Annotated in this window: 55 protein-coding genes and 1 riboswitch (2 of these 56 only partly in view); of the genes, 26 read left to right on the forward strand and 29 right to left on the reverse strand. The window is 71.3% G+C overall.

Annotated elements, in window-relative coordinates; all coding sequences use genetic code 11:
- Together ACZ3HQ_RS01775 and ACZ3HQ_RS01780 are read right to left on the reverse strand one after the other, a co-directional pair.
- Nucleotides 1–964: the beginning of a VMAP-C domain-containing protein gene (locus ACZ3HQ_RS01775; RefSeq protein ID WP_467507107.1), read on the reverse strand. The gene continues 1,052 nt to the left of window position 1, outside the view; only the first 964 of its 2,016 coding nucleotides appear in the window; the start codon lies at nt 962–964; the stop codon falls past the left edge of the window.
- An 80-nt stretch (nt 965–1,044) separates the two neighbouring features.
- Nucleotides 1,045–2,169 (reverse strand): CU044_2847 family protein, encoded by a 1,125-nt coding sequence (locus ACZ3HQ_RS01780; protein ID WP_467507109.1) that lies wholly within the window; start codon nt 2,167–2,169, stop codon nt 1,045–1,047.
- A gap of 226 nt (nt 2,170–2,395) precedes the next feature.
- Between ACZ3HQ_RS01780 and ACZ3HQ_RS01785 the strand changes: the two genes are divergently transcribed.
- The 3 genes from ACZ3HQ_RS01785 to ACZ3HQ_RS01795 all read left to right on the forward strand — a co-directional run bounded on the left by ACZ3HQ_RS01785 (nt 2,396) and on the right by ACZ3HQ_RS01795 (nt 4,810).
- Nucleotides 2,396–2,575, forward strand: coding sequence for a DUF6104 family protein (locus ACZ3HQ_RS01785; RefSeq protein WP_003992906.1), 180 nt, complete (start codon nt 2,396–2,398; stop codon nt 2,573–2,575).
- A gap of 308 nt (nt 2,576–2,883) precedes the next feature.
- A complete protein-coding gene (locus ACZ3HQ_RS01790; RefSeq protein ID WP_467507111.1) occupies nt 2,884–3,771 on the forward strand; it encodes a DUF4097 family beta strand repeat-containing protein in 888 nt (295 codons plus the stop codon).
- Nucleotide 3,772: 1 nt separating this feature from the next.
- Complete coding sequence (locus ACZ3HQ_RS01795) at nt 3,773–4,810, forward strand: PadR family transcriptional regulator (protein ID WP_467507113.1); 1,038 nt, start codon at nt 3,773–3,775, stop codon at nt 4,808–4,810.
- Between the two features lie 23 nt (nt 4,811–4,833).
- On the opposite strand, the gene ACZ3HQ_RS01800 is transcribed toward ACZ3HQ_RS01795, so the two are convergent.
- From ACZ3HQ_RS01800 to ACZ3HQ_RS01815, 4 genes are all read right to left on the reverse strand, one after another.
- The gene (locus tag ACZ3HQ_RS01800; protein WP_467507115.1) at nt 4,834–5,397 is read right to left on the reverse strand and encodes a Clp protease N-terminal domain-containing protein; all 564 of its coding nucleotides are present in this window, start codon (nt 5,395–5,397) and stop codon (nt 4,834–4,836) included.
- Complete coding sequence (locus ACZ3HQ_RS01805; protein ID WP_018544463.1) at nt 5,397–5,606, reverse strand: helix-turn-helix domain-containing protein; 210 nt, start codon at nt 5,604–5,606, stop codon at nt 5,397–5,399. The genes ACZ3HQ_RS01800 and ACZ3HQ_RS01805 overlap by 1 nt, the downstream gene beginning before the upstream one ends.
- Nucleotides 5,607–5,722: 116 nt before the next feature.
- Entirely contained in the window at nt 5,723–6,688 is a 966-nt protein-coding gene (locus tag ACZ3HQ_RS01810; protein WP_030807535.1) for a zinc-binding dehydrogenase, read from the reverse strand.
- 151 nt (nt 6,689–6,839) lie between these two features.
- The gene (locus ACZ3HQ_RS01815) at nt 6,840–8,063 is read right to left on the reverse strand and encodes an NAD(P)-dependent malic enzyme (protein WP_467507117.1); all 1,224 of its coding nucleotides are present in this window, start codon (nt 8,061–8,063) and stop codon (nt 6,840–6,842) included.
- A 553-nt stretch (nt 8,064–8,616) separates the two neighbouring features.
- Here ACZ3HQ_RS01815 and ACZ3HQ_RS01820 point away from each other — a divergent pair.
- Genes ACZ3HQ_RS01820 through ACZ3HQ_RS01830 form a run of 3 tightly spaced genes read left to right on the forward strand, consistent with a single transcriptional unit; the run spans nt 8,617 to nt 11,325 of the window.
- Nucleotides 8,617–9,567, forward strand: a complete 951-nt coding sequence (locus tag ACZ3HQ_RS01820; RefSeq protein WP_467507119.1) for an ABC transporter substrate-binding protein — start codon at nt 8,617–8,619, stop codon at nt 9,565–9,567.
- 31 nt (nt 9,568–9,598) lie between these two features.
- On the forward strand, nt 9,599–10,528 hold the full coding sequence (locus ACZ3HQ_RS01825; protein ID WP_467507120.1) for an amino acid ABC transporter permease: 930 nt from the start codon (nt 9,599–9,601) through the stop codon (nt 10,526–10,528).
- Entirely contained in the window at nt 10,525–11,325 is an 801-nt protein-coding gene (locus tag ACZ3HQ_RS01830; protein ID WP_467507122.1) for an amino acid ABC transporter ATP-binding protein, read from the forward strand. The genes ACZ3HQ_RS01825 and ACZ3HQ_RS01830 overlap by 4 nt, the downstream gene beginning before the upstream one ends.
- A 78-nt stretch (nt 11,326–11,403) precedes the next feature.
- On the opposite strand, the gene ACZ3HQ_RS01835 is transcribed toward ACZ3HQ_RS01830, so the two are convergent.
- On the reverse strand, nt 11,404–12,165 hold the full coding sequence (locus tag ACZ3HQ_RS01835; protein ID WP_467507123.1) for a class I SAM-dependent methyltransferase: 762 nt from the start codon (nt 12,163–12,165) through the stop codon (nt 11,404–11,406).
- A gap of 101 nt (nt 12,166–12,266) precedes the next feature.
- Between ACZ3HQ_RS01835 and ACZ3HQ_RS01840 the strand changes: the two genes are divergently transcribed.
- Complete coding sequence (locus ACZ3HQ_RS01840; RefSeq protein ID WP_467507124.1) at nt 12,267–12,914, forward strand: CGNR zinc finger domain-containing protein; 648 nt, start codon at nt 12,267–12,269, stop codon at nt 12,912–12,914.
- On the opposite strand, the gene sodX is transcribed toward ACZ3HQ_RS01840, so the two are convergent.
- Complete coding sequence (gene sodX / locus ACZ3HQ_RS01845) at nt 12,800–13,231, reverse strand: nickel-type superoxide dismutase maturation protease (RefSeq protein ID WP_467507958.1); 432 nt, start codon at nt 13,229–13,231, stop codon at nt 12,800–12,802. The two genes, ACZ3HQ_RS01840 and sodX, sit on opposite strands and share 115 nt — an antisense overlap.
- Nucleotides 13,232–13,375: 144 nt before the next feature.
- Between sodX and sodN the strand changes: the two genes are divergently transcribed.
- Both sodN and ACZ3HQ_RS01855 read left to right on the forward strand, forming a co-directional pair.
- A complete protein-coding gene (sodN, locus tag ACZ3HQ_RS01850) occupies nt 13,376–13,771 on the forward strand; it encodes a superoxide dismutase, Ni (protein WP_030807512.1) in 396 nt (131 codons plus the stop codon).
- A gap of 163 nt (nt 13,772–13,934) precedes the next feature.
- Nucleotides 13,935–14,990 carry a YihY/virulence factor BrkB family protein gene (locus ACZ3HQ_RS01855; protein WP_467507125.1) on the forward strand — a complete coding sequence of 352 codons (1,056 nt, stop codon included), beginning with the start codon at nt 13,935–13,937 and terminating at the stop codon, nt 14,988–14,990.
- Between the two features lie 10 nt (nt 14,991–15,000).
- Here the strand turns inward: ACZ3HQ_RS01855 and ACZ3HQ_RS01860 are convergent, their stop codons facing one another.
- The 3 genes from ACZ3HQ_RS01860 to ACZ3HQ_RS01870 form a co-directional block, all read right to left on the reverse strand.
- Nucleotides 15,001–15,375, reverse strand: coding sequence for a DUF952 domain-containing protein (locus tag ACZ3HQ_RS01860; protein ID WP_467507960.1), 375 nt, complete (start codon nt 15,373–15,375; stop codon nt 15,001–15,003).
- A 220-nt stretch (nt 15,376–15,595) separates the two neighbouring features.
- Nucleotides 15,596–16,717, reverse strand: a complete 1,122-nt coding sequence (locus tag ACZ3HQ_RS01865) for a family 2 encapsulin nanocompartment cargo protein polyprenyl transferase (protein ID WP_467507127.1) — start codon at nt 16,715–16,717, stop codon at nt 15,596–15,598.
- Between the two features lie 76 nt (nt 16,718–16,793).
- Nucleotides 16,794–18,200 (reverse strand): family 2B encapsulin nanocompartment shell protein, encoded by a 1,407-nt coding sequence (locus ACZ3HQ_RS01870; protein WP_467507129.1) that lies wholly within the window; start codon nt 18,198–18,200, stop codon nt 16,794–16,796.
- Nucleotides 18,201–18,530: 330 nt separating this feature from the next.
- Between ACZ3HQ_RS01870 and ACZ3HQ_RS01875 the strand changes: the two genes are divergently transcribed.
- Both ACZ3HQ_RS01875 and ACZ3HQ_RS01880 read left to right on the forward strand, forming a co-directional pair.
- A complete protein-coding gene (locus ACZ3HQ_RS01875) occupies nt 18,531–19,124 on the forward strand; it encodes an N-acetylmuramoyl-L-alanine amidase (RefSeq protein ID WP_467507131.1) in 594 nt (197 codons plus the stop codon).
- A gap of 29 nt (nt 19,125–19,153) precedes the next feature.
- Nucleotides 19,154–20,059 (forward strand): 1-aminocyclopropane-1-carboxylate deaminase/D-cysteine desulfhydrase, encoded by a 906-nt coding sequence (locus tag ACZ3HQ_RS01880; protein WP_467507132.1) that lies wholly within the window; start codon nt 19,154–19,156, stop codon nt 20,057–20,059.
- Here ACZ3HQ_RS01880 and ACZ3HQ_RS01885 read toward each other — a convergent pair.
- Nucleotides 20,056–21,651, reverse strand: coding sequence for a Na+/H+ antiporter (locus ACZ3HQ_RS01885; RefSeq protein WP_467507962.1), 1,596 nt, complete (start codon nt 21,649–21,651; stop codon nt 20,056–20,058). The two genes, ACZ3HQ_RS01880 and ACZ3HQ_RS01885, sit on opposite strands and share 4 nt — an antisense overlap.
- A gap of 60 nt (nt 21,652–21,711) precedes the next feature.
- Between ACZ3HQ_RS01885 and ACZ3HQ_RS01890 the strand changes: the two genes are divergently transcribed.
- The 3 genes from ACZ3HQ_RS01890 to ACZ3HQ_RS01900 all read left to right on the forward strand — a co-directional run bounded on the left by ACZ3HQ_RS01890 (nt 21,712) and on the right by ACZ3HQ_RS01900 (nt 23,759).
- Complete coding sequence (locus ACZ3HQ_RS01890) at nt 21,712–21,972, forward strand: UBP-type zinc finger domain-containing protein (protein ID WP_161187559.1); 261 nt, start codon at nt 21,712–21,714, stop codon at nt 21,970–21,972.
- 264 nt (nt 21,973–22,236) lie between these two features.
- A complete protein-coding gene (locus tag ACZ3HQ_RS01895) occupies nt 22,237–22,653 on the forward strand; it encodes an ATP-binding protein (RefSeq protein WP_018544439.1) in 417 nt (138 codons plus the stop codon).
- Complete coding sequence (locus tag ACZ3HQ_RS01900; RefSeq protein WP_467507134.1) at nt 22,650–23,759, forward strand: RNA polymerase sigma factor SigF; 1,110 nt, start codon at nt 22,650–22,652, stop codon at nt 23,757–23,759. Before ACZ3HQ_RS01895 ends, ACZ3HQ_RS01900 begins: the two co-directional genes overlap by 4 nt.
- A gap of 18 nt (nt 23,760–23,777) precedes the next feature.
- Here the strand turns inward: ACZ3HQ_RS01900 and ACZ3HQ_RS01905 are convergent, their stop codons facing one another.
- A complete protein-coding gene (locus ACZ3HQ_RS01905; protein WP_467507136.1) occupies nt 23,778–24,269 on the reverse strand; it encodes a hypothetical protein in 492 nt (163 codons plus the stop codon).
- Between the two features lie 124 nt (nt 24,270–24,393).
- Here ACZ3HQ_RS01905 and ACZ3HQ_RS01910 point away from each other — a divergent pair, with 124 nt between their 5' ends.
- Complete coding sequence (locus tag ACZ3HQ_RS01910) at nt 24,394–25,362, forward strand: diacylglycerol/lipid kinase family protein (RefSeq protein WP_450246790.1); 969 nt, start codon at nt 24,394–24,396, stop codon at nt 25,360–25,362.
- 318 nt (nt 25,363–25,680) lie between these two features.
- On the forward strand, nt 25,681–25,938 hold the full coding sequence (locus ACZ3HQ_RS01915; RefSeq protein ID WP_016639615.1) for a WhiB family transcriptional regulator: 258 nt from the start codon (nt 25,681–25,683) through the stop codon (nt 25,936–25,938).
- A gap of 242 nt (nt 25,939–26,180) precedes the next feature.
- Here the strand turns inward: ACZ3HQ_RS01915 and ACZ3HQ_RS01920 are convergent, their stop codons facing one another.
- Nucleotides 26,181–27,656 (reverse strand): sensor histidine kinase, encoded by a 1,476-nt coding sequence (locus tag ACZ3HQ_RS01920; protein ID WP_467507138.1) that lies wholly within the window; start codon nt 27,654–27,656, stop codon nt 26,181–26,183.
- 486 nt (nt 27,657–28,142) lie between these two features.
- On the opposite strand from ACZ3HQ_RS01920, the gene nagB reads away from it, so the two are divergent.
- Complete coding sequence (nagB, locus tag ACZ3HQ_RS01925) at nt 28,143–28,928, forward strand: glucosamine-6-phosphate deaminase (RefSeq protein WP_467507139.1); 786 nt, start codon at nt 28,143–28,145, stop codon at nt 28,926–28,928.
- A gap of 46 nt (nt 28,929–28,974) precedes the next feature.
- On the opposite strand, the gene ACZ3HQ_RS01930 is transcribed toward nagB, so the two are convergent.
- The 4 genes from ACZ3HQ_RS01930 to ACZ3HQ_RS01945 form a co-directional block, all read right to left on the reverse strand.
- The gene (locus ACZ3HQ_RS01930) at nt 28,975–30,456 is read right to left on the reverse strand and encodes a glycoside hydrolase family 3 protein (protein ID WP_467507141.1); all 1,482 of its coding nucleotides are present in this window, start codon (nt 30,454–30,456) and stop codon (nt 28,975–28,977) included.
- A gap of 9 nt (nt 30,457–30,465) precedes the next feature.
- Nucleotides 30,466–31,308, reverse strand: coding sequence for a carbohydrate ABC transporter permease (locus ACZ3HQ_RS01935; protein ID WP_467507143.1), 843 nt, complete (start codon nt 31,306–31,308; stop codon nt 30,466–30,468).
- Entirely contained in the window at nt 31,305–32,294 is a 990-nt protein-coding gene (locus ACZ3HQ_RS01940) for a carbohydrate ABC transporter permease (protein WP_467507144.1), read from the reverse strand. Before ACZ3HQ_RS01940 ends, ACZ3HQ_RS01935 begins: the two co-directional genes overlap by 4 nt.
- A gap of 84 nt (nt 32,295–32,378) precedes the next feature.
- A complete protein-coding gene (locus ACZ3HQ_RS01945) occupies nt 32,379–33,647 on the reverse strand; it encodes an extracellular solute-binding protein (protein WP_467507146.1) in 1,269 nt (422 codons plus the stop codon).
- 332 nt (nt 33,648–33,979) lie between these two features.
- On the opposite strand from ACZ3HQ_RS01945, the gene ACZ3HQ_RS01950 reads away from it, so the two are divergent.
- From ACZ3HQ_RS01950 to ACZ3HQ_RS01975, 6 genes are all read left to right on the forward strand, one after another.
- Nucleotides 33,980–34,744 carry a GntR family transcriptional regulator gene (locus tag ACZ3HQ_RS01950; RefSeq protein WP_030807463.1) on the forward strand — a complete coding sequence of 255 codons (765 nt, stop codon included), beginning with the start codon at nt 33,980–33,982 and terminating at the stop codon, nt 34,742–34,744.
- 133 nt (nt 34,745–34,877) lie between these two features.
- A complete protein-coding gene (locus ACZ3HQ_RS01955; protein ID WP_467507148.1) occupies nt 34,878–35,141 on the forward strand; it encodes a DUF3311 domain-containing protein in 264 nt (87 codons plus the stop codon).
- Complete coding sequence (gene mctP / locus ACZ3HQ_RS01960) at nt 35,138–36,748, forward strand: monocarboxylate uptake permease MctP (protein ID WP_467507150.1); 1,611 nt, start codon at nt 35,138–35,140, stop codon at nt 36,746–36,748. The genes ACZ3HQ_RS01955 and mctP overlap by 4 nt, the downstream gene beginning before the upstream one ends.
- Before the next feature lie 81 nt (nt 36,749–36,829).
- Nucleotides 36,830–37,336, forward strand: a complete 507-nt coding sequence (locus ACZ3HQ_RS01965) for a GNAT family N-acetyltransferase (protein ID WP_467507152.1) — start codon at nt 36,830–36,832, stop codon at nt 37,334–37,336.
- A 63-nt stretch (nt 37,337–37,399) separates the two neighbouring features.
- Nucleotides 37,400–37,525: riboswitch (cobalamin riboswitch) on the forward strand.
- Between the two features lie 126 nt (nt 37,526–37,651).
- Nucleotides 37,652–40,033 carry a ribonucleoside-diphosphate reductase subunit alpha gene (locus ACZ3HQ_RS01970; protein WP_467507153.1) on the forward strand — a complete coding sequence of 794 codons (2,382 nt, stop codon included), beginning with the start codon at nt 37,652–37,654 and terminating at the stop codon, nt 40,031–40,033.
- Nucleotides 40,033–41,040 carry a ribonucleotide-diphosphate reductase subunit beta gene (locus ACZ3HQ_RS01975; protein WP_467507155.1) on the forward strand — a complete coding sequence of 336 codons (1,008 nt, stop codon included), beginning with the start codon at nt 40,033–40,035 and terminating at the stop codon, nt 41,038–41,040. Before ACZ3HQ_RS01970 ends, ACZ3HQ_RS01975 begins: the two co-directional genes overlap by 1 nt.
- Here the strand turns inward: ACZ3HQ_RS01975 and ACZ3HQ_RS01980 are convergent.
- On the reverse strand, nt 40,953–41,210 hold the full coding sequence (locus ACZ3HQ_RS01980; protein ID WP_467507156.1) for a hypothetical protein: 258 nt from the start codon (nt 41,208–41,210) through the stop codon (nt 40,953–40,955). The two genes, ACZ3HQ_RS01975 and ACZ3HQ_RS01980, sit on opposite strands and share 88 nt — an antisense overlap.
- A 92-nt stretch (nt 41,211–41,302) precedes the next feature.
- Between ACZ3HQ_RS01980 and ACZ3HQ_RS01985 the strand changes: the two genes are divergently transcribed.
- Nucleotides 41,303–42,265 carry a GlxA family transcriptional regulator gene (locus tag ACZ3HQ_RS01985; protein WP_467507158.1) on the forward strand — a complete coding sequence of 321 codons (963 nt, stop codon included), beginning with the start codon at nt 41,303–41,305 and terminating at the stop codon, nt 42,263–42,265.
- 28 nt (nt 42,266–42,293) lie between these two features.
- Here the strand turns inward: ACZ3HQ_RS01985 and ACZ3HQ_RS01990 are convergent, their stop codons facing one another.
- The 10 genes from ACZ3HQ_RS01990 to ACZ3HQ_RS02035 form a co-directional block, all read right to left on the reverse strand.
- Complete coding sequence (locus ACZ3HQ_RS01990) at nt 42,294–43,664, reverse strand: bifunctional albaflavenone monooxygenase/terpene synthase (RefSeq protein ID WP_467507160.1); 1,371 nt, start codon at nt 43,662–43,664, stop codon at nt 42,294–42,296.
- Complete coding sequence (gene cyc1, locus ACZ3HQ_RS01995; protein WP_467507161.1) at nt 43,661–44,743, reverse strand: epi-isozizaene synthase; 1,083 nt, start codon at nt 44,741–44,743, stop codon at nt 43,661–43,663. Before cyc1 ends, ACZ3HQ_RS01990 begins: the two co-directional genes overlap by 4 nt.
- A 255-nt stretch (nt 44,744–44,998) precedes the next feature.
- Nucleotides 44,999–45,649: a peptide deformylase gene (gene def, locus ACZ3HQ_RS02000; RefSeq protein ID WP_467507163.1), complete on the reverse strand. Its 651-nt coding sequence runs from the start codon at nt 45,647–45,649 to the stop codon at nt 44,999–45,001.
- 80 nt (nt 45,650–45,729) lie between these two features.
- Nucleotides 45,730–46,710 (reverse strand): hypothetical protein, encoded by a 981-nt coding sequence (locus ACZ3HQ_RS02005; RefSeq protein ID WP_030807439.1) that lies wholly within the window; start codon nt 46,708–46,710, stop codon nt 45,730–45,732.
- A gap of 110 nt (nt 46,711–46,820) precedes the next feature.
- The gene (locus tag ACZ3HQ_RS02010; RefSeq protein ID WP_467507165.1) at nt 46,821–48,062 is read right to left on the reverse strand and encodes an HD-GYP domain-containing protein; all 1,242 of its coding nucleotides are present in this window, start codon (nt 48,060–48,062) and stop codon (nt 46,821–46,823) included.
- A complete protein-coding gene (locus tag ACZ3HQ_RS02015) occupies nt 48,059–49,369 on the reverse strand; it encodes an HD-GYP domain-containing protein (RefSeq protein ID WP_467507166.1) in 1,311 nt (436 codons plus the stop codon). The genes ACZ3HQ_RS02010 and ACZ3HQ_RS02015 overlap by 4 nt, the downstream gene beginning before the upstream one ends.
- A gap of 107 nt (nt 49,370–49,476) precedes the next feature.
- Entirely contained in the window at nt 49,477–49,779 is a 303-nt protein-coding gene (rsrA, locus tag ACZ3HQ_RS02020; protein ID WP_161149708.1) for a mycothiol system anti-sigma-R factor, read from the reverse strand.
- Nucleotides 49,776–50,471: a sigma-70 family RNA polymerase sigma factor gene (locus ACZ3HQ_RS02025; protein ID WP_467507168.1), complete on the reverse strand. Its 696-nt coding sequence runs from the start codon at nt 50,469–50,471 to the stop codon at nt 49,776–49,778. Before ACZ3HQ_RS02025 ends, rsrA begins: the two co-directional genes overlap by 4 nt.
- A 258-nt stretch (nt 50,472–50,729) precedes the next feature.
- On the reverse strand, nt 50,730–51,392 hold the full coding sequence (locus tag ACZ3HQ_RS02030; RefSeq protein WP_467507169.1) for an alpha/beta hydrolase family protein: 663 nt from the start codon (nt 51,390–51,392) through the stop codon (nt 50,730–50,732).
- 1 nt (nt 51,393) lies between these two features.
- The gene (locus tag ACZ3HQ_RS02035; RefSeq protein ID WP_467507171.1) at nt 51,394–52,248 is read right to left on the reverse strand and encodes an SOS response-associated peptidase; all 855 of its coding nucleotides are present in this window, start codon (nt 52,246–52,248) and stop codon (nt 51,394–51,396) included.
- 50 nt (nt 52,249–52,298) lie between these two features.
- Between ACZ3HQ_RS02035 and ACZ3HQ_RS02040 the strand changes: the two genes are divergently transcribed.
- Nucleotides 52,299–53,021, forward strand: coding sequence for a M50 family metallopeptidase (locus ACZ3HQ_RS02040; protein ID WP_467507172.1), 723 nt, complete (start codon nt 52,299–52,301; stop codon nt 53,019–53,021).
- Between the two features lie 61 nt (nt 53,022–53,082).
- Nucleotides 53,083–54,385, forward strand: partial view of a 3-phosphoshikimate 1-carboxyvinyltransferase gene (gene aroA / locus ACZ3HQ_RS02045; protein ID WP_467507174.1) — the 5' portion only. Its footprint extends 14 nt past the window's final position; 1,303 of the gene's 1,317 nt are visible here — the first part of the coding sequence; its start codon is at nt 53,083–53,085; the stop codon falls past the right edge of the window.

Raw genomic sequence — 54,385 nt, forward strand, 5'->3', positions numbered from 1 at the left:
CGAGCACACCCATGGCGTAGTCGAGCACCAGCTTCAGGGCGCCGTCCTGGCGGGCGTGTTCGTAGAGCAGCCCGACCCCGTCCCGCCAGCCGCGCGGGGCGGGCACCAGCGCCGGTACGCGGAAGCCGGGCAGCGCGCGGAGCACGTCGAGCAGGCCGCGGGTGCTGACCGGCGGGGGCAGGTCGGCGAGCAGCCCGAGCAGTTCGCTCCGCTGCTGCGGGGTGAGGGTGCGGCCGGGGCGGGCGCCGAGTTCGCCCTGGATGTCGGCCCAGGTGGGGTCGGGCGAGTCGGCGCTCTGCTGGCGGTCGCGGTGGTAGCGGTCGTGGGCGTGGAAGACGGACTGGTAGACGTCCTCGCCGTCGGCGGGCAGCCGCAGCGTGCGCAGGCGTTCCACGCCGATGGAGGTGCCGCCGCCCCCGTGGTCCGCGCGGGACTTGAGCACGCCGACGACCTCGCCGCGCACGGGGTCGACCACCGGCCCGCCGGAGACGCCGGAGGGCAGGTCGTTCCGGCCGAGCCGGACCTGCTCCTCGGGCGACCAGGCGCTGATGGTGCCCTGCACGGTGAGCATGCCGTCGAGGATCTGGAGCCTGCCCCTGGGGGCGGTCCAGCCCGCGTAGAACACCCTGGTGCCGCCGAAGTGCGGGTTGGGGCGCTCGGACACGTACACACAGGTGTGGCCGACCGGTTCGCGCAGCCGGACCAGGGCGAGGTCGGGCGCGGGCCAACTGCCCGGCACCGGGCGCCCGGTCGGCTCCGGGAGCATCGCGGCCACCCGGCCGGGCACCGGGCGCGGGTCGTCGTAGGGGCTGTTGCGGTACACCACGGTGACCTCGCCCCCCTCCTCGGCGTGAACCACGTGTGCGCAGGTCAGAACCCAGTTCGGCGCGACGAAGAAACCACTGCCGAGGAAGCTGACGGGCTCGTCGTGGGCATACCCGGCCCCCGCGCGATGAATGCGCACGGTGGCCCCCAGAACGAGGTCACGCAGCGCAAGCTCCGCAGCACCGCCCCCCTCCGGTGCGCCCCCGCCGTACCCCACGCTCATCCCGGATGCCCCCACACACCGAGCAACGCTTCGGACCGGGGGGTGAGGGAGGGTTGGGGGGCGGGGGACCGCGGCGGGGACGGGTGGGGGCGTGGCTCCGGGTGAGCACCGGCGGCCGGCCCGGGCTCCGGCACCGCTGCGGGCGCGGGCCCGGCGGTCCGTACCGCTGCCACGGGGCCACCCCGTACGGGCTCCGCATCCGGCGTACGGCCCGATCCCGCCCGCAGATCGGGTACGGGCGCCCGTAGGGCGGGGCCGGCCCCCGCTCCCGGCGCCGTGGGGGCGGAACCGGCCCCCATCACGGGGGCGCCCCGTACGGGCACCGCATCCGGCGCACAGGCAAGCTGAGGACCGGGGGCCGGCGCCCGCAGGGCCGGGCCCGACCCCGCTCCCGGCGCCGTGGGGGCGGAACCGGCCCCCATCACGGGGGCGCCCCGTAGGGGCTCCGCATCCGGCGCACAGGCAAGCTGAGGACCAGGGGCCGGCGCCCGCAGGGCCGGGCCCGACCCCGCTCCCGGCGCCGTGGGGGCGGAACCGGCCCCCGTCGCGGGGGCGCCCCGTAGGGGCTCCGCATCCGGCGCACAGCCAAGCTGAGGACCAGGGGCCGGCGCCCGTAGGGCCGGGCCGGACCCCGCTCCCGGCGCTGTGGGCGCAGGACCGGGCCCCGGTGCGGGACCGCCCGGCAGGGGCCCGGCACCGGGACCGGCACCTGTGGGGCCCGCCTCCGGCCCACCTCCACCGGCGGGCACCGGCCCACTTCCACCCGGCGCGGCCCCCGGCACGGGATTCGGCTCCGGTGGCCCCCCGTTCCACGTCAGGGTGACCGTCAGCGCCGCCTTGGCCTCGCCGTCCGCGAGGAGGCCGACGACCTTGCCGGCCTTCGCGGTCAGCTCGATGCCGAACTCCACGCTGACCTCGTCGGGCCGTACCGCGCTCAGCGGGCCGGAGAGCGAGCGCGCGACCCCGGTGATCAGCGAGTGCAGGCTCTCCACGCTGGCCTCCACCCGGTCGTGGAAGCCGGTGTCGGTGTACGACAGCTCCTCCGCGCCCGAGATCCGGGCCCACACCGGCGTACCGTCCGGCAGCTCGATCCGCGCCACCCGCGTCGAGTCCCCGTTCATCGGACCCCGTCCTCTCCCCCGCTCGTCCCCGCCACCTGCCGTGACCGGCGCCGGCGCGGCACCGGCTGCCCACCTCGCCGGGCGGCTGCCTATGCTTTTCCTGTCCTCTCCCGGCTCCCCAGCCGGAACAGGCGGCGCCCTCTCCCCTCGCGGTCACGTCCGCGAATGAGGGTTCTTCCCGCCCGGGACCGGCCCTACCCCTGCACCGACCGACGGAGCGTCATCCATGTACTTCACCGACCGAGGCATCGAAGAACTGGAGAAGCGGCGCGGCGAGGAAGAGGTCACCTTCGAGTGGCTCGCCGAGCAACTGCGCACGTTCGTCGACCTGAACCCCGACTTCGAGGTCCCGGTGGAACGCCTGGCCACGTGGCTGGCGCGGCTGGACGACGAGGACGACGAGTAGCCGCTCGGGGCAGTCCTCGGGGGCGCCGGCCGCCCCCGCCCACGTCACCTGCGGGCCCGCCGAGAGGGGCAGGGCCCGCACAGCCATGCCCGCACAGCGCCGGGCACCCCCCAGTGCCGCCCGGTGGCTGCCCGGTGGCCGCCCGGTGCTGCCCGGTTCGCGTCCCCCGAAAGGGTGTCTTGACTTCCGACAGCCACGATATATCGTGAATGACAGGAGACGCGATATGGCGTGACGGGTCGGCAGACTCGCCCACCGCGCATCGCCCCGCTCCGCCTACTTGTCCGCGTCACGCCCGAGGAGGACCCGTGTCCGAGTGGACCGTCGCCGAGCCCCAGAAGCTGAGCTTCGACGCCCCCGTGACCGAGCTGAACGTCCGCGTGGTCAACGGCACGGTGAACGTGGTGGGCACCGAGGAGAGTTCCGCCCGCCTGGAGATCTCGGACATCGAGGGCCCACCCCTGATCGTCACCCACCGGCACGGCGTCCTGACGGTGGCATACGAGGACCTGCCCTGGAAGGGCTTCCTGAAGTGGCTGGACCGCGAGGGCTGGCGCCGCAGCGCGGTGGTCACCCTGGCCGTCCCCGCGAGCACCCGCGTCGAGGTGGGGGTCGTGGGCGCCGCCGCGGTCGTCTCCGGCGTACGGGGCCCGTCCGTGGTCAAGGGCGTCACCGGCGACACCACCCTGGTCGGCGTCTCCGGCCCGGTCCGCGCGGACACCGTCTCGGGCAGCGTGGAGGCCCAGGCCGTCAGCGGCGATCTGAGGTTCAAGTCGGTCTCCGGCGACCTGACGGTGGTCGAGGGGGCGGGCCCGTCCGTGCGGGCCGACTCGGTCAGCGGCTCCATGATCATCGACCTGGACCCGGAGGGCCCCACCGACGTGCGCCTGACCAGCGTCTCCGGCGAGATCGCCATACGGCTCCCGCACCCCGGCGACACCGACGTGGAGGCGAACACCGCGAGCGGCTCGATCTCCAACGCCTTCGACGGCCTGTGCGTCCAGGGCCAGTGGGGCGCCCACAAGATCACCGGCCGCCTCGGCTCGGGCAGCGGCAAGCTCCGGGCCACCACCGTCTCCGGCTCGATCGCCCTGCTGCGCCGCCCGGCCGAGGAGGACGACACCGCCTGGGAGTCCGGCCCCGGCCCCGCCCCCGCCTCCTCCGCGGACGGCACGACCGACAAGAAGGTGCTCTGACATGCCCCCCGTCTTCGCCCACGGCCGCCTCCGCCTGTACCTCCTCAAGCTGCTCGACGAGGCCCCGCGCCACGGCTACGAGGTGATCCGGCTCCTCGAAGAGCGCTTCCAGGGCCTCTACGCCCCCTCGGCCGGCACGGTCTACCCGCGCCTGGCCAAGCTGGAGGCCGAGGGCCTGGTCACCCACACCACCGAGGGCGGCCGCAAGGTCTACTCGATCACCGACGCGGGCCGCGCCGAACTGGCCGACCGCAGCGGTGAACTGGCCGACCTGGAAATGGAGATCGGCGAGTCCGTCGCGGAACTCGCCGCCGAGATCAAGGCCGACGTCCGGGGCGCCGCGGGCGACCTCCGTCGCGAGATGCGCGCGGCCGCCTCCCGCACCCGCGCCGGCAAGGCGGGCGCCACCGGTCCGGGTCCCGGTGACGAGGCGGGCGCCCGGAGTGACGCCGAGGCGTGGCGGACCGCCAAGGAGGAGATGCGCCGCGCCAAGCAGGAGTGGAAGGAGCAGGCCCGGCGCGCCAAGGACGAGAGCCGCCGTGCCCGCGAGGAGGCGCAGCAGGCCCGGCGCCAGGCCCAGGAGGCACAATCGCGGGCCAACGCCCAGGCCCAGGAGGAGATGCGCCGCCTCGCGGGCCGGGTCCAGGAGCGGGTGCAGGACCACTTCACCCGCGGCGACTGGCCGACCGGCGTCCGCGAGGGGCTGGCCGAACTGGCGCGGGAGTTCGGCGCCTTCGGCGACTTCGGCAAGGAGCACGCCAGGCGTGGCGGCACCGGGAGCGCCAAGGCCGACCCCGGCCCGGAGTACTCCGACACCCCGGCCGGCTTCCCGATGGAGTACGAGCCGGCCTGGACCCACGAGCCCCCCACCGGCGACCCGGCGCGCGATCTCGACCGCCTGCTGGACCGCTTCCGCGACGACGTCCGGGACGCGGCCCGCGACCACGGCGTCACCGAGGTCCAGCTCCAGGACGTCCGCCGCCATCTGTCGACGGCGGCGGCCCACATCGGCGCGATACTCCACGACCCGAAGGTCTGAGCCACCCGGGAGGGGGCTCGGCGTCAGCCCGCCTGCGCCGTCCCCTCGCCGTACAGGACCCGGCGCAGCGACTCCTGGGTCACGCCATGGTCGGCGAGCACCTCGGCGGGGACTCCGGGCCGCACGGTGAGGGCGAGCAGGAGGTGCTCGTCACCGATGCGCCGGTCACGGCGGCCCACGGCGGCGCGCAGCGCTCCCTCCAATACGTCCTTGGCGTCCTGCTCGAAAGTCCGGCGGCCCGGCCGGCCGCCCGGGTCACGGCGGTCACCGGACAGGGCACCGGCGCCGTGCGCCTCCTCGACCTTCGCGACGATCTCGGTGACGTCGATCCCGAGTCCGGCGAGGGCGTCCGCGTCCGCGCGGGTCAGGCCCGCCCGGCGCCGCGCCCCGGCGAGCGCCTCGCGCAGGGAGTCCTTGCGCTCGGCGAGGCCGAGCGCGGCGAAGGCGAAGGAGGCCCGGCTGCCCTCTCGGTCGAGGAGGGCGAGCAGCAGGTGTCCGGCGCCGACGGACCGTACGCCCGCGCGTTCCGCGTGCGCGACCGCGCCCTGGACGACTTCACGGGCGTCCTTGGTGAAGCGTTCGAACATCACTGCCTCCCGTACTTCTTGTGCACGGCCTGCCTGCTGACACCCAGCTCGGCGGCGATCTCCTGCCACGACCAGCCCTGGTTGCGCGCCGCGCGCACCTGCACCGCCTCCAACTGCTCCAGCAGCCGGCGCAGCGCGGCCACGGCTCGCAGCCCGACCCGCGGATCGCGGTCACCGGCCCGCTGGGCGAGATCCGTTGCATCCGTCATGGTGTCAACTTAGGTTGACATGACATCCCTGTCAACCCAAGTTGACACGCAGGGTCGCGAAAAGGCGGGCCCGGCACCCGGACCCGCCTCCGTGGCCACCCTCTTCGGAAGGGAGTTCAGGAGTTGCTGAGCACGATCTTCCCGAAGTGCTCGCCGGACTCCAGCCGTTCGAAGCCCTCGCGGGCGCGGTCCAGCGGGAGGATCTCGTCGATGACGGGACGTACCCCCGTCGTGGCGCAGAAGGCGAGCAGGTCCTCCAGCTCGTCCTTGGTGCCCATGGTGGAGCCGACGACCTTGAGTTCGAGGAAGAAGATCCGGGTCAGCTCGGCGTGCGAGGGCCGGTCGCCGCTGGTGGCGCCGGAGATGACGACGGTGCCGCCGGGACGCAGGGACTTGATGGAGTGCGACCAGGTCGCGGCGCCCACGGTCTCGATCACGGCGTCCACCCGCTGCGGCAGCCGCGCCCCCGGCTCCACGGCCTCGACGGCACCCAGTTCCAGCGCCCGCTTCCGCTTGGCCTCGTCCCGGCTGGTCGCGAAGACCCGCAGCCCGGCCGCGCGGCCGAGCACGATCGCGGCCGTGGCGACACCCCCGCCCGCCCCCTGCACCAGCACCGAGTCACCGGGCCGCACCCCGGCGTTGGTGAACAGCATCCGGTACGCGGTCAGCCAGGCGGTGGGCAGACAGGCGGCCTCGGCGAAGGACAGCTCCTTCGGCTTGGGCAGCACGTTCCAGGTGGGCACGGCGACCTGTTCGGCGAAGGTGCCCTGATACCGCTCGGTCAGGATCGAGCGGGGTTCGCGGGGGCCGACCCCATGGCCGCTCTGGCCGATGACGGAGTGCAGGACGACCTCGTTGCCGTCCTCGTCGATCCCGGCGGCGTCACAGCCGAGGATCATCGGCAGCCGGTCCTCGGGGAGCCCGACGCCCCGCAGGGACCAGAGGTCGTGGTGGTTGAGGGAGGCGGCGCGGACGTCGACGGTACTCCAGCCCGGCCGGGCCTCGGGAGCCGGACGCTCCCCCAACTCCAGGCCGGAGAGCGGCTGATCACGGTCGATCCGGGCGGCATAGGCGGCGAACATGCCGTCGACGATAGATTCCACCCCGCCCGGACGGAACCGCCCACCGGTGTGACACACACCCTCTTGCGCACGGCCGCCACCGGGCCCCGGACACGCGAACGGCCCCGCCCCCGAGGGGCGAGGCCGTTCCCGTCGAACGCTGCGCGCAGGCTCAGCGTCGGGCGACGCCCTCCGCACGGGCCGCGGCCGCGACGGCGGCCGTGACCGCGGGGGCGACGCGCTCGTCGAACGGGGAGGGGATCACGTAGTCGGCGGAGAGGTCGTCGCCGACGACGGCGGCGAGCGCCTCGGCGGCGGCGATCTTCATGCCCTCGGTGATCCGGGAGGCCCGCACCTGGAGCGCCCCGGCGAAGATGCCGGGGAAGGCGAGCACGTTGTTGATCTGGTTCGGGAAGTCCGAGCGCCCGGTGGCGACGACGGCCGCGTACTTGTGCGCGACCTCCGGGTGCACCTCGGGGTTCGGGTTGGCCATGGCGAAGACGAAGGCGCCCTTCGCCATGGAGGCGACCGCCTCCTCGGAGACCGTGCCGCCGGAGACGCCGATGAACACATCCGCGCCGGCCAGCGCGTCCTCCAGCGTGCCGGTGAGCTTCGCCTTGTTGGTGAAGGAGGCCAACTCCCGCTTGACGTCGGTCAGATCGCTCCGGTCGGCGGAGACGACGCCCTTGCGGTCGGCGACCGCCACGTCCCCGATCCCGGCCTCGATCAGCATCCGGGCGATGGCGACCCCGGCCGCCCCGGCCCCGGAGATGACGACGCGGAGCTGACCGATCTCCCGCCCGCTGAGCCGGGCCGCGTTGCGCAGCGCCGCCAGCGTGACGACGGCGGTGCCGTGCTGGTCGTCGTGGAAGACCGGGATGTCCAGCCGCTCCTGGAGGCGCCGCTCGATCTCGAAGCAGCGCGGCGCCGAGATGTCCTCCAGGTTCACCCCGCCGAAGGAGGGGGCGAGCCGGACGACGGTCTCCACGATCTCGTCGACTCCGGTGCAGTCGAGGGCGATCGGCACCGCGTCGACCCCGCCGAACTGCTTGAACAGGATCGCCTTGCCCTCCATCACGGGGAGGGACGCCTCGGGACCGATGTCCCCGAGACCGAGCACGGCCGTGCCGTCGGTGACGACGGCGACGACCGAGGACTTCCAGGTGTAGTCGTTGACCAGCTCCGGCGTTTCCGCGATCGCGGTGCACACGCGCGCGACGCCGGGGGTGTACGCGAGGGAAAGGTCTTCCGTGTCCCGGATCGGCACGGTGGCCCGCACGGCCATCTTGCCGCCGCGGTGCAGCGCGAAAGCGGGGTCGAAGGAGTCCAGGGGCTCGGCCCCGCCCTCCGGTCCGGCACCGCTGTCGCTGCGAGGATTGACGATCTCCGCTGCCACTTTGTCTTACCCCTTAGGTATGCATGGTTGAGGGTCGACCACTCCGGGTGAGGAGTGGGCGGGCACCGCGTAGGGCTCGATTGACGGATACGTACGAGCACATACGCGACGGGCGCGCCGCACACGCGCCCTGAGCCCCGGATGAGGGGTGTAAAGAACCTTCATACCGGACGGACGGGCGGACCACGAGTCCATTAGGCGCAAGGTCACATGTCACGCGGAGGGCCGGCGGGCGTACCTCAGGGGAAGCTCAAGCGTGCCGCGAATACCCTGAATCCCCGCATACCGCCCGTCCGGATCGTGAGACCGGCTGCGGATCTTCCGGTGTGAACACCGTATTTCCGCAGATCATCCGGCGCGAATGGAGCGCGGATGTACCGACCTGATGCGGTTCTCGGTCACCCGTTATCCGATTTTGACATTGTGACGGCCCTGGATGGCGTAGTCCGAATGGCAGGATGCCGTAAACCCACGAGGTCGCGGCACCCGAAGGTGTGTGTTCTCGTCGACCCCATCGGTACGTCTTCTCTTCCCATCCGCCGGAGGAACCACGATGACCGCAAGCTCCACCCGTCGTACGACCGCACGGTCCCGGATCGCAGCGGTCGGTGCGATCGCGGTCGCGGGCACCCTGCTCCTCACCGGCTGCGGTGACCAGACGGACAAGGCCGGAGGCTCTGGCTCGTCCACCGACGCCCCGCTCGCCGACAAGCTCCCGGCCGACATCAAGAAGTCGGGCGTCATCAAGGTGGGCTCGGACATCGCCTACCCGCCGGTCGAGTACATGGAGGGCGGCAAGCCGGTCGGTATCGACCCCGACATCGCGGCCGCTCTCGGCAAGCAGCTCGGTGTCGACTTCCAGTTCCAGAACGGCAAGTTCGACCAGCTCATCGTGGGTCTCCAGAGCGGCCGCTCCCAGGCGATCATGTCCGCGATGAACGACACGAAGGACCGCCAGAACGGCATCGACTCCGACACGGGGAAGAAGGCGGGCGCCGGCGTCGACTTCGTCGACTACTTCACCGCCGGCACCTCGATCCTGGTCCAGAAGGGCAACCCGAAGGGCATCAAGACCCTGGACGACCTGTGCGGCAAGGTCGTGGCCCTGCAGCGCGGCACCACGTCCGAGGGCATCGCCAAGGCGCAGAACGCCAAGTGCAAGAAGGACGGCAAGAAGCCCTTCACCCTCCAGACCTTCGACACCGACCCGGAGGCGCTGCTCCGCCTCAAGCAGGGTGCCTCCGTCGCCGACCTGAACGACTTCCCCGTCGCGGCCTACAACGCCAAGACCTCCGGCGGCGGCAAGGACTTCGAGGTCGTCGGCGACCAGATCGAGGCCGGCCCGTACGGCATCGCGGTCAGCAAGAAGAACACCCAGCTCCGTGACGCCATCCAGGCCGCCGTGAACGCCATCATCAAGAACGGCGACTACGCGAAGATCCTCGAGAAGTGGAACGTCAAGCAGGGCGCGGTCACCGAGGCGAAGATCAACGGCGGCTCCTGAGCAACTCCGGCAAGACTGAAGGGCCGTCCCCGTGACTCCTACGCTCGACAAGACTCCGGCGCCGTCGGTACCGCCGGAGCAGATCAAGGCCGTGCCGGTGCGCCACTACGGCCGCTGGGTGGCCGGTGCGGCCGTCATCGCCGTCCTGGTGCTGATCGGCCTCGCCTTCTCCAACGCGAACATCAACTACGGCGTCATCCCTGACTACCTGACGGACGGCACCATCCTGTCCGGCGTCTGGCACACGCTGTACATCTCGGTGCTGGCGATGCTTCTGGGCCTCGTCCTCGGTGTCACCCTCGCGGTGATGCGGATGTCGTCCAACCCGGTCACCAGCACGGTCGCCTGGCTGTACATCTGGCTGTTCCGCGGCACCCCGGTGCTGGTGCAGTTGCTGATCTGGTACAACATCGCCCTCGTGTTCCCCATCCTCAACCTGGGGTTCTACAAGGACGAGATGAACCAGGTGATGACCCCGTTCCTGGCCGCCCTCCTGGGCCTCGGCCTGAACGAGGCCGCGTACATGTCGGAGATCGTCCGCGCCGGCATCCAGTCCGTGGACGAGGGCCAGACGGAGGCGTCCAACGCGCTGGGCATGACCCGTGGCCAGACCCTGCGCCGGGTGGTCCTGCCGCAGGCGATGCGGGTGATCGTCCCGCCCACCGGCAACGAGTTCATCAACATGCTCAAGACCTCGTCGCTGGCGTACGCGGTGCAGTTCAACGAACTCATCAAACGGTCCACGGACATCTCCAGCACATCGCTGGCCGTGGTGGAGATGTACTTCGTCGCGTCCATCTGGTACCTGATCCTCACCAGCGTCTTCAGCGTCGGCCAGTACTACCTGGAGCGCCGTTACGCCCGCGGCTCGACGCGCAACCTGCCGCCGACCCCGTTCCAGCGCCTGAAGAAGAACCTCCGACTGTTCGGTTCGTTCCGCCGCCCGGAGGTGGCCCGATGAGCAAGCTGTCCAAAGACATCGTGCAGCCCACCGGCGGACAGCCGATGGTCCGGGCCGAGGGCGTGCACAAGTCCTTCGGTCTCGCGCACATCCTCAAGGGCATCGACCTCGAGGTGAACCCGCGCGACGTGTTCTGCCTGATCGGCCCGTCCGGTTCCGGCAAGTCCACCTTCCTGCGGTGCATCAACCATCTGGAGAAGATCAGCGCGGGCCGGCTGTGGGTGGACGGCGAACTCGTCGGCTACCGGCAGAAGGGCGACAAGCTCCACGAGCTGCGGGAGAAGGAAGTCGCGGCCCAGCGGCGGGACATCGGCATGGTGTTCCAGCGCTTCAACCTGTTCCCGCACATGACCGCGCTGGAGAACGTGGTCGAGGCCCCCATCCGGGTCAAGGGCGAGACCAGGGCCGTGGCCCGCGAGCGTGCCCAGCGGCTGCTGGACCGGGTCGGCCTCGGCGACCGCACCGGCCACTACCCGGCCCAGCTCTCCGGCGGCCAGCAGCAGCGCGTCGCCATCGCCCGCGCACTGGCCATGCAGCCCAAGCTGATGCTCTTCGACGAGCCCACGTCGGCCCTCGACCCGGAGCTGGTCGGCGAGGTCCTGGACGTGATGCGGGACCTGGCGGAGGACGGCATGACGATGATCGTCGTCACCCACGAGATGGGCTTCGCCCGCGAGGTCGGTGACTCGCTCGTCTTCATGGACGACGGCGTCGTGGTCGAATCCGGCCACCCCCGCGACGTCCTCACCAACCCCCAGCACGAACGCACCCAGTCGTTCCTGTCGAAGGTGCTGTAGGCGTCCCTGACAAGACCGAGGGGCGGTACGGGGTCCATCCCCGTACCGCCCCTCGGTCGTGCGTCACTCAGTCGTGCGTCACTTCAGCGCCAGCAGCAGCGTGTCCGAGGGCGAGCACCACACCGGCCGCGCCTCGCTGAACCCCTTCTCGCGGAGGGCGGAGGCGTGCCAGGCGGCGGACGGGGTGTCACCGTCGGCGTGTTCGCCGTAGATCTCGTAGCGGCGGGCGGTGGGGCCGGCCAGGACCGGGTCCTGGGCGGCGAGCTGCCACCACTCGGCCCAGTCGAGCACGCCGTCCCGCTTGGCCCGGTCCATCCTGGCGTGCCGCTGGGCGCGTTCGGCGGCGTCGATCCGGGGCGTGGCCCCGTCGGTCATGTGATCGGCGTTCATGAACACCCCGCCCTCCCGCACCAGCCCCGCGAGCTGCCCGTACAGCGTGGTGAGCGGCCCGGTGTGCAGCCAGTGGAGGGCGGTGGCCGTGAGAACGGCGTCGTAGGAGTCGTACGGCAGCGCCGCCGCCCAGTCGGCGTTCTTGAGGTCGGTCTCCACGAACGTGACCCGGTCGTCCCCCGCGAAGGTGCCGCGCGCGATGGTGAGGAGGGCCGGGTCGAGGTCGACCCCGGTGCTGGTGGCCTCCGGGAACCGCGCCAGCAGCCGCGCGGTGATCGTGCCCGTGCCGCACGCGAGGTCGAGCACGCGCGGCGCGGTGCCGGCGAACGCCTCCACCATGTCGAGCATGACCCGGAACCGCTCCTCGCGGTCGGGCAAGTACCACTCCTGCTGCCGGTCCCAGCTCTGCTGCCAGGCGGCCCAGTCCGTCCCCGTACCTATGGTGGTCACGTTTCCCCATCCCCTTCCGCACATGCGTAATACCCTGGAAGTGCGCTCGGCCATTACCCGACCGCAGACACGACCATAGAGCGCCCTCGTAAGGACTACAAGTGGAACTGGCCCATTACTCGGACTACGCCGTACGCCTCGTCAACAGCGAGGAGCCGGGCCAGGGCAAGGACTCCCTGACCTCGGTGGAGGCCGTACGCGACCTCTTCGGCGTGAACGCGTCGGCGGCCCGCCGTGCCACCGACGCCGATGTCACCCGCTTCCGTTCGGTCCGCGGCAGGCTGCGCGCGGTGTTCGAGGCGGCGGACGAGGGGGACGAGACGCTGGCCGTGGACCTGCTGAACTCCCTGCTCCTGGAGTTCCCGGTCAGCCCGCAGATCTCCGGCCACGACTTCCGCGACGACAACGGCCGCCCGCTGTGGCACATGCACCTGGCCGACCACCCGTCGAACGCGACCGCGGGCTACGCGGCCATCGCCGCGATGGGGCTGGCGTTCCATCTGACCGAGTACGGCGTCGACCGGCTGGGCCTGTGCGAGGCGGCCCCCTGCCGGAACGCCTACCTGGACACCTCCACCAACCGCTCCCGCCGCTACTGCTCCGACCGCTGCGCCACCCGCGCCAACGTCGCCGCCTACCGCGCCCGGAAGCGCCTGGCCGCCGACCGGTCCGACAGCAGCGGTCTGGCCGCGGACAGCGCCCAGCGCACCACGGCCAGCGGTGAGCGCCGGCCGGCGAGCGGACGGTAGCGCAGCCAGGCCCGCCCGAGGATCAGCTCCTCGGGCACGACCCCGTAGTCGGTGCTGTCCCCGCCGGCGTACGGGTTGTCGCCGAGCACCCACCAGCCGCCCTCGCGCCGCTCCACCGCACGCTTGACGACCAGCAGATCCTGCTGGAAGGGGTGGCGCAGGACGACGATCCCGCCCGGCCGGACGGCAGCGCCGTACCGCAGCAGCAGGCGGTCCCCGTGGTGGAGCGTGGGCACCATGGAGGGGCCCGTGACCTCGGCGAGCCCGAAGGGCGGCAGCGCTCTGCCCCGCTCGCTCTCCTGCGACAGCTCCGGCATCCCCGGCACCTCCCCGGTCCGTATCCCCACAGTCCCAGTCTGACCCCGGACTTTTGTCCTAAGCCCTGGGGGGCACTCGGGAAAACCAGTCCCTCAGGGAGTAATGTCCCACCTGAGAAGACGATCACGAGGAAGGAACGCTCCATGCTTTCCCGCCTGTTTGCCCCCAAGGTCAAGGTCAGCGCCCACTGCGACCTGCCCTGCGGTGTGTACGACCCCGCCCAGGCCCGCATCGAGGCGGAGTCGGTCAAGGCCATCCAGGAGAAGATGGCCGCCAACGACGACCTGCACTTCCAGATCCGCGCCACGGTGATCAAGGAGCAGCGCGCCGAGCTGGCCAAGCACCACCTGGACGTGCTCTGGAGCGACTACTTCAAGCCGCCGCACTTCGAGAGCTACCCGGAGCTGCACACCCTCATCAACGAGGCCGTCAAGTCGCTCTCCGCCGCCAAGGCCAGCACGGACCCGGCGACGGGCCAGAAGGCCCTGGACTACATCGCCCAGATCGACAAGATCTTCTGGGAGACGAAGAAGGCTTGATCCCTCGGGTCATCCCTTCCGGCCTGCAACGTGCCTGATTTTGCAGTGTCCCCGACCGCACCCGGCGCTCTCGAGGAGCCGGGTGCGGTCTTTTGGTGGGCCCAGCCGCACGGGTGAACGCCGGACCGACATGGTCGGCCGCTGACGGGATACCCGGCAAGGCATGGAAAAGCCACTGAGGGGATTCGGGAAGCGCGACGGACAGGCGCCGGCCGAGGCCGATGCGCGGCGGGACGGGGACGCCGGTCCGACGGAGCGGGTGGAGCGGCGGGCGCCGGACTCTCCGACGGATCTGCCCAGGCATTCCTGGGGTGCGGTGCTGAAGGGCACCGTGAAGGAGTTCCAGAAGGACGAGCTGGTCGACCGGGCGGCGTCGCTGACCTACTACGGCGTGCTGGCGCTGTTCCCGGCGTTGCTGGCCCTGGTCTCCCTGCTGGGCATCGCCGGCCGGTCGACGACCCAGAAGGTGCTGGACAACATCCAGAAGCTCGCCCCCGGCCCCGCCCGCGACGTCCTGCACGACGCGGTGCAGCAGATGCAGGGCAAGGGCGGGATCGGCTCGGTCATGGCGCTCGTCGGTCTGGCGCTCGCGGTGTGGTCGGCCTCCGGTTACGTGGCCGCCTTCATCCGCAGCGCCAACGCCGTGTACGACGTGCCCGAGGGCCGACCGGTGTGGAAGCTGCTGCCCGTGCGGCTCGGGGTGACCGTGGTGCTCATGGTCATCGCCGTGATCAGCGCGCTGATCGTGGTCCTCACCGGCAGCGTGGCCCGGCAGGTCGGCACCACGCTGGGCATCGGTGACACGTTCCTGACGGTGTGGTCGATCGCCAAGTGGCCCGTGCTCGCCCTCCTGGTCACGATCATGATCGCGATCCTGTACTGGGCCACCCCGAACGCCAAGGTCCGCGGCTTCCGCTGGATCACTCCGGGCAGCTTCCTCGCCCTGCTCATCTGGATGGTCGCCTCGGCGGCCTTCGCGGTGTACGTCGCGAACTTCTCCTCGTACAACAAGACCTACGGCGCCATCGCGGGCGTGATCGTCTTCCTGGTGTGGCTGTGGCTCACCAACCTGGCGATCCTGCTCGGCCTGGAATTCGACGCGGAGATGAACCGCCGCCGCGCCATCGCCGGCGGTCACCCGGCCGACGAGGAGCCCTACGTCGAGCCCCGCGACACCCGCAAGTGGGACGAGGAGGACCGTAAGCGCCTCGGCTCCTGACCCGAGGGGCCTAGGACCTGGGAGCCTCCCACTGCTCCACGTCGACCACCGCCGACACCGGCACCGCTCCGTACACGTGCGGGAACTCCTCCCCCGCCGGCGGCATCGCCTCGTACCTCAGCGGGACGTCCAGCTTCGCCGGGTCGACCACCAGGACCACCAGGTCGTCCCGGCCGGGTTCGTCGCCGTACAGGAAGGCGGCCACCCGTGGGAGTTGGGCGCGGGTGGAGAAGTGGATGTAGCCGACCTCCTTCAGGGTGCGGCCTCGGGTGGAGACCTCGTACGAGCCCTGCTCGCGGGCCGCTTCCCAGAGGGCGCGTTCGGTGAGGTGGAGGATCTCGGGCTGCCGGACCTGGGGCTGCCGGACCTCTGGCTGCTGGGGCATGGGGGTCACGGTACGGGCCGAGGCGCAGGCCGGGTTGTGGCACGGGCCCGGTTTCCACACCGGCACCCACGCCCCCAGGGTCTTGCGGCGCCCGGCCACCATGTCGACGGACTCGCCGCAGGTGGGGCAGACGTGGGCTTCCCTGTCCATACGCCCAGGGTAGAACGGGTGGGCCCCGCGCACCGTGGGGATGCGCGGGGCCCACGGCGCGGAGGAAGGCTCAGCTACTGCGCCGGGTGACGAACTCCGCCAGGGACAGCAGTCCGCCCGCCGCCTCCGGGCCCGGTACCGCCCGGGCCAGTTCCTGCACCGCGCGGGCCATCCGGTCCGCCGCCTCCGCCTGGGCCCAGTCCCGGCCCCCCGCCTGCTCGACCGCGACCGTCGCCCGGGCGATCTCCGCGCCGTCCCCCTCCGTGTGCGGGCGGGCGTACAGCGTGGCCAGCTCGGCTCCCGCCGGGGTGCCGGAGGTCAGCGCGGCGACCACGGGCAGGGACTTCTTGCGGACGGCGAGGTCGGCGCCGGCCGGCTTGCCCGTGCGGCGGGGGTCGCCCCATATGCCGATCACGTCGTCGATGAGCTGGAACGCCAGCCCGGCCTGCCGGCCGAAGGTGTCCAGCGCCGCCACCACCTCGTCCTCCGCGCCCGCGTACAGCGCGCCCAGGGCGCAGGCGCAGCCCAGCAGGGCGCCGGTCTTCGCCTCGGCCATGGCGAGCACCTCGTCGAGGGCGACCTGGTCGGGGGCGCGCTGTTCCAGGGCCGTGTCGGTCTGCTGTCCGGCGCACAGTTCGATCACGCACTCCGCGAGCCGGGCCGCCGCCCGGCCGGAGGCCGGGTGCGGATCACCGGCGAGCAGTCGCAGCGCCAGGGCCTGGAGGGCGTCCCCGGCGAGGATGGCGTCGGGGTCGCCGAACACGGTCCACGCCGTGGGCCGGTGTCTGCGGGTGGTGTCGCGGTCCATCACGTCGTCGTGCAACAGCGTGAAGTTGTGGACCAGTTCGACCGCCGCGGCGGCCCGTACGGCCGCCGCCCGCGCCTGGGCGCCGCCCAGCGCGGAGGCCGCCGCGAGGACGAGGGCCGGGCGGATCGCCTTGCCCGCGTTGCCCGCCGCCGGGGTGCCGTCCGCGTGGCTCCAGCCGAAGTGGTAGAGCGCGATCCGGCGCAACTGTTGCGGCAACGAGTCGACGGCGGCGCGCAGTTCGGGGTCCACGACGCCCCGTGTGCGCTCCAGCAGGACGACCGCCTCGTGCTCCGGTGTGTCCTCCGCCGCCTGGCGCGGCCTGGGCACGCCGTCCGACGAGACCGGTACCGGGCACTCCCCGGTCTCCACGGTGGATTCGCTCATGGTTCCCCCTCGCCGGCGAGCACGGTGGGTCCCCCGCCCCGGCGTCGGCCGCCGGGGCGGGGGGCAGGTGATCGCGTCACCGCCACCGGCCGATCTCCACGTTCTCCAGCACACCCAGCGCGTCCGGCACCAGGACGGCGGCCGAGTAGTAGGCGGTCACCAGGTAGTTGATGACGGCCTGCTCGTTGATGCCCATGAAGCGCACCGACAGGCTGGGCTCGATCTCGTCCGGGAGGCCGGACTGGCGCAGGCCGATCACGCCCTGCTCGGCCTCGCCGGTACGCAGCGCGATGATCGAGGTGGTGCGGGCGTCGCTGACCGGGATCTTGTTGCACGGGTAGATCGGCACCCCGCGCCAGGTGGGGATGCGGTTGCCGCCCACGTCGATGGTCTCCGGGACCAGTCCGCGCTTGTTCAGCTCGCGCCCGATCGCCGCGATGGCGCGCGGGTGGGCGAGCAGGAACTTGGTGCCCCGGCGGCGGCTGAGCAGCTCGTCCAGGTCGTCCGGGCCGGGGACGCCGTCGTGCGGCTGGAGCCGCTGGTCGTACTCGCAGTTGTGCAGGAGGCCGAACTCGCGGTTGTTGACCAGCTCGTGCTCCTGGCGCTCCTTTAGCGCCTCGACCGTGAGCCGCAACTGCTGCTCGGTCTGGTTCATCGGCTGGTTGTAGAGGTCGGCCACGCGGGAGTGGATGCGCAGCACGGTCTGGGCGATGCTGAGTTCGTACTCGCGCGGACGCGCCTCGTAGTCGACGAAGGTGTGCGGGATGTCGGGCTCGCCGGAGTGGCCGGCCGCCAGCTCGACCTCCTTCTCGCCGTACTTGTTGGTCCGCTGGTCCGGGAGCGCGCGCAGCCGGCCGAGGTGTTCGCCGAGGGAGTCGGAGCGCTCGGCGACCTGCTCGAAGTCCGAGCGGCTGAGCACCAGCACCGTGCACGCGGTGGCGGCGCGGGCGGTGTACTCCCAGATGGCGTCGGGGTCGAGCAGTGCCTGTTCGCCGAAGTAGGCTCCGTCGGCCAGGACTTCGAGCACCGCGTCGTCTCCGTACGGGCCGGTGCCGATCTTCTCCACGCGGCCGTGGGCGAGCAGGTACACCTTCTCGGTGCGGCTGCCGAAGGAGCTGATCACGTCGCCCGCGGCGATGTCGCGCTGCCGGCAGCGCCGGGCCAGCTCGGTGAGCACCTCTTCGTCCTCGTACGAGCGCAGCGCGGGCAGTTCGCCCAGCTCGGCCGGGATGACCTCGACCTGGTCCCCCGTCTTCACGAAGGTGATGCGGCCGTCCCCCACCGCATACGTCAGCCGCCGGTTCACCCGGTACGCGCCGCCCTGGACGTCCACCCAGGGCAGGTTGCGCAGCAGCCAGCGGGAGCTGATCTCCTGCATCTGGGGTGCGGACTTGGTGGTGGTGGCCAGGTTCCGCGCGGCCGCCGTCCCGAGGGACTGCTGCGGCTTGCCCTGTTCCGTGCGGACCTCTTCGCCTACCGACATAAGGAATTGCCCTCCCATGTATGCCCGTGCCGGCTCGCGCCGGGCACCGGTCTCACGGCTGAGCCTCTCAGCACGCAGCGTGCTCGCACCATTACACGAAAGAAGGGGAATGGATCATCTGACTACTGGGCAGACTGGGCGACCCCGTCCACTTCGGTCGCACCCGCAGGGCACGTTCCCGGCCGGGAAATGGCCGGATCGGCTCGCACACCGAGCGAACGATGTGGTTCCCACCCCCGTACGTCGGTACAAGCACCGTGACGGGTGGGCCGGGACGTCCGGTCCGTCCCGAACTTCCCGAACTTCCCGAACGGTACGAAGGAGGCGGCCATGTCCCCACCCATGTCCGCGAGCGGTTTTCTGAGCGCGCTGAAGGCCGAGGGCGTCAAGGTCGTGGAGGTCGGCGGCTGGCGGACCCACAACCGCAACCACAAGGGCCCCTGGGGCCCGATGCACGGCGTCATGATCCACCACACGGTGACCAGCGGCAGCGCCCACACCGTGGAGCTGTGCCGCGAGGGCTACGACGAGCTTCCCGGCCCGCTCTGCCACGGTGTGATCACCAAGGACGGCAAGGTCCACCTGGTCGGCTACGGCCGTGCCAACCACGCCGGTCTCGGTGACGACGAGGTGCTGCGCGCGGTCATCGCCGAGAAGGGCCTGCCGACCGACAACGAGGCCAACACCGACGGCAACCGGTACTTCTACGGCTTCGAGTGCGAGAACCTCGGCGACGGCAAGGACCCCTGGCCCGACGCCCAGATGGAGGCGATCGTGCGGGCCGCCGCCGCGATCTGCCGCCACCACGGCTGGACGGAACGCTCGGTCATCGGCCACCTCGAATGGCAGCCCGGCAAGGTGGACCCGCGCGGCTTCACCATGGCCTCGCTCCGCTCCCGGATCAAGGCCCGGTTGAAGGGCTGAGGCCCCGCCGAAGGGGCGACAATGGGCGGATGACCAGCGCCGACCCCCTCGCCCCGGCACTCCCCTCCCCCCTCTCGGAGGTGCGGGACAACCGTTTCTCCCGGCACGGCGTGCGGCTGCTGCTCAAGCGGGACGATCTGATCCACCCGGAGCTGATCGGCAACAAGTGGCGCAAGCTCGTGCCCAACATCGAGGCGGCCCGGGGCCGGGCGCTGGTCACCTTCGGTGGCGCGTACTCCAACCATCTGCGCGCCACCGCGGCGGCCGGCCGGCTGCTCGGGCTGCCCACCGTCGGCGTGGTGCGCGGCGACGAGCTGGCCGGCCGCCCGCTGAACCCGTCCCTGGCCCGGTGCGCGGCCGACGGCATGCGGCTGCACTTCACCGACCGGGCGGCCTACCGGCGCAAGGCCGAGCCGGAGACCCTGGCGGCGCTTCTGCGCGCGGCCCGCGCGGAGGGCGCGTACGTCGTCCCGGAGGGCGGCAGCAACGCCGAGGCGGTACGCGGCTGCGTGGCGCTGGGCGCGGAGCTGGCGGGCCGCGCGGAGGTCGTCGCGGTGGCCTGCGGCACCGGTGGCACGCTCGCCGGACTGGCCGCCGGTCTCGCCCCCGGACAGCGCGCGCTCGGCGTGCCCGTGCTCAAGGGCGGCTTCCTGGCGGCCGAGGTGACCGCGCTCCAGGAGCGGGCCTTCGGCGCCCGCACCGGCGACTGGTCGCTGGAGGAGCGCTTCCACTTCGGCGGCTACGCCCGCACCACCCCGGAACTGGACGCCTTCGCGGCGGACTTCGAGGACCGGCACGGGGTGCCCGTGGAGCGGCTGTATGTCGCCAAGTTGCTGTACGCGCTCACCGCGCTGGCCGAGGAGGGCGTCTTCCCGCGCGGGACCGCCGTGGCCGCGGTGATCACCGGGCGACCCTTCCCGGACAGTACGTTTTAGGCCACTTCCCGGTCCGCGGCCGCCTCCTCCAGGTCGAGCCGGCGCAGCAGGGCACGGAGCATCTCGTCGTCGATGTAGCGGCGGTCGCGCAGGCGTACGAAGACGTCGCGCTCGGCGCTGATCATCTCGCGGGACAGCCGGCGGTAGGTGTCGTCCACGGACTCGCCGGTGACGGGGTTCGTCTGGCCCAGGCGTTCCCAGACCGCGTTGCGGCGGCGGTCCAGTGCCGCGCGCAGCCGTTCGGCGAGCGGTTCGGGAAGGGTGTTGCGCTCGTCGTCGAGGAGTTCTTCGAGCCGGTTCTCGGCCGCGCGGGACGCCTGGGCCTGGGCGTTGGCCTCGGCGAGGGTGTCCGCGCGCGGGTCGCGGGGCGGGAAGCGCAGGGCCCGGATCAGCGGGGGCAGGCTCAGGCCCTGGATGACCAGGGTGCCGATGACCGTGGTGAAGGTCAGGAAGAGGATCAGGTTGCGCTGCGGGAAGGGGTGCCCGCCGTGCACCGTGACCGGGATGGAGAAGGCGATGGCGAGCGAGACCACGCCCCGCATCCCGGCCCAGCCGGTGACCAGTACACCCCGCCAGGTGGGGTTCTCCTCGCGTTCCCGGATGCGGGCGGACAGCACGCGGGGCAGGAAGGCGGCCGGGTAGACCCAGGCGAGCCGGGCCAGGACGACGACCAGGAAGAGAACCGCGGCGTAAATGACCGCCCGCATGCCCTCGTTGGGGCCCAGCCCCTCGACGACGACCCGCAACTGGAGTCCGATCAGGGCGAAGACGGCGGACTCCAGGATGAAGGCGACCATCTTCCACACCGCCTCCTCCTGGAGCCGGGTGGCGAAGTCGACCTCCCACGCACGGTGCCCGAGGTAGAGCGCGACGACCACGACCGCGAGCACCCCGGAGGCGTGGAACTGCTCGGCGACGCTGTAGGCGACGAACGGGATCAGCAGCGACAGGGTGTTCTGGAGCAGCGGCTCGCGCAGATGCGTGCGCAGCCAGTGCAGCGGCGCCATCAGGACCAGCCCGACGCCGACACCGCCGACCGCGGCGATCACGAACTCGACCAGCCCGCCCGCCCAGGTGGCGCCCTCCCCGATGGCGGCGGCGAGCGCGACCTTGTACGCGGTGATGGCGGTGGCGTCGTTCAGCAGGGACTCGCCCTGGAGGATCGTGGTGATCCTCGACGGCAGACCGAGCCGGCGGGCGACCGCCGTGGCCGCGACCGCGTCGGGCGGCGCCACCACCGCGCCCAGCACCAGCGCGGCGGTCAGCGGCAGGCCGGGCACGATCAGATGCGCGACCCAGCCCACGACGACCGTGGCGAACAGGACGTAGCCCACCGACAGCAGCGCCACCGGCCGCGCCTGGGCGCGCAGGTCCAGGTAGGAGCTGTCGCTCGCCGAGGTGTACAGCAGCGGGGGCAGCAGCAGCGGGAGCACGACCTCGGGGTCGAGGGTGTAGTCCGGCACCCCCGGCAGATAGGAGGCGGCGAGGCCGACAGCGACCAGGAGCAGCGGCGCGGGCACCGGCCCGCGCCGGGCGACCCCCGCGACGGCCGCGCTCCCGGCGATCAGCAGCAGGAGCGGCATCACGTCCATGTCCTCGCCCATCCTCGTTCTCCGCGCGGGTCCCCGCGCTCCCGACGTAATCTGGCAATCATGAAACAGTGCACGCACGTCTCCGCGCTGCCGCTCCCGGAACCCGGTCCACTGAGCGAGACGTGCCTGGAGTGTCTCGCGGAGGGGACCGACCCGGTGCAGTTGCGGCTCTGCCTCACCTGCGGCCATGTCGCCTGCTGCGACTCCTCGCCGAACCGGCACGCGACGAAGCACCACGCGGACTCGGGTCACCCGGTCATGCGGACGTTCGAACCCGGAGACGACTGGCGGTGGTGTTTCGTGGACCACGTACTCGTGTGAGAGTGGACGCCACGGCGGTGTTCCGGGTGGTTCGAGCGCCCGATGCCTGGGTACGTCAACCCGGCGCGCGCTCTTCCCATTTGAATCCGCCCCACCCCCTAGACACGGAGCGTATACGGAGCTTTACTGTGAGTAACGCCAGGGGGCCGGGGGCGCGGGGACAGGAACGTTCCGAGCGCGATAGCGTCACCGCGGAACCACGTACGCGTTACCCCGGGGGGCGACCCTCGGCCCCGTGAAGCTTGTACCACCATGGAGGTGAGGGTGTCCCAGATCGCAGGCGAGCCCACGGCGAACCAGGACTTCGTGGAAGTCCGGCTTCCGGCCGCGGGTGCCTACCTGTCGGTGCTGCGGACGGCCACGGCCGGTCTGGCGGCCCGCTTGGACTTCACCCTGGACGAGATCGAGGACCTGCGCATCGCGGTCGACGAGGCGTGCGCGATCCTGCTCCAGCAGGCCGTGCCGGGCTCCGTACTGAGCTGCGTCTTCCGCCTGGTCGACGACTCGCTGGAGGTCACGGTGTCGGCTCCGACCACCGACGGCCACGCCCCGTCGCGCGACACGTTCGCCTGGACCGTGCTGTCGGCCCTGGCGGGCAAGGTGTCGTCCGCCGTCGACGAGGACCGGACCGTGTCGATCAGTCTCTACAAACAGCGCGGCGCGGGCCCCGGCCCGGCGTGAGGAACGGGGACGGTCCGGTGCGGGACGAAGAGCGCGGCGCGCGAGAACTGCCGGCCAAGAAGGCCGAGAGCCTGCGGGCGGTCCCCCAGGACGGCCCCCGGCACATGGCCGACGGCGTCGACGGCATCCCCGAGCAGGCCCGGCCCCACCCGGAGGACGACTCCGCGCAGGCCGGCGGCGAGGGTGCCGTGCGGAGCGCGCCTCCGGGGGAGCGCGGCGGGGAGCAGCCCGCCGACCGCGCGGGGGCGACGGCTCGGGGAAGGGCTACGGGCGGGACGATGAGCGAGCACGAGCGATACGCCGAGGACACCGCGCCGGGCGCGGAGACCGTCCGGGCGGCACGGCACGACCCGCACGACCGCAGCGGGGCGCGGGCGCTCTTCGTGGAGCTGCGCGGCCTGAAGGACGGCAGCCCGGAGTACGCGGAGCTGCGCAACCGGCTGGTCCGCATGCATCTGCCGCTCGTCGAGCATCTGGCGCGCCGCTTCCGCAACCGGGGCGAGCCGCTGGACGACCTCACCCAGGTAGCCACGATCGGGCTGATCAAGTCCGTCGACCGGTTCGACCCGGAGCGGGGCGTGGAGTTCTCCACGTATGCCACTCCCACGGTCGTCGGCGAGATCAAGCGGCACTTCCGGGACAAGGGCTGGGCGGTGCGGGTGCCGCGCCGGCTCCAGGAGCTGCGGCTCTCGCTGACCACGGCGACGGCCGAGCTGTCGCAGTTGCACGGCCGCTCCCCCACGGTGCACGAGCTGGCCCAGAAGCTGGCGATCTCCGAGGAGGAGGTGCTGGAGGGGCTGGAGTCGGCGAACGCGTACTCCACGCTGTCGCTGGACGTCCCCGACACCGACGACGAGTCCCCGGCGGTCGCCGACACCCTCGGTGCGGAGGACGAGGCGCTGGAGGGGGTGGAGTACCGGGAGTCGCTCAAGCCGCTGCTGGAGGACCTCCCGCCGCGCGAGAAGCGCATCCTGCTGCTGCGGTTCTTCGGCAACATGACCCAGTCGCAGATCGCGCAGGAGGTCGGCATCTCGCAGATGCACGTCTCCCGGCTGCTGGCCCGCACCCTGGCCCAGTTGCGGGAGAAGCTCCTGGTGGAGGAGTAGCGGCGCCCGAGCGGGGCGTTATCCGGCGCGGCCCGGCCCGGTGATCCCGAGGGCGCGGGTCGTGGCCGGGTTGACCAGCAGGACCAGCGCGGTCACCGAGACGGCCGCCAGGGCGATGCCCGCCCCGATGGCGATGCTGTCGGCCTGGAGCAGGTTGTAGGCGACCGGCAGCGCGAGGATCTGGGTGATGACGGCGGGGCCCCGGCTCCACCGGCGCACCTGCCACAGCCCGCGCGCGGCGAGCAGCGGCAGCAGCGCGAGCACCAGCAGGGTGATCCCCCCGGTGACGGCCTGCTGACGGTCGTCGGGGCTGCCGGCGAGACCGAGCGCGAGAATCCACCCGCCCGCCACGACGAGGGCGATCCCCTCCAGCGCGGCCAGCGCGGCGGCGTACGTCAGGCGACGCGGGCGCTCTCCGGCGGCCGGGACGGTGCCGTCGGTCTCCGGCACGGAGGTCTGCGGCACGGAGGTCTGCGCGGCGCTCTGCGCGGGGGTCTGCTCACTGCTCACCCGAGAAGGGTAGCCCCGTGTGCGACGGGCCCCGGAGGGTGCGTGGTGAGGCTCACGCCCTCTTCGTCCATGGATCTCCGGCTCTCCCTGGGCCGGATACCCCCCAGTAGGTACGCTGCCATGCATGCGTGCACTTCTCGTGGTCAATCCGGCGGCAACCACCACAAGCGCCCGCAGACGCGACGTACTGATCCACGCCCTCGCCAGCGAGATGAAGCTGGAGGTCGTCAATACCGAGTACCGCGGTCACGCGCGCGATCTGGGGCGGTCGGCTGCGGAGAGTGACGACATCGACATGGTGGTGGCCCTCGGCGGCGACGGCACCGTGAACGAGGTGGTCAACGGCCTCCTGCACGCCGGCCCGGACCCCGAGCGGCTGCCCGGTCTCGCCGTGGTCCCCGGCGGCTCGACCAATGTCTTCGCCCGCGCCCTCGGCCTGCCCAACGATCCCGTCGAGGCGACCGGCGCCCTGCTGGACGCGCTGCGCGAGCGCCGGGAACGCGTGGTGGGCCTCGGCCTCACCTCGGGTACGCCGGGAACGGCGGACGAGGCGGTGCCGGAACGCTGGTTCACTTTCAATGCCGGACTCGGCTTCGACGCCGGAGTTGTGGGCAGGGTCGAAAGGGAACGGGAGCGCGGCAAGAAGTCGACGCACGCGCTCTATGTCCGCCAAGTAGCAAGGCAGTTCATGGGTGAACCGAATCGCAGACACGGCACCATCACCCTGGAGCGACCTGGTGCGGAACCGGTGCCGGATCTCGCCGTCGCCATAGTCTCGAACACGTCGCCGTGGACGTATCTCGGTAATCGCCCGATGTACACGTCACCTAAGGCGTCGTTCGATAAGGGCATCGACGTACTCGGGCTGAAGCGGCTCTCCACGGCCGCGGTTGCCCGGTATGCGACCCAGTTGCTCACTTCGTCCCCCGAGCGCGGACCCCACGGAAGACACGCGGTCTCGCTGCATGATCTGGACCGCTTCACCTTGCATTCGAAGGTCCCTCTACCCCTTCAGATGGACGGTGACCACCTGGGGCTGCGGACGAGCGTGACGTTCACAGGCGTTCGCCGTGCACTGCGTGTGATTGTGTGAGCGGAACGGCCTAAAGTCCTTTCACTCGAACGTTTAGGCCACCGTCCACCCCATGGAAGTACGGCTGTGACCTAGTCGACACCGAGGAATCAAAAAAAATCTTCCGGAAGGGGTTGTATCCGTCGCCGAGGTTTGCGAGTCTCTACATGGCGATCGGGACGGCCCGCAAGACCGGCTTCCAGTGGTCGCCAGAACCCCTCTCAAACACAGGTCCACACCGGGGAGATCCGGTGATCGGCCCTTCACTTGTTGAGGGACTCGTGAAAGCGTTCACATTCACAAGCAATCTGCATGTAATACCAAGGAGAGGTAGCAGCCATGGACTGGCGTCACAACGCCGTTTGCCGCGAGGAAGACCCCGAGCTGTTCTTCCCCATCGGCAACACCGGTCCCGCGCTGCTGCAGATCGAGGAAGCCAAGGCCGTCTGCCGCCGCTGCCCCGTCATGGAGCAGTGTCTGCAGTGGGCGCTCGAGTCCGGTCAGGACTCCGGCGTCTGGGGTGGTCTGAGCGAGGACGAGCGTCGCGCGATGAAGCGCCGCGCCGCCCGCAACCGTGCTCGCCAGGCTTCCGCCTGACGAGTCACCCCTGCTGACAGCCTGAGCTTGGCGGCGCGTGGGCCCGACGGGAACTCCCGTACCGGGCACCACGCTTCTCCCGCCCCGAGCCGCAGCGCGCAGTACCCCCGATGCTTTCCCCAGGTACCGGCCCCGCCGGACCCGGGGGGCTCCGCCCCGGCGGAGCAGCTCAGCAACGAGCACCAGCCTCGGACCACCACTGGTCCGGGGCTTTTCGCTTGCCCGCGCGGGCGGGCGGGGCCCTACTTCTGCGGCTGCACCGGAAGGTCGAGGATGACCCGCGTACCGCGCTCCGGTGCCGGGACCATGTCGAAGGTGCCGCCCAACTCGCCCTCCACCAGTGTCCGCACGATCTGGAGGCCGAGGTTGCCCGCGGTGTGCGGGTCGAAGCCCTCGGGCAGACCGACCCCGTCGTCCTGGACGGTGACCAGCAGCCGGGCCTCCTTGGTGGTGCCGCCGCGCACCGCCGAGACCTCGACCGTGCCGGTGTCGCCCTCACGGAAGCCGTGCTCCAGGGCGTTCTGCAGCACCTCGGTCAGCACCATCGACAGCGGGGTGGCGACCTCGGCGTCCAGCCAGCCGAAGCGACCGCTGCGCCGGCCGGTCACCTTGCCCGGCGAGATCTCGGCGACCATCGCCAGCACCCGGTCGGCGATGTCGTCGAACTCCACGCGCTCGTCCAGGTTCTGAGACAGCGTCTCGTGCACGATGGCGATGGAGCCGACCCGGCGCACGGCCTCCTCCAGCGCCTCCCGGCCGCGCTCGGAGTCGATGCGGCGGGCCTGGAGCCGCAGCAGGGCGGCGACCGTCTGGAGGTTGTTCTTCACCCGGTGGTGGATCTCCCGGATGGTGGCGTCCTTGGTGATCAACTCACGCTCGCGGCGCCGGAGTTCGGTGACGTCCCGGCAGAGCACCAGGGAACCGATGCGCGTGCCCTTGGGCTTGAGCGGGATGGAACGGAACTGGATGACCCCGTCGTTCGCCTCGATCTCGAACTCGCGGGGCGCGTAGCCGCTGGCCGCCTTGGCGAGCGCCTCGTCCACCGGGCCCCGCGTGGGCGCGAGTTCGGCGGTGGTGCGGCCGAGGTGGTGGCCGACCAGGTCGGCGGCGAGGCCGAGCCGGTGGTAGGCGGAGAGCGCGTTCGGGGAGGCGTACTGGACGATGCCGTCGGCGTCCACCCGGATCAGGCCGTCGCCGGCGCGCGGGGAGGCGTCCATGTCGACCTGCTGGTCGGGGAACGGGAAGGAGCCGGCCGCGATCATCTGCGCGAGGTCCGAGGCGCTCTGGAGGTAGGTCAGTTCCAGCCGGCTCGGGGTGCGCACGGTCAGCAGGTTGGTGTTGCGGGCGATCACCCCGAGGACGCGGCCCTCGCGCCGGACCGGGATGGACTCGACCCGTACGGGGACCTCTTCGCGCCATTCCGGGTCGCCCTCGCGCACGATCCGGCCCTCGTCCAGGGCCGCGTCCAGCATGGGGCGGCGGCCGCGCGGGACCAGGTGGCCGACCATGTCGTCCTGGTAGGAGGTCGGGCCGGTGTTCGGGCGCATCTGGGCGACCGAGACGTACCGGGTGCCGTCGCTGGTGGGGACCCACAGGACGAGGTCGGCGAAGGAGAGGTCGGAGAGCAGTTGCCACTCCGAGACCAGCAGATGGAGCCACTCGAGGTCGGTGTCCCCGAGGGCGGTGTGCTGGCGGACGAGTTCGTTCATGGAGGGCACGCTGCGAGCGTACCGGGGGTGCCTCACTGGCCGAAAAGACACCCGCGGGCCGCGGCGCCTGAGAGGGACCCTCAGCCCTCCCCGCGCCGCAGCCCGGAGCATCATCGGCCGTGGGGTGTGCGGTCCCGGTCGGCCGAAGGCCGAGGAGCCGGAGCAGTCAGGGCAGAGAGCGCCGGTTCCTCGATCCGTCTTCCTGTGCGGGGAAGACGGAGGTTTGTCAGCTTGTCGTCCTGCGTGGAGCCTCTCCCGCATTCTGGACTAGACCACGCGGGCGTGTCCATGGCCCGAGGGGCCCGAACCCGTGGGCGGCGGGGCCGCACCGTACCGGCAGCCTAGCCCGGCCGGGGGGCGCGTGGGGGGTCGTCGGCCTGGCGATTTCCGCCACGTACGGCGGGAGCCGCTCTGCTAGATTGGTCTAAACCACATAGCCAACGCTCCCCCGGTCCACAGCGACCGTCGGCCCTCTTCCAGATCGGCAGGCCCAGCGTGGAAGTTGTCATCGTCCCGGACGCCGCGGCGGGCGGCGAGCTGATAGCCGAGTCCATGGCCCGGTTGCTTCGCCGCAAGCCCGACGCCCTGCTCGGGGTGGCCACCGGTTCCACCCCGCTGCCCGTCTACCAGGCCCTCGCGGCCAAGGTCCGCGCGGGCGCGGTGGACACCCGCGGCGCCAGGATCGCCCAGCTCGACGAGTACGTGGGGCTGCCCGCCGACCACCCCGAGTCCTACCGCTCGGTGCTGCGCCGCGAGGTGCTGGAGCCGCTCGGCATCCCCATGGACGCCTTCACCGGCCCGGACGGCACCGCCGACGACATCCAGGCGGCCTGCGAGGAGTACGACCGGGCGCTCGCGGCGGCCGGGGGCGTGGACCTCCAGCTCCTCGGCATCGGCACGGACGGGCACATCGGGTTCAACGAGCCGTGCTCCTCGCTCGCCTCGCGCACCCGGATCAAGACGCTGACCGAGCAGACCCGGATCGACAACGCCCGTTTCTTCGACGGGGACATCGACCAGGTACCGCACCACGTCATCACTCAGGGCATCGGCACCATCCTGGAGGCCCGGCACCTGGTGCTGCTGGCCACCGGCGAGGGCAAGGCGGACGCGGTCGCGGCCACCGTCGAGGGCCCGGTCGCGGCCGTCTGTCCGGCCTCCGCCCTCCAGCTCCACCCGCACGCCACGGTGGTCGCCGACGAGGCCGCCGCCTCCAAGCTGAAGCTGGCGGACTACTTCCGCCACACCTACGCCCACAAGCCGGAGTGGCAGGGCCTGTAGAAACGCCCCGGTCCCCGTGGGCGCACCACGGGGACCGGGGGCGGGCTCACACCCCCGCGACGACCTCCGCCGCCGCACGGCCGCAGACCCGGGCCGCGCCATGGGTGGCGAGGTGGAGGTGCCCGCGGGGCGGGGACTGGGGGACGCCCATCTCGACGACCACGGTGTCCGGGCGGGCGGTCAGGAGCGTGGTGAGGGCCTTGGCCATCCAGGGGTGCCGGTGTTCGTCCCGGACCACCGCGACCAGCCGGCGCTCCCCCGCCGCCGCGAGGGCGTCGGAGCCGGCCGAGTCGCCGGTGAAGCTTCCCGTCAGTGTGCCCGGCAGCAGCTCGGACAGCTCGGCGGCGACGCCCCAGGGGGTCTCGCTGCCCACCGCGATGTTGGCGACCGGGGTGAAGGCGGCGACGTAGGGCGCATCGGTGAGCGGGGTGAAGGACTCGCCGCCGGTCACCGTCAGGGCCCGGCGGGCGGCGCGCAGCCCGGCCTCGGGGTCGGGGGCGGTGTCCTTGGTGGTGCCGTTCGCCGTCCAGGCGGCCAGTTCGCGCATCCGGCGGGCCGCGTCCGCGAGGCGCTCCTCGGGGAGTTCACCGGAGCGCACGGCGGCCACCAGGGCGTCGCGCAGCCGTCGTACCGTCTCGTCGTCGGCGAGGCCGCCGCCCACGCAGATCGCGTCGGCGCCGGCCGCGACGGCGAGGACGCTGCCGTGCTCGATGCCGTAGGTGCCGGAGACGGCGCGCATCTCCATGCCGTCGGTGACGATCAGTCCCTGGTAGCCGAGTTCGCCGCGCAGCAGGTCGGTGAGGACCGGCCGGGAGAGGGTCGCGGGGCGTTCCGGGTCCAGCGCGGGGACCAGGATGTGGGCGCTCATCACCGCGCGGGTGCCCGCCGCGAGCGCGGCCCGGAAGGGCGCGAGTTCGCGGTCCTGGAGCACCTCGGCGGCCACGTCGATGCGGGGCAGCGCGTGGTGGGAGTCGACCGCGGTGTCCCCGTGGCCCGGGAAGTGCTTGGTGCAGGCCGCGACCCCGGCGGACTGGAGGCCGGTGACATAGGCGGCGGTGTGCCGGGCGACCAGGTCGGTGTCGGCGCCGAAGGAGCGGACGCCGATGACCGGGTTGTCGGGGTTGGAGTTGACGTCGGCCGAGGGCGCCCAGTTGAGGTGCACCCCGCAGGCGGCGAGCCGGCGGCCGAGTTCCCGGGCGACCGCGTGGGTCAGCTCCACGTCGTCCACCGCGCCGAGGGCGTGGTTGCCGGGGAAGGAGGAGCCGGTACGGGCCTCCAGGCGGGTGACGTCCCCGCCCTCCTCGTCGATGGCCACCAGCACGTCGGGGCGCTCGGCGCGCAACTGGGCGGTGAGCGCCGCCAGTTGCCCGGGCGAGACGATGTTGCGGCCGAACAGGCCGACCGAGGCGAGGCCCTCGCCGAGCCGGCGCAGCAGCCAGTCGGGGGCGGTGGTGCCGGTGAAACCGGGCTGGAGGACGGTGAGCGCGTCACGCGTCAGGGTGTCCGTACCGCGGGCGATTGTGGTCATCGGGTGGCGTTATCCCTTCACGGCGCCCGCGGTCAGCCCCGCGGCCATCTTGCGCTGGACGAGGAGGAACAGCACGACGATCGGCACCGCCATCATGGTGGCGCCGGCCATCATCGGGGCGTACTCGGTGCCGTGCTGGGTGGTGAAGTTGCCGAGCCAGACGGTGGCCGTCTGGTTCTCCTGGCTGAGCAGCATCAGGGCGTAGAGGTACTCGTTCCACGCCTGGATGAAGCCGTAGACGGAGGTGGCGACCATGCCGGGGGCGAGCAGCGGGAAGACCACGCGGACGAAGGCGCCGGTGCGGGAGCAGCCGTCGACCATGGCCGCCTCCTCCAGCTCGCGCGGGATGTTGACGATGAAGCCGCGCAGGGTCCACACCGTGAACGGCAGGATGAAGGTCAGATAGGTGATGATCAGGCCGGTGAGCTTGTCGTACTGATGCAGGTCGTTCAGCAGCAGGAAGACCGGGATGATCATGGCGACGAGCGGCACCATCTGCACCGCGAGGATGCCGACGATCACGATCTTGCGGCCCCGGAAGGCGAACCGGGAGATGGCGAGCGCGGCGAGCATGCCGACGACGACGCCGATGAGGACCACGGACAGCGAGACGACCAGGCTGCGGCCGACCGGTCCCCAGAAGTCGGCGATGTCGAAGGCCCGGCTGAAGTTGTCCAGGGTGAACCCGGTGGGCAGCAGGCTCGGGTCGGGGTCGATGGCGTCCTTGGCCGGCTTGACCGCGGTGTCGAGCATCCAGTAGACGGGGAAGCCCGCGGTGGCGAAGACGAGGAGGCCGAGGATGTTCCAGCCGGCCTTGGAGGTCCGGCGGGCGGGCGAAGCCGTGCTGGTCACTCGACCTCTCCGATCTTGAGCATCTGGCGCATGTAGACGGCGACGACGCCGAGCAGCAGCACCACGGTGATGAGGGCGATGGCGGAGCCCTGGGCGTAGTCGTTGACCACGAAGGCGCGGTCGTAGGAGTAGGTGGTCAGGAGCTGGAACTGGGCCTCGGGGTGGCCGTTGCGCATCACGAAGACCTGGGGGAAGACACCCATGTCCCAGATGACCGAGAGGGTCGTCAGCATGACGATCACCGGCTTGAGCACCGGCAGGGTGACGTACCGGAAGACGCCCCAGGAGCCCGCGCCGTCCAGCCGGGCGGCCTCCTCCAGCTCGGCGGGGACCTGGGTGAGTCCCGCGCTGAGGGTGATGACCACGAAGGGCACCGCGCCCCAGACCACCAGCAGCATGATCACCGCCAGGCCCTCGGGACCGCTGGCGAACCAGTTGTGGCCGATCAGGTCGACGCCCGGCAGCTTGCTGACGAGGGCGTTGAGGATGCCGTAGTCGGCGTCGAAGAGCCACTTGAAGACGGTGGTGGCGACGATGACGGGCATGCCCCAGCTCGCCACCAGCGCGATGTTGACGAGCGTCTTCACCCAGCCGGAGACCCGCTGGAGCAGCAGGGCGATCAGCATGCCGAGGACCATCGTGAAGACGACGGCGCCGACGGTGAAGCCGATGGTGCGCAGCACGACCTGCCAGAAGTCGCCGTCGCTCAGCACCTTGGAGAAGTTGGCGAAGCCGGCGGACTCGGGCTCCTGGAAGCCCCAGAGCTGGGACTGGCCGAACTTCTGGAACGACAGGGTGACCAGCCGGACCAGGGGGTAGCCCATGACCCCGGCGAGGATCAGCAGACAGGGCGCGAGGAGCAGCCAGGGAGTGGCAGCGCCGCCCTTGGCGGAGGCCGGGCGGCGGGGCCGGGGCGGCGGCTGGGGCGGGGGCGCCTGCCGCTGCGGCGGCACCTTTGCAGGCGTGGTCGTGTCTGCGGCACTCATCGCGCTCCTCGGCGATCCCGTAAAACCTGTGCGAGCGGTACGGCGGGCGCCGCGCGGGCCCGAAGCCCGCGCGGCGCACCGGGGTCACTTGGTGTTGATGACCTTGTCGATCGCGGCGTCCGCCTCCTTGGCGGCGTCCTGGACCGACTTCTTGCCGGTGCCGATCTGCTGGAGCATGGTCTGGAGGACCTGCGCCTTCTCGACCTGGCCCCAGCCCGGCGCCATCGGCACGAACCAGTTGGACTCGGCCGCGGTGGCCGGCACGGCGGTCGCCGGGTCGTTCTTCAGGGTGGCGAGGTCGGTCTTGTTGTTGGGCAGGTTGCCCTTGGCGATCAGACCCTTCTGGCCCGAGGGACCGGTGAAGGCGTTGATCCACTCGGCGGCGATCTCCTGGTTGTGCGACTTCACCGGCACGGCGAGGTCCGAACCGCCCAGGAACACCGGCATGTTCTTGCCGGACGGACCCGGCATCACGAAGTTCTCGAGGTTGTCCTTGAGCTTGCCGGTCTTGTCGTTCTTCGGGTCGGCGGAGGTCGCGCCCTCCCAGGCCGCGGCGAAGATCATGGCCGACTTGCCCTGGCCGTAGACGAGGTAACGGTCGGACTCGTCCTTGGTCTTGTCCCCGTGCATGTACTTGTCGAGCACCTGCTTGTACGCGGTGAGGCCCTTGACCGACTCCGGGGAGGAGAGGGTCGCCTTCCACTGGCCGCCCTGCTCCTTGGCGATGGCGCCGCCCGCGTCGTAGACGAAGGACATGCCGGCGTACCAGTCACGGGTGGGCTGGTACCAGGCGTTGAACTTGTTCCCCTCCTTCTTCTGGATCTTGTCCAGCACGGAGGTCAGCTCGGCGTAGGTCTTCGGCGGGGTCTTGACGCCGACCGAAGCGGCCACGTCCTTGCGCCAGTTGGCGACGCGGCCACCGGCGTAGTACGGCACGCCGTAGGTCTTGCCGTCGTAGGTGACCGAGGCCTTCAGGCCGTCGAGCCAGGCGGCCGAGTTCTCGAACTTGCCGGGCTCCAGGGGGGCGAAGGCGCCCTTGACCATGTAGCCGAGCATCTCGGTGTTGCCCATCTCGACCACGTCGGGGGCCTTGTCGGTGGCGAGGACGGCGTCCAGCTTGGTGTTCTTGTCCGGCCAGCCGTAGTACTCGTGCTTGATCTTCAGGCCCGGGTGCTTCTTCACTACGGCGGCGTCGGCGGCCTCGACCAGGTTCGGCCAGTTGTTCTGCGCGTCGACGGTGAGCCAGACGGTCAGCGTGTCACTGTCGCCCCCCTTGCCGTCGTCGCTGCCGCACGCGGCGATGGAGACGATCATGCCCGCGACGCCGATCGCGGCTATCAGTCTGCGCTTCACGCCATCCTCCTCAGGGATGCCCACAACCCCCCTGCCTCCCCGCGGTGTCACACTCGCGCGTCGTACCGCCCTCGGAGCCGGGACTGGACCAATGGTGTAGACCAGCAGGGGGAGCTTGGCCCAGACCAAAAGGGCTGTCAAGGGTGTTCAGGTGGGCTTAGGGCGTCCGTGACGCGACCGAGATATGCAGGGAACTTTCATTGCGCAACCGACAGATCGGACGGACCAGTTCCGGTGGACCACTGGCCCGCTCCACCGGGGTGGACTAGACCAACCGGGGGTGCGGCGGTATACAGGGAGATCACGGATGATCCGGAGCCGGGAAGGCAGCCATGAGCACCGACGTCAGCAGGGCGGAGAACGAGGCCGGCGCGACCGTCCGTACCGCGCGCGTGCCGAAGTACTACCGTCTGAAGAAGCATCTCCAGGAGATGACGGAGACGCTTCCGCCGGGCACGCCGGTACCGCCCGAGCGCACGCTGGCCGCCGAGTTCGACACCTCCCGCACCACCGTCCGCCAGGCCCTCCAGGAGCTGGTGGTCGAGGGACGGCTGGAGCGCATCCAGGGCAAGGGCACCTTCGTCGCCAAGCCCAAGGTCGCCCAGGCGCTCCAACTCACCTCCTACACCGAGGACATGCGGGCCCAGGGGCTCGAACCCACCTCGCAACTGCTGGACATCGGCTACATCACGGCCGACGACCGGCTGGCGGGGCTGCTGGACATAAGCGCCGGGGGCCGGGTGCTGCGCATCGAGCGGCTGCGCATGGCCAACGCCGAGCCGATGGCCATAGAGACCACCCACCTCTCGGCCAAGCGCTTTCCCGCGCTGCGCCGTTCGCTGGTGAAGTACACCTCGCTGTACACCGCGCTCGCCGAGGTCTACGACGTCCACCTGGCCGAGGCCGAGGAGACCATCGAGACCTCGCTGGCCACCCCGCGCGAGGCGAGCCTGCTCGGCACCGACGTGGGCCTGCCGATGCTGCTGCTGTCCCGGCACTCGGTGGACCGCGAGGGCCGCCCGGTGGAGTGGGTGCGCTCGGTGTACCGGGGCGACCGGTACAAGTTCGTGGCCCGCCTGAGGCGTCCGCAGGACTGAGCGGTTCCGCTTCCACCGCCTCACCAGCTCACATAGCCATATCGATACCCGGACGAGGGCTTCCGCTCCGCCGTGCCGTCACCTAGATTGCGTGCGCATTACGCAGTGATCAACGAGGGGACGGAGCCGAGGCATGCCCGAAGATTCTGAAGTGAGGCAACCGGTGGTGACACCGGTCCGGGTGGTCATCGGGCTGTGCCTCGTGGCGCCGTTCGTGGCGATGCTGTGGGTGGGGTCGTTCTCCAAGGTGGACCCGACGTTCATCGGCATCCCGTTCTTCTACTGGTACCAGATGCTGTGGGTGCTGGTCTCCACCTCGCTCACCATGACCGCGTACCAGCTCTGGCAGCGCGACCAGCGCTCCCGCAAGACCCGGAGCGGGGGTGTCTCCCAGTGAAGGACGGCGTCAACGGCGTGGCGCTCGGCGTCTTCGTCTTCTTCTTCCTCGCGGTCACGGTCCTGGGCTTCCTCGCCTCGCGCTGGCGCAAGGCCGAGAACGAGCACTCGCTGGACGAATGGGGCCTGGGCGGCCGGTCGTTCGGCACCTGGATCACCTGGTTCCTGCTCGGCGGCGACCTGTACACGGCGTACACCTTCGTCGCGGTGCCGGCGGCGATCTACGCGGCCGGCGCGGCCGGGTTCTTCGCGGTGCCGTACACGATCCTGGTGTACCCGCTGATCTTCACCTTCCTGCCCCGGCTGTGGTCGGTCTCGCACCGGCACGGGTACGTCACCACCTCCGACTTCGTGCGCGGACGGTTCGGGTCCAAGGGGCTCTCGCTGGCGGTGGCAGTCACCGGCATCCTGGCGACCATGCCGTACATCGCGCTCCAACTGGTCGGCATCCAGGCGGTGCTGGACGTGATGGGCGTGGGCGGCGGTGAGGACACCAACTGGTTCGTGAAGGACCTGCCGCTGCTGATCGCGTTCGGCGTGCTGGCGGCGTACACGTACTCCTCCGGCCTGCGCGCCCCGGCGATGATCGCGTTCGTGAAGGACACGCTGATCTACATCGTCATCGCGGTGGCGATCATCTACATCCCGATCAAGCTGGGCGGCTTCGACGAGATCTTCGCCAAGGCGGGCGAGAAGTACACGGCCGCCGGCGCGGGCGGACTCGTCCCGGCCCCGGCCGGGCAGTGGACGTACGCCACGCTGGCGCTGGGATCGGCGCTCGCCCTCTTCATGTACCCGCACTCGATCACCGCGACGCTCTCCTCCAAGAGCCGCGAGGTCATCCGGCGCAACACCACGATCCTGCCGCTGTACTCCCTGATGCTCGGCCTGCTGGCCCTGCTGGGCTTCATGGCGATCGCGGCCGGGGTGAAGGTCACCAACGGGCAGCTCGCCATCCCGCAGTTGTTCGAGGACATGTTCCCGGACTGGTTCGCGGGCGTGGCCTTCGCGGCGATCGGGATCGGCGCCCTCGTCCCGGCGGCCATCATGTCGATCGCGGCCGCGAACCTGTTCACCCGCAACATCTACAAGGACTTCATCAAGCCCGACGCGACGCCCGAGCAGGAGACCAAGGTCTCCAAGCTGGTCTCGCTGCTGGTGAAGGTGGGCGCGCTGGTCTTCGTCCTCACCATGGACAAGACCGTGGCCATCAACTTCCAGCTCCTGGGCGGCATCTGGATTCTCCAGACCTTCCCGGCCCTGGTCGGCGGCCTGTTCACCCGCTGGTTCCACCGCTGGGCCCTGCTGGCCGGCTGGGCGGTCGGCATGCTCTACGGCACCCTCGCCGCCTACGGGGTCGCCTCCCCCACCCAGAAGCACTTCGGCGGCTCCGCCAAGGAGATCCCCGGCATCGGTGAGATCGGCTACATCGGCCTGACGGCCTTCGTCCTGAACGTCGTCGTCACCGTGATCCTCACCTTCGCCCTCAGGGCTCTGAAGGCCCCCGACGGCATCGACGAGACCTCCCCCGCCGACTACACCGCCGACGCGGGCGACCCCGGCGTGGAGGTCGAACTCCCCCCGGCGACGGCGGGCACCAGCCACTAGCAGTCCCCGCCCTCCGGCCACGGGCCGCCGTCACGCGAAAAGCGACGGCGGCCCGTCGCGTTGTCGTCCACACTGCCGGGCATGGACCTCGTCATCAGACCCGCCTACCGGGCCGAGTACACCGCCCTGGGTGAGATCACCGCGCAGGCGTATCTCGGGGACGGCCTGCTGGACTTCGGCGAGAGCGACGCGTACCTGGGCGAGCTGCGGGACGTGGCCCGGCGGGCGGCGCGGGCGGAGGTGCTGGTCGCCGTGCGCGGAAGTGTCCTGCTGGGCGGGGTCACCTTCGTCCCCGCCGGCGGCCCCCTGGCCGACATCGCGGAACCCGGCGAGGCCGAGATCCGGATGCTCGCGGTCGCGCGGGCCGGCCGGGGGCAGGGAGCCGGGGAGGCCCTCGTACGGAGCTGTGCGGACCGGGCACGGACCCTGGCGGGCTGCCACAGCCTCGTCCTGTCCACCCAGCCCGCGATGCACGCCGCCCACCGCCTCTACGAACGCCTCGGTTTCCACCGCACCCCGGCCCGCGACTGGAACCCGCTGCCGGGCGTCCTGGACCTCGGCCTGCTCACCTACGAGTTGACCCTCTGAAGCCACCGCGACACACAACAGACACAACATCTGGGGGTGACGTGACAGGGCGGCACTAGATGTATGCTCGTGCTCGCTGTCGTCGCAGGGGAATCCGGTGCGAATCCGGAACTGTCCCGCAACGGTGTACTCGCGTGCTTCGTGCATGCCAGCGTCAGTCCGAGGACCTGCCGACAGCGCGCGCCCGGCCGTCCGGTCCGGGTGCCCGAAGACGTCCGGGCCTCGTGGAGTGGGCCGGTGGACGCGACGCCGTGTGCGCTCGTGCCCCCTCATACCCTCCGCCTGGCCCCCGTGCCCAGCGAGGGAGAGCCCCACGTGACCATCGCGCCTGCCGATCCGGCTTCAGCCACCCCGGCGACCGAGGCCCCTGTGGAGAACGACGGCCCCGGCGCCGCGCTGCTGCGGACCCTGACCGAGCTGACCGCCGACCTCCCCGACGCGGACCCCGGCCGGGTCGCGGCCGCCGCGCTGCGCGGCCGGTCGGCGCGCGCCGACGAGGCGGAGCTGCGCGAGCTGGCCACCGAGGCCGCCGCCGGTCTGATCTCGGAGGACCCCGCCTACTCCCGGCTGGCCGCCCGGCTCCTCACGCTCTCCATCCGCGCCGAGGCCGCCTCGCAGGGCGTGACCCGCTTCACCGAGTCGGTGACCGTGGGCCACCGCGAGGGCCTGGTCGCCGACCGCACCGCCGACTTCGTGACGCTGCACGCCGCCCGTCTCGACGCCCTGATCGACACCGGCGCCGACGACCGGTTCGGCTACTTCGGCCTGCGCACCCTGTACAGCCGCTACCTGCTGCGCCACCCCCTCACCCGCAAGGTGATCGAGACCCCCCAGCACTTCATGCTGCGCGTGGCGAGCGGCCTGGCGGAGAACGACAGCGCCCCCGCCGTGGACGAGGTCGCCGCCCTGTACGGCCTGATGAGCCGCCTGGACTACCTGCCGTCCTCCCCCACCCTGTTCAACTCCGGTACGCGGCACCCCCAGATGTCGTCCTGCTACCTGCTGGACTCCCCGCTGGACGAGCTGGACTCGATCTACGACCGCTACCACCAGGTCGCCCGCCTCTCCAAGCACGCCGGCGGCATCGGCCTGTCGTACTCCCGCATCCGCAGCCGGGGTTCGCTGATCCGGGGCACCAACGGCCACTCCAACGGCATCGTGCCGTTCCTGAAGACGCTGGACGCCTCGGTGGCCGCGGTGAACCAGGGCGGGCGGCGCAAGGGCGCGGCGGCGGTGTACCTGGAGACCTGGCACTCCGACATCGAGGAGTTCCTGGAGCTGCGCGACAACACCGGTGAGGACGCGCGCCGTACGCACAACCTGAACCTCGCGCACTGGATTCCGGACGAGTTCATGCGCCGGGTCAACGCCGACGAGCCCTGGTCGCTCTTCTCCCCGGCGGACGTGCCCGACCTGGTCGACCTGTGGGGCCCGGAGTTCGACGCGGCCTACCGCAAGGCCGAGGAGGCGGGCCTGGCGAAGAAGACCATGCCGGCCCGCGAGCTGTACGGCCGCATGATGCGCACCCTCGCGCAGACCGGCAACGGCTGGATGACCTTCAAGGACGCCGCCAACCGCACCGCCAACCAGACGGCGCTGCCGGGCAACGTGGTCCACTCCTCCAACCTGTGCACGGAGATCCTTGAGGTCACCGACGACGGCGAGACCGCGGTCTGCAACCTCGGCTCGGTGAACCTGGGCGCCTTCGTGGCCGACGGCGACATCGACTGGGAGCGGCTGGACGAGACCGTCCGCACCGCCGTGACCTTCCTCGACCGGGTCGTGGACATCAACTTCTACCCGACCGAGCAGGCGGGCCGCTCCAACGCCAAGTGGCGCCCGGTGGGCCTGGGCGCGATGGGCCTCCAGGACGTCTTCTTCAAGCTGCGCATCCCCTTCGACTCCCCCGAGGCGAAGGCGCTCTCCACGAGGATCGCCGAGCGCATCATGCTGGCCTCCTACGAGGCGTCCGCCGACCTCGCCGAGCGCAACGGCCCGCTCCCCGCCTGGGAGCAGACCCGTACCGCCCGGGGCGTGCTGCACCCCGACCACTACGGTGTCGAGCTGACCTGGCCGGAGCGCTGGGCCGCGCTGCGCGCCCGGATCGCCGAGGTCGGCATGCGCAACTCGCTGCTGCTGGCCATCGCGCCGACGGCCACCATCGCCTCCATCGCGGGCGTGTACGAGTGCATCGAGCCGCAGGTGTCCAACCTGTTCAAGCGCGAGACGCTGTCGGGCGAGTTCCTCCAGGTCAACGCGTACCTGGTGCAGGAGCTGAAGAACCTCGGCGTGTGGGACGCCCGCACCCGTGAGGAGCTGCGCGAGGCCAACGGCTCGGTGCAGGGCTTCGCCTGGATTCCCGAGGACGTGCGCAAGCTGTACCGCACGGCGTGGGAGATCCCGCAGCGTGGCCTGATCGACATGGCCGCGGCCCGTACCCCGTTCCTCGACCAGGCGCAGTCGCTGAACCTGTTCCTGGAGACGCCGACCATCGGCAAGCTCTCCTCGATGTACTCCTACGCCTGGAAGTCGGGTCTGAAGACCACGTACTACCTGCGTTCGCGCCCGGCGACCCGGATCGCCCGTGCCGCGGGCCGCGCCCAGGAGACCAAGACCATCCCCGTCCAGCAGGCGGCCGACCCCGACGCCGTCGCCTGCTCCCTGGAAAACCCCGAGTCCTGCGAGGCCTGCCAGTAATGACCGACAAGAACCTTCTGGACCCCGGCTTCGAGCTGACGCTGCGTCCGATGCGCTACCCGGACTTCTACGAGCGCTACCGGGACGCGATCAAGAACACCTGGACCGTCGAGGAGGTCGACCTCCACTCGGACGTCGCCGACCTGGCGAAGCTCTCCCCCGAGGAGCAGCACCTGATCGGCCGCCTGGTGGCGTTCTTCGCCACGGGTGACTCGATCGTGGCGAACAACCTGGTGCTGACGCTGTACAAGCACATCAACTCCCCCGAGGCGCGGCTCTACCTGAGCCGGCAGCTCTTCGAGGAGGCCGTGCACGTCCAGTTCTATCTGACGCTGCTCGACACCTACCTGCCCGACCCGGAGGACCGCGCGGCCGCGTTCGACGCGGTGGAGAACATCCCCTCCATCCGCGAGAAGGCCGAGTTCTGCTTCAAGTGGATCGACTCGGTCGACAAGCTGGACCGGCTGGAGACCAAGGCGGACCGCCGCAAGTTCCTGCTGAACCTGATCTGCTTCGCCGCGTGCATCGAGGGCCTGTTCTTCTACGGCGCCTTCGCGTATGTCTACTGGTTCCGCAGCCGTGGCCTGCTGCACGGCCTGGCCACCGGCACCAACTGGGTGTTCCGCGACGAGACGATGCACATGTCGTTCGCCTTCGACGTGGTCGACACCGTGCGCAAGGAGGAGCCGGAGCTGTTCGACGAGCAGCTTGAGCAGCAGGTGAAGGACATGCTCCGGGAGGCCGTCGAGGCCGAGCTGCAGTTCGCGCGCGACCTGTGCGGTGACGGCCTGCCCGGCATGAACACCGAGTCGATGCGGCAGTACCTGGAGTGCGTCGCCGACCAGCGCCTCACGCGCCTGGGCTTCGCCCCGGTGTACGGCTCGGAGAACCCGTTCTCCTTCATGGAGCTGCAGGGTGTTCAGGAGCTGACGAACTTCTTCGAGCGCCGCCCGTCGGCGTACCAGGTCGCGGTGGAGGGCACCGTGGACCTGGACGAGGACTTCTGAGCCTCCTCTCGCTCCGAGCCTTGACGTCCGCGGTCCTTCTGGGCCTGCCCGAGCTGTCGGTCGACGCGCCGGTCGCGCACGATGCCGATCACCGAGGGCAGGACCAGGAGGACCAGGATGCCGAGAGTGGCGGCCATTCCGATGAGACCTTCGATCTGGTTTCCGTTCATGTCATCAGCCTCGCGCTGAACGCTCCTGTCCAACACTGGCAGGACTGCCGTGGGCCCTCGAATTCCTGCCAGCGCCGAGGCACACTGGCAGCATGCTGAAGAACGTGGTCGCGGTCCTGCTGGACGGGGTGCACCCCTTCGAGCTGGGGGTGGTGTGCGAGGTGTTCGGCATCGACCGCAGCGAGGACGGCCTCCCGGTGTACGACTTCGCCGTGGCCTCGGCGGAGGGCCCCACCCTGCGCACCCACTGCGGCTTCACCGTCTCCACCCCGCACGGTCTGGAGCGGCTGGAGGAGGCCGACCTGATCGCCGTCCCGGCCGGGGAGTCCTACACCTCCCGCGACTATCCCCCCGCCCTGCTGGACGCCCTGCGCCGGGCCGTGGCCCGCGGCGCGCGGGTGCTCAGCGTGTGCACGGGGGTGTTCGTGCTGGCCGAGGCCGGACTGCTGGACGGCCGCCGGTGCGCGGTGCACTGGCACAACGCCGAGGAGCTGAGCCGGCGCCACCCGAACGTCACGGTCGAGCCGGACGTGCTCTACATCGACGAGGACCCGGTGATCACCTCCGCCGGTACGGCGGCCGGTATCGACGCCTGCCTCCACCTGGTCCGCAAGGAGCAGGGCCCCGAGGTCGCCAACAAGATCGCCCGCCGGATGGTGGTGCCCCCGCACCGGGACGGCGGCCAGGCCCAGTACATCGAGCGCCCGCTGCCCAAGGGCCCCTGCGACACCGTGGGCGAGGTGCTGGTGTGGATGGAGGAGCACCTCGACGAGGAGGTCACCGTCGAACAGCTCGCCGCCCGCGCCCACATGTCGCCGCGCACCTTCGCCCGCCGCTTCCAGCAGGAGACCGGAACCACCCCGTACCGCTGGATTCTGCGCCAACGGGTGCTGCTGGCCCAGCGGTTGCTGGAGGGGACGGACGAGACGGTGGACTCGATCGCCTGGCGAGCCGGGTTCGGCAACGCGGCCGCGCTGCGCCACCAGTTCGTCCGGGCGATCGGCACCACCCCGAACGCCTACCGGCGTGCGTTCCGGGGCCCGCGGGCCGCCTGAACGCACGCCGGTCCGGGCGCGTGACGCCTCACCACTCCACGGGCTCGACCAGCAGCCGGTGCGGGCGCAGGGTGATGCCCACGCGGGTGCCGGCGTCCGAGTCCTCGACCTGACGGAACCGGTACTTCGCCGATATCGCCGCGACGATCAGGCTCAGTTGGGCCATCGAGAAGTGGTCGCTGGGGCACTTGCGGTTGCCGACGCTGAAGGGGCTCATGGCGTACTTCGGCACCTCCTCGGCCCGCTCCGGCAGCCACCGGTCGGGGTCGAAGTCGAGGTGGCGGGCGTAGGAGCGGGCGTCGCGCTGAATCGCGTAGGGACTGTAGATGATGTCCGCCCCGGCCGGAATGCGATAGTCACCGAGTGCGGTGTCGGTGAGCGCGCGGCGCGTCAATATCCATACGGCGGGCCGCAGTCGGAGGGCCTCTACGACGACATTGTTGGTGTGGCTCAGCTTGCGCACGTGCTCGAATCCGACCGGCGCCCCGCCGGTTACCGATTCAACTTCCGCGCGCACCTTCTCGGCGTGCTCGGGATGGTCCGCGAGGATCTGCAGGAGCCACATGATCGTGGAGGCGATTGTCTCGCTGCCGGGGGTGAGTATGGCGACGACCTGGTCGTGGATCTCCTGTTCACCGATGGGGTCGCCATTGTCGTCCTTCGCCTCCAGCAAAGCCGTCAGCAAATCGTCCGGCTTTTGACCGGATGCCCTCCGCTCGGTGATGATCTCGTCCACCAGCAGATGCAGATCGGCCAGTGCCCGGTTGAATTCGCGGTTGGACGGGAACGGCAGCCGGTACAGCGGTCCCAGCGGCAGCACCATGCGCCGGTACATGCCCCGGAAGACGGCGCCGAGGTCGGTGCTGAGCCGTTCCGCGCGCTCGTCCATGTACTGGCCGCGCAGCAGGCAGCGGGCCGCGACGCGCACCGCGACCCGGAAGGACTCGGAGGTGGCGTCGACGGGTACGCCGGGCCGCCAGCGCTCGGTGAGGGCGTGCGCCTCCTCCTCCATGATCGGCCCGTAGGCGGGGATCGCGGCGAGCCGGAACGCGGGCTGGATGGTGCGGCGCTGCCGCCGGTGCAGCGGGCCGTTGGCGGTGGCCACGCCCTGCTTGCCGAGCAGCCCCTCCAGCGACTCCCACACCGGTCCGTCGATCTTGTAGTCGGGGCTCAGCGCGAGTGCGCCGGTGAGCGCCGGCGCGGTGACGGCGTACACCGTCTTGGGGCCGAGCTTGAGGCGCACCACGTCGCCGTGGTCGCGCAGTTGGGACATGAACGCGAGCGGGTCGCGGGCCAGTTTCAGCCCGTGCCCGAGCACCGGGACGGCGCCCCCGGCGAGGGGCGGGTCCTTCAGTTCGGCCACTTCCCGCGTCTCGGGATTGACGGTTTCGACGGTCATTTCTCACCTGCCGCTTCGTTGTTGACGTACGGGGGCGTGGACCGGTCCTCCCAGGTGTCGACCATGTAGCGGCCGGACTCGTGGTGGAACCAGTAGACGGTGCTGAACCAGTTCCGCATATTGCCGACGCAGGTCCGTACGGCGGCGCTCAGTTCTTTTCCGCGCACGGTGCCGTCGTCGAGTTCTCCGGCGAACTCCAGCGCTTCGCGCTCGGCTTCGATGAATTCGGCGATGCAGTTCTCGATGCGCCGCCGGAGTTCTTCGACGGCTTCTTCGAGAGTGAGTCCGGAATGGGTGATGAGACTTATTCCGAGATTGTGCACCTCGTCGCCCGCTATCTCCTTCGGCAGCGAGCACAGGTCGTTGTACCAGGCGGCGAATTCCTGGCTCAGCAGGGCCGCGCGCCGAAAAGCCGGGTTCTTCCGTACCGCGTCCGGGAGCTGGCATCCGGCGCTCGGTTCCAGGAGATCGGTCCATATCCAGTGCGCAAAGGTGAGCCGCCGGAGCGCCAGGTACTCCTCGACACCGGGCACCCGGCCCGCGACCCGGTTGCCGAACTCCCGGTCGTACGCCTCGATCACCTCGTGGAAGTGCCGGGCGAACCGCTGGTTCCAGGTGGACGGCAGGAACGCGTAGAGCCGCAGCACGCTGTCCGCGAAAGCGGCCACCAGCGCGTCCTGGTGGCACAGATGGTCGCCGGGTGCGTCGAGCGCCGTATGGAGGCACTGCCGCAGCCGCCGCCAGTCCTCGGACCGGCCGTGCACGATGTCACGGTCGTGCCGGTCGTCCCAGACGAAGAACCACGCGCTGTAGTCGGCTATGGCCTGGAGGACCTCGTCGGGGGCGCCCAGGTAGTAGCCGGCCATCAGATCCGTGTAGCACAGGTTGTCTGCGTACTCGCGGACCTTGTCCGGGGACATCAGCCGTTTTTCCAGCAGCCACCGCCGGGTGTTCTCCTGGAGCCTCGGCCAATACGGGTGCAGCCGCCGGGGAAAAGCGTCCTCGATCACCGGGAGCGCGAGGGACGGTGGTACCGCGACCGCTGTCGCCGATGTGGTGCCGCGTGAGAAAGCATGCACGAACAGTCCCCTCTCGACCGCCAGGAGCACACGCCCCTCCCTGCCGTGCCGGGCGTGCGCCGTTGCGTATCCCCGCACCCCTATTCAGCACTACAACTGACCGTCTGGGGAACGGATTTGCTCCTTTCACTACCCCAAGTCGCCGGGATTCTTTCGGCGAACAGGTGAACGAACAGCCACGACGCCCGGCCGGAATGGTCTCCGGCCGGGCGTCGTGGCTGTTCGGTGCGGTGGCGCTGGTTACGCGCGGTCGCGTCAGTCGTTGGCGACCACGTCGTAGCGCGGTTCGTTCTCGGCCATCTGCCGCAGGGCGTCCTTGCGGTCCCGCTTGGAGAGGCGGTCGATGTAGAGGTAGCCGTACAGGTGGTCGGTCTCGTGCTGGAGGCAGCGGGCGAAGTAGCCGGTGCCGCGCACCTTCACCGGGTTGCCCTTCTCGTCCTGCCCGGTCACCTCGGCGTAGTCGGGGCGCGCGAGCGGCGCGTACGCGGTGGGCACGGACAGGCAGCCCTCGTTGCTGTCGTCCAGGCGGCGGGCGGCGGCGGGCAGTTCGACCAGCTTGGGGTTGACGACCACGCCGGTGTGGCGGACACCGTCGTCGTCCGGGCAGTCGTAGACGAAGACCTTCTGGCTCACGCCGATCTGGTTGGCGGCCAGGCCCACGCCCTCGGCGGTGCGCTGGCTGGCGAACATGTCCGCGACCAACTGCTCCAGCTCGGGGCCGAACTCGGTGACGTCCGCGCACTCCTTGTGCAGCACCGGGTTCCCGACGACCGTGATCGGCCGCGAGGTACCGCGCTCGCGCCACCCGGTCTCGCGCTCCTCGCAGTCCTCCGTGTCGACGACATAGCCCTCGTCATCGACGGGGAGCACGCCCACGTGCTGCTGATCGGTGTCCTGCTGAGCCATGACCGAGTGACGCCTTCCTGCACAAAAACTGGGGGGACTAGCGGATACAGGGTACGTGGGTGGGCTTGCCGCAGGAGCCCTCAGCAGACCTCTTCCAGGTCTCGCCAGTCCCGGGAGTCCGGACTGTCCGCGACCCACCCGTCCAGCAACCCCCGGACCAGCGAGGCCGGCGCAGCAATCCCGCACTCCCGCTCGGGCACCCAGAGCTGTCCGTCCGTCCGGTGCCCCAGCGGACCGGGATGACCGGGCTCACTGTGATCGTGGGGATCGAGATGCACACCTTCCCCCTCGTCGGAGGGCATCCGCGACTCCGAACACATCCGGCACAGCAGCCGCACGGAAGACGACCAGTCCTCCGCCGCGAACCCCGCGTCGGCGGCGAGCTGCTCCAGCGCGTCCCGGTCCGCCTCGGTCGCCGCCTCCAGCAGCACCACCCAGGTCGGCACGGGCGAGGGCGCCCACAGCTCGATCTCGTCGAAGACCGGATAGGAGTGCCCGGTGGACGTGGTGCGCTCACCGTGCGGAACGCCGTCGTGCAGGACGACCTCGCCCCAGCGCCGCCCCGAGGACGGCAGCGGAATGGACAGCACCTCGATCCGCGCCGGGTCCAGCCGGCGTCCCCAGACCACCTCGGCCTCACCCTCCGGGGAGAGCCGTACGGCCGCGCTGCCCAGCTCCATGCCGAGCGGCTCGCCGAGCGCGGTGGCGCCACCGGGCACCTTCAGCCCGTACGCCTGCCAGGCGCGGCGGGCCAGCGGCCAGTCCTGGAGGGCGGTGGCGGCGATGCCGACGTTCCACCAGTCGGGGGCGCCGGTCTCGCGGTCCAGCAGGGCGACCGCACGCAGACCGGCGGCACGGGCCTGCTCCCAGTCGTGCCGGAACTTGTGCAGCAGGGCCAGGTTGAACCAGGACTCGGCGAGCCAGGGCTCCAGATCGGCGGCGCGGGTCAGCAGTTCGCCCGCGTCCTCGTACCGGCCGTCGCCGATGAGCGTGAACGCCCGGTCGGTGGCCTGCCGCCAGGAGGCGGAGGGCCGGTTCCGTACCTTGCCGAAGATCCTCACGATTCCCGCCTGCCAGTTCCGTTCCGCTCAGTGGGCTGGCTTTTGCCCCCGGACTGCCTCTCCCTCGCATCCAACCACGTCACCTGGGAGAGGCGCTCATTACCCATCGGTTACCCAGCAACCGGCAGGGTCAGACAGTCGCGGGACAGGACCCGCGCCAGTGATTCCACCACCTCGGGGGCGTAGTCCCCGGCGGTGGCCAGCCGCAGTTCCTCCAGCGCGCGCAGGGGGCCCTCGGCCCCGGCGTCGCGGGACCTCTCCTCGTAGGCGTTGACCGCGCGCACGATGCGGGCGGCGACCGGCTGGTCCCGGTAGGGGTCGGCCTGCCGCTCCACGACCACGGCGACGGCCGACGCCACCCCGGTCTGCCGGACCACGGCCCCGCCGAGCAGGGCGATACGGCGCTGTTCCGCGCCGGGCAGCCCGGCGGTGGCGCCCGCGGGGACGGGGTCGACCAGGCTGAGCTGGCCGATGTCGTGCATCAGCGCCGCGTGCTCCAGCACGGTCAGCTCGGTGCCGGTGAGCCCGAGGTCCCGGCCCACCGCGAGGCTGAGGGCGGCGACCCGGCGGGCGTGGCCGGCCGGGGTGTACCCGGCGATCTCGGTGGCGCGGGCCAGGGAGGTGATGGTCTGCCGGTAGGTGGCGCGCACGGCCGCGTACCGGCGCAGCGACAACTGGGTGAGCAGCAGCGGGAGGCAGAACACCGGCAGGGCCCAGAGTCCGGCCACGGCGACCGCGAGCGCCATCACCGCGCCGGTGGCGCAGACCGCGGACCCGATGCCGAGCAGCCCGCGCAGTTCCTCGCGCAGCAGCGGCCCGAAGGGCCAGCCGGTGCGGGAGCGGGCGAGCGCGGCGGCCAGTACGGCGTCGCACAGCGCGGTCAGGACCAGCAGCGCGACGAGCGTCAGGGCGTAGGCGGAACCGTCCCAGTGCTCGAACACGCCCCGGCTGTACAGCGGTTGGAAGCAGACGGCGGCGAAGCCGACGGTCAGCACGCGGCGGGCGAGGTGGTCCAGGGTGGGGCTGCTCCCGCGCCAGATGTGTGGTACGCCACCGAGCAGCGTGGCGACGACGACCACGGTGAGGATCTGGCCGGCGCCGTGCTCGGCGGGGCGCCCGGCGTCGGCGCCGAGCAGGGCGTACGAGAGGGAGCCCGCGGTGCCGAGCGGTGCGGCGCGGCGGGAGCCGCCGCCCGTCCAGCGGGTGAGTTCGCCGACGGCTATGAGGACGCCGAAGGCGAGCGCGGTGCCCCGGCCGTCGACACCGCTCCACAGGGTGGCGCCGAACGCGACGGCGGCGAGGAGGGCGGCGGCGCCGTGGATCAGGAGGCGGGCACTCGGGCGGGCGGTCAACGGTGGGCCCCGGTGGTCCGGCCGTGGGTGCGCTGGGGGGGCGGGACGCCGGGGGCGGGTTCGTCGGCGGTGACCTCGGGCCGCCAGCCGTGACGGCGCAGGGCGGCGGCGAGCGCGCCGACCATCCGGGGGTCGAACTGGGCGCCCGCGCACCGCTCCAGCTCGGCGACGGCGGCCTCGACCGGGCGGGCCCGGCTGTAGGAGCGGGTGGAGGTCATGGCGTCGAAGGCGTCGGCGACGGCGACCACGCGGGCGCACTCGGGGATCTGGGTGCCCACGAGCCCGTAGGGGTAGCCGCTGCCGTCGAGGCGTTCGTGGTGGTGCAGGATCGCCGCGCGGGCCTCCCCGAGGAAGGAGATGCCGCGGGTCATCTCGTGGCCGTACTCGGGGTGGAGTTCGATGATCCGGCGTTCCTCGGGGGTGAGCGGGCCGTCCTTGCGCAGCAGCCGGGTGGGGACGCCGAGCTTGCCGACGTCGTGCAGGATGCCCGCGAAGCGGAGGACCTCCACGCGTGCGTCGTCCAGGCCGAGCTGGCGGGCGATCATCACGGACGCCTGGCCGACCCGCTCGCTGTGCCCCCTCGTGTAGCCGTCCTTGATGTCGACGGCCTGCACCAGGGCGCGGATGGTGGCCTGGTGGGCGGCGCGTTCGCGGTGGTACTGGGCGAACACCCAGCAGGAGACCCCCATCGGCAGCAGCACCAGCAGGGCGGCGACGGGCCCGTAGGGGCTGCGCCACAGCACGGCGGTCATCAGCCCGGCCAGCCCGTGCACGGCGACGGGGGCCAGGGAGCGGGTGAACAGCCCCCGCCAGGCCCGGCGCGGCGGCACCCGGTCGGCGGCCGCGTGCATGGCGCCGTCGAGCAGGGTCAGCACCAGGCAGAAGGCGAGCACGGCGGCCCCGGCGGGCAGCAGGGCGTACGGGAAGACGGAGCCGGCGACGGCGGCGCTGCCGTCGAGCGCGTGGTGTGTCCGGGCCGCGGCCCAGACGGCGAGCGCGGGCCGGGCGGCGCGCCAGACGCGGCGCGGCAGGGCGGGCGCGTGCTCGACCGGGGAGAGCAGGGCGGCGGGCAGCGGAACGAGCGCGGCGGCGGCCGGGGTCAGCAGGAAGGCCGCGGCGAGCAGGACGGGGTAGAAGGTGCCGCCGAACCGGCGGCGCACGACCTGGTCGCAGAGCGCGTAGAGCGCGGCGAGAAGGCCGAGGGTGCCCCAGGGCGTGGGGCCGGTGAGGGCGGGCAGTGCGCAGAGCGCGGCGAGCAGGGCGGCGCCGGCCACGCAGATCCGTGCCCTTGCCGGAACCGCCTCCATGACGCCCTCCCCGACCGTGCCCCGTCCGGGTGGAGCGTAGGACGGGGCACGGTCAGGGCGGGGGCTGGTCCGGTGGGATTAGCACGTTCGGGTGACGGAAGCGGCGGTCAGCTCTCGCGGGCGACCGCGGTCACGTCATGCTCGGGGACGGTGCCTCCGGAGCGGATCAGCTCGATCCGGCCCATGACCTTGGCGCGCAGGTCGGCGGGGACGTCGTCATGTCCGCAGCACCGCTTGACCAGCTTCTTCACGGCCTGCTCCAGACCGTACTTCTCCAGGCACGGGTGGCATTCCTCGAAGTGGTGCTGGAACTTGTCGCGGTCGACGTCCGGCATCTCGCTGTCGAGGAACTCGTACAGATGGTCGAGGACCTCACTGCAGTCCGTCTCGTGCGGCTCTCCGCAGCTCATGAGCCCGAGCCTTTCGCTTCGTTCGACTCTCCGGCGCCCGCGGGGACCAGGCCGCGCTCGCGCGCGTAGTCCTCCAGCATGCCGCGCAGTTGGCGACGGCCCCGGTGCAGCCGGGACATCACCGTACCGATGGGTGTCCCCATGATGTCCGCGATCTCCTTGTACGCAAAGCCCTCCACGTCCGCGAGGTAGACCGCGATGCGGAACTCCTCGGGGATCGACTGGAGCGCGGACTTCACGTCCGAGTCCGGCAGGTGGTCCAGCGCCTGGGACTCGGCGGAGCGCAGCCCCGTCGACATGTGCGACTCGGCGCGCGCGAGCTGCCAGTCCTCGATCTCCTCGGCGGCGCTGCGCTGGGGTTCCCGCTGCTTCTTGCGGTACGAGTTGATGAAGGTGTTGGTGAGAATCCGGTACAGCCACGCCTTGAGGTTGGTGCCCTCGCGGAACTGGTGGAACGAGGCGTACGCCTTGGCATACGTCTCCTGCACCAGGTCCTCGGCGTCGGCCGGGTTGCGCGTCATGCGCAGCGCGGCCGAATACATCTGGTCGAGGAATTCGAGCGCGTCCCGCTCGAAGCGCGCGCTGCGCTCCGTGCTGCTCTCGGCGCCCGTTCCCGCGCTCACGCCCTGGTCCTCGGGCTGCTCCGCCTGGCCGCTGCCGGCCCCTGCGTCGGTACCGGTGACCGGACCCACCTCCTCAAGTTCCCGCGCGAGGCCGAGACCGGCCCCACTCGTTTCGGAGGATAGAACACGACCCGTACCCGCCGCCGCTCGAATCGGAGCGGTCTTGGCCGCGTGCAGCACCGTCCAGTCCAGGTCAGTACGGCTGCTGCGACTCGGACATGCGGTCGAACCCATGCGGCTGACTTCCTCTCCCGCGACGACGCCTCACCGGCGCTCCAGTACTTCTGTCCGCCACAACAGCGGTGCCCGGTCCGGCATTCCCGAGGGTCACCCGAGTGACGCGGCCCACCTGATGACGGCGTCCGTCACGGTCTCCAGCGCGGCCTCCCGGGTCACGGGGGCCCGCTTGGGCACCGCGAAGGAGTGGTCGCCGTAGGGCACCTCGACGAGTTCGAATCCGCCTTCTCGGAACTGCCCGGGGAACTCCTCGGGCCGGCCGAAGGGATCGTTCCCGCCCTGCACGACGAGGGTGGGGACCCCGGAGCCGAGCAGCTCGTCCGCGCGGGACTTCTCCGGCTTGCCCGGAGGGTGCAGCGGGAAGCTCAGCGCGAGCACCGCGCGGGCGCCCAGCTCGGTGGCGGTGCGGCAGGCGACGCGGGCACCCGCGCTCCGGCCGCCGGAGATCACCGGCAGACCGGGCCGGGTCAGCGCGGGCCACAGGCCCCGCCAGCCGGTGTCCAGCGTCTTCGGCGCCGGGGCCACCTTGCGTCCAGCCACCCGCCAGGGCTGTTCGACCAGAGCGACGCTCACCCCGTGCGCGGGCAGGGCGGCGGCGAGCGCCTGGAGGTCGCGGGCCTCGATGCCGCCCCCGGCGCCGTGGCTCACGGCCAGGACGAGGCGGGGCTCGGGCGCGTGGTGCCAGGTGACGCGCGCGGTCCCGGCCTCGGTCCCGACGGTCTCGGTCTCATGCGTGGAGGTGGAGGGGCTCACGTCAGAAGAGTGTGCCCTCCTCGGGCCCCTCCAGCTCCTTCAGCAGCTCCGGCCCGTTGTTGCGGACGTTGCTGACGGCCGTGGACACCGGGTAGGCCCGCATCAGGCCCTCGGGCGGCGGGGCCAGCAGCTCCCGCAGGTCCTCGGGGTCGGTGCGGGCGGGGTCCAGCCAGGCGTCCCAGCGGTCCGGGGTCAGCATCAGGGGCATCCGGGGGTGGATGTCGGCGAGCGAGCCGGGTCCCTCGGCGGGGGCGACGGCCAGCGGGCCCCGCTCGGCCTCGGTGGTGATCACCGAGCAGGTCGCCCACCAGGCGCCGGGGTGGTCGTCGGGCAGGGTGCGGTCGCGCCAGAACTCGTACAGCCCGGCCATGGCGAACACCGAGCCGTCGGCGGGGAGCACGAAGTACGGCTGCTTGCGGGGCCGCTTCTTCTTGCCCTCGACCTCCAGGTCGCGCTCCTGCTCGCCGGTGACCCACTCGTAGTAGCCGTCGGCGGGCAGGATGCAGCGGCGGGCGGCGAAGGCGCGGCGGTAGGCCGGCTTCTCGTGCACGGTCTCCGCGCGGGCGTTGATCATCCGGGCGGCGCCCTCGGGGGTCTTGGCCCAGGACGGCACCAGTCCCCACCTCAGCCGGCGCAACTGGCGAACCGGACGGCGGTCGGCGGCGTCTTTCAGCGGACGGTCCAGAACCGCGTAGACCTCCTTGGTCGGGGCCACGTTCCAGTCCGGCGCCAGGGTCTCCTCGGGTTCCGGGGTCCGGTCGCCCCCGTGTTCCGGGGCAGGGGGGACCCCCACCTCGATGTCGAAGACCGCCGCGAGATCCTCTGGGCCACGACTGGCCGCATACCGTCCGCACATACCAGCCACAGTGCCAGAGTCCGTCCGACGACAGGGAGCCACCCGCAGACATGGACAGCAACACGACCACCGCGCTGCCCGACCTCTGGGACCGTCTCAGCGGCACCCAGCCCGGTCCCGACCTGTGGGTGGTCCTCGCCACCCTGGCCGCCGCGCTCGCCGTGGTCGCCCCGCACCCGGTGTGGCGGGTGGCCCGGAACGCGATCACCATCGCGCACGAGGGCGGCCACGGCCTGATCGCGCTCGTCACCGGCCGGAAGCTGACCGCGATACGGCTGCACTCCGACACCAGCGGCCTCACGGTGAGCCGGGGCAAGCCGTACGGCCTCGGCATGATCCTGACGGCCGCCGCGGGCTACACCGCGCCCTCGCTGCTCGGGCTCGGCGGGGCCGCGCTGCTGGCCGCCGGGCGCATCACCCTGCTGCTGTGGGTGGCGACCGCCCTGCTGCTGGCGATGCTGGTGATGATCCGCAACGCCTACGGGGTGCTCACCGTGGTGCTGACCGGCGGGGCCTTCCTGCTGGTGTCGTGGCTGGCGGGACCGCAGGTGCAGGCGGCGTTCGCGTACGCGGTGGTGTGGTTCCTGCTGCTGGGCGGGGTGCGTCCGCCCTTCGAGCTGCAGGCCAAGCGCAGGCGGGGCGGCGCCGGGGACTCGGACGCGGACCAGTTGTCGCGGCTCACCCATGTGCCGGCGTGGCTGTGGCTGTTCCTGTTCCACGCGGTGTCGCTGTGCGCGCTGATCGGCGGCGGGCAGTGGCTGCTGCGGCTCTGAGCCGCCGCCGGACGGGTTCGATCAAGATCTGGGCGCGGTCCCAGCCACTAAAGTGGAGCGCATGACCGCGAACCCCGCTGAAACCGCCCTCTGGCCCGCCCCGCACGCGACCGGGGCCGTCGACGCGACGGTCCACGTGCCCGGTTCCAAATCGGTCACCAACCGCGCCCTGGTGCTGGCCGCCCTCGCCTCCGAGCCGGGCTGGCTGCGCCGTCCGCTGCGGTCGCGGGACACCCTGCTGATGGCCGGTGCGCTGCGCGCGATGGGCGTGGAGATCGAGGAGGGCGTCGGCCCGGACGGCTCCGGCGAGGCGTGGCGGGTGCTGCCGACGGGGCTGCGCGGCCCGGCCGCGGTGGACGTCGGCAACGCGGGCACGGTGATGCGCTTCCTGCCGCCGGTCGCCGCGCTGGCCGACGGCCCGGTCCGCTTCGACGGCGACCCCCGCTCCTACGAGCGCCCGCTGCACGGCGTGATCGACGCGCTGCGGGTGCTGGGCGCCCGGATCGACGACGACGGGCGGGGCGCGCTGCCGCTGACCGTGCACGGCGGCGGGGCGCTGGAGGGCGGCCCGGTGTCGGTCGACGCGTCCTCGTCGTCCCAGTTCGTCTCGGCGCTGCTGCTGTCCGCGCCGCGCTTCAACCAGGGCGTGGAGGTCCGCCACACCGGCGCGACCCTGCCCTCGCTCCCCCACATCCGGATGACGGTGGACATGCTGCGCGCGGTCGGCGCCCAGGTGGACACGCCGGAGTCGGGCGGCGAGCCGAACGTGTGGCGGGTGACGCCGGGCGCGCTGCTGGGCCGGGACCTCACCGTCGAGCCGGACCTGTCCAACGCCCAGCCGTTCCTGGCGGCCGCCCTGGTCACCGGCGGCAAGGTGACCATCCCGGACTGGCCGGAGCGCACCACCCAGCCGGGTGACCGGCTGCGGGAGATCTTCACCGAGATGGGTGGCTCCTGCGAGCTGACCGAGTACGGGCTGGTCTTCTCCGGTTCCGGCGCGGTGCACGGCATCGACGTGGACCTGGGCGACGTGGGCGAGCTGACCCCCGGCATCGCCGCGGTCGCCGCCCTCGCCGACTCCCCGTCGACCCTGCGCGGGGTGGCCCATCTGCGGCTGCACGAGACGGACCGGCTGGCCGCGCTCACCAAGGAGATCAACGAACTCGGCGGCGACGTCACCGAGACCGCCGACGGCCTGCACATCCGGCCGCGCCCGCTGCACGGCGGTGTGTTCCACACCTACGACGACCACCGGATGGCGACGGCGGGCGCGATCATCGGCCTGGCGGTGCCGGGGGTGCGGATCGAGAACGTGGCGACGACGGCGAAGACCCTCCCGGACTTCCCCGAGCTGTGGGCCGGGA

The organism is Streptomyces sp. NPDC018263 (assembly GCF_055562575.1).

What these genes read in the sequence shown, in the direction of transcription:
- ACZ3HQ_RS01870 (WP_467507129.1), bottom strand. Translation starts at nt 18,200, where the DNA reads ATGTCGGTAGGCGAAGAGGTCCGCACGGAACAGGGCAAGCCGCAGCAG.
- ACZ3HQ_RS01985 (WP_467507158.1), top strand. Translation starts at nt 41,303, where the DNA reads ATGCTGAAGAACGTGGTCGCGGTCCTGCTGGACGGGGTGCACCCCTTC.
- ACZ3HQ_RS01820 (WP_467507119.1), top strand. Translation starts at nt 8,617, where the DNA reads ATGACCGCAAGCTCCACCCGTCGTACGACCGCACGGTCCCGGATCGCA.
- ACZ3HQ_RS01890 (WP_161187559.1), top strand. Translation starts at nt 21,712, where the DNA reads ATGAAACAGTGCACGCACGTCTCCGCGCTGCCGCTCCCGGAACCCGGT.
- ACZ3HQ_RS02035 (WP_467507171.1), bottom strand. Translation starts at nt 52,248, where the DNA reads ATGTGCGGACGGTATGCGGCCAGTCGTGGCCCAGAGGATCTCGCGGCG.
- ACZ3HQ_RS01980 (WP_467507156.1), bottom strand. Translation starts at nt 41,210, where the DNA reads ATGAACGGAAACCAGATCGAAGGTCTCATCGGAATGGCCGCCACTCTC.
- ACZ3HQ_RS01785 (WP_003992906.1), top strand. Translation starts at nt 2,396, where the DNA reads ATGTACTTCACCGACCGAGGCATCGAAGAACTGGAGAAGCGGCGCGGC.
- ACZ3HQ_RS01975 (WP_467507155.1), top strand. Translation starts at nt 40,033, where the DNA reads ATGACCGACAAGAACCTTCTGGACCCCGGCTTCGAGCTGACGCTGCGT.
- ACZ3HQ_RS01865 (WP_467507127.1), bottom strand. Translation starts at nt 16,717, where the DNA reads ATGAGCGAATCCACCGTGGAGACCGGGGAGTGCCCGGTACCGGTCTCG.
- ACZ3HQ_RS01800 (WP_467507115.1), bottom strand. Translation starts at nt 5,397, where the DNA reads ATGTTCGAACGCTTCACCAAGGACGCCCGTGAAGTCGTCCAGGGCGCG.
- sodX (WP_467507958.1), bottom strand. Translation starts at nt 13,231, where the DNA reads ATGCCGGAGCTGTCGCAGGAGAGCGAGCGGGGCAGAGCGCTGCCGCCC.
- ACZ3HQ_RS01940 (WP_467507144.1), bottom strand. Translation starts at nt 32,294, where the DNA reads ATGAGTGCCGCAGACACGACCACGCCTGCAAAGGTGCCGCCGCAGCGG.
- ACZ3HQ_RS02015 (WP_467507166.1), bottom strand. Translation starts at nt 49,369, where the DNA reads ATGGAGGCGGTTCCGGCAAGGGCACGGATCTGCGTGGCCGGCGCCGCC.
- ACZ3HQ_RS02040 (WP_467507172.1), top strand. Translation starts at nt 52,299, where the DNA reads ATGGACAGCAACACGACCACCGCGCTGCCCGACCTCTGGGACCGTCTC.
- ACZ3HQ_RS01875 (WP_467507131.1), top strand. Translation starts at nt 18,531, where the DNA reads ATGTCCCCACCCATGTCCGCGAGCGGTTTTCTGAGCGCGCTGAAGGCC.
- ACZ3HQ_RS01915 (WP_016639615.1), top strand. Translation starts at nt 25,681, where the DNA reads ATGGACTGGCGTCACAACGCCGTTTGCCGCGAGGAAGACCCCGAGCTG.
- ACZ3HQ_RS01780 (WP_467507109.1), bottom strand. Translation starts at nt 2,169, where the DNA reads ATGAACGGGGACTCGACGCGGGTGGCGCGGATCGAGCTGCCGGACGGT.
- ACZ3HQ_RS01855 (WP_467507125.1), top strand. Translation starts at nt 13,935, where the DNA reads ATGGAAAAGCCACTGAGGGGATTCGGGAAGCGCGACGGACAGGCGCCG.
- ACZ3HQ_RS01950 (WP_030807463.1), top strand. Translation starts at nt 33,980, where the DNA reads ATGAGCACCGACGTCAGCAGGGCGGAGAACGAGGCCGGCGCGACCGTC.
- ACZ3HQ_RS01795 (WP_467507113.1), top strand. Translation starts at nt 3,773, where the DNA reads ATGCCCCCCGTCTTCGCCCACGGCCGCCTCCGCCTGTACCTCCTCAAG.
- ACZ3HQ_RS01910 (WP_450246790.1), top strand. Translation starts at nt 24,394, where the DNA reads ATGCGTGCACTTCTCGTGGTCAATCCGGCGGCAACCACCACAAGCGCC.
- ACZ3HQ_RS01930 (WP_467507141.1), bottom strand. Translation starts at nt 30,456, where the DNA reads ATGACCACAATCGCCCGCGGTACGGACACCCTGACGCGTGACGCGCTC.
- ACZ3HQ_RS01885 (WP_467507962.1), bottom strand. Translation starts at nt 21,651, where the DNA reads ATGGACGTGATGCCGCTCCTGCTGCTGATCGCCGGGAGCGCGGCCGTC.
- ACZ3HQ_RS01860 (WP_467507960.1), bottom strand. Translation starts at nt 15,375, where the DNA reads ATGCCCCAGCAGCCAGAGGTCCGGCAGCCCCAGGTCCGGCAGCCCGAG.
- def (WP_467507163.1), bottom strand. Translation starts at nt 45,649, where the DNA reads ATGGCTCAGCAGGACACCGATCAGCAGCACGTGGGCGTGCTCCCCGTC.
- ACZ3HQ_RS01810 (WP_030807535.1), bottom strand. Translation starts at nt 6,688, where the DNA reads ATGTTCGCCGCCTATGCCGCCCGGATCGACCGTGATCAGCCGCTCTCC.
- ACZ3HQ_RS01830 (WP_467507122.1), top strand. Translation starts at nt 10,525, where the DNA reads ATGAGCAAGCTGTCCAAAGACATCGTGCAGCCCACCGGCGGACAGCCG.
- rsrA (WP_161149708.1), bottom strand. Translation starts at nt 49,779, where the DNA reads ATGAGCTGCGGAGAGCCGCACGAGACGGACTGCAGTGAGGTCCTCGAC.
- ACZ3HQ_RS01880 (WP_467507132.1), top strand. Translation starts at nt 19,154, where the DNA reads ATGACCAGCGCCGACCCCCTCGCCCCGGCACTCCCCTCCCCCCTCTCG.
- ACZ3HQ_RS01805 (WP_018544463.1), bottom strand. Translation starts at nt 5,606, where the DNA reads ATGACGGATGCAACGGATCTCGCCCAGCGGGCCGGTGACCGCGATCCG.
- ACZ3HQ_RS01955 (WP_467507148.1), top strand. Translation starts at nt 34,878, where the DNA reads ATGCCCGAAGATTCTGAAGTGAGGCAACCGGTGGTGACACCGGTCCGG.
- ACZ3HQ_RS01965 (WP_467507152.1), top strand. Translation starts at nt 36,830, where the DNA reads ATGGACCTCGTCATCAGACCCGCCTACCGGGCCGAGTACACCGCCCTG.
- ACZ3HQ_RS01990 (WP_467507160.1), bottom strand. Translation starts at nt 43,664, where the DNA reads ATGACCGTCGAAACCGTCAATCCCGAGACGCGGGAAGTGGCCGAACTG.
- sodN (WP_030807512.1), top strand. Translation starts at nt 13,376, where the DNA reads ATGCTTTCCCGCCTGTTTGCCCCCAAGGTCAAGGTCAGCGCCCACTGC.